Genomic DNA, 55,920 nt, shown 5'->3' with positions numbered 1-55,920 from the left:
AAAAATTAGTCAGCCAAAGCGTTATGCAGTCAATTAAAGCCGTTTTTCCAGAAAAATCAATTTCGCTTAAATATTTTTCTTTTTCAATATTAGTCCAATGTTCATCCCTTTCTTGCTGATGACGGTCAATTCGATTTTGAAAATCAGCGTCCCATTTTCTAGCAGTTGCAACATATAAAGGAGAATTGGAAAGCTCTAAAGCCAATTTTTGGGCATAAGCACTTTTGCCAGAACGTTCGCCGCCAGTGATCAAGTAAATCATTTTGATTAATTATGAATTTTAAATTATGAATTATGGCAAGTTATAAATTAATTATCAAGACAGCTTATAATTCATAATTTATAATTCATAACTCATAATTACTTGTAGGGGCAATGTCGGCAGTTATTTCCGCAACAGCTTCCTCTTTTGAGATGAAACCAAGCTTTAAAAACATAGTTGCCATTTTCGATGTAATAATCGATTCCTTCAATTAAATTATCGGTTTTTGGCAAAAACATAGCTTTATTGTTAAGAGCCTTTTTTGGAGTTACGGTTTCGACATAAGCATCAATTTTATCTTCGCAAGCTTCCTTAAAACATGTGGGACAAAGGCAGTCGCCTCCATCTGAAAGAGTGAAAATAGGTGGAAAATCGTTACACCAGCATTTATTTTCTAGTGAAGTGTCGCCGCAGGAAAAAGCAGTTTCACAACTGGAGCAGATTTTTGTTTTTGGTACATTCATCAAATAAAAGGCTATTTGTTTAAATTTGTAGGAATAAAGGTAAACAAAAAAAATAGAAATTGATTTACCTTTGTGAACACACAAAAGATAAAACATGAAATATTTTTTCCATAAATTACAAGTCCTTTGTTTACTTTTTATAGTAATCAGCTGTAAAAAAAATGAAGCGCAAGATACTGTAAAATCTGAAACTGCTAAAGAAAGCATCGAATTTGCTTCTGGACTTTCTATCGTAAAAAACGAAGGATATTCCATTGTAAAAGTCAGCAATCCGTGGCCAAACGCTAAAGGAAAATTCACTTATATTTTAGAAGAAAAAGAAGCGCAAATTCCAGATAGCTTAAAAAAATATCCTTCGATAAAAGTTCCTCTCGAAACCATTGTGGTCACTTCAACAACCAATATTCCTTTCTTGGAAATGCTCGAAGTAGAAAATAAATTGGTCGGATTTCCCCATACCGATTATATTTCTTCGGAAAAAACCAGAGCATTAATTGATAAAGGTTCGGTGAAAAACGTTGGACAAAATGAAAAATTGAATATCGAACAATTGATTGAATTGTCACCAAATTTGATTGTTACGTTTGGTATTGATAACAATAATCCGATGTTGGATAATCTTAAAAAAAGTGGGTTGAATGTGCTAATTCAAGGCGATTGGATGGAACAATCTCCGCTTGGAAAAGCAGAATGGATTAAACTTTATGGGGCTTTGTTTGGAAAAGAAGAGAAAGCGAAAGAGCTATTTGATAAAATCGTAGACAGTTACAATCAGGCAAAAAAACTGGTTCAAGATAAACCTGCAACTTCAAAGGTTTTATATGGCTCTATGTACGAAGATGTTTGGTACGTGGCTAAAGGGAACAGCTGGGTAGCGCGGTTTATGAAAGATGCCAAATCTAATTATTTGTGGGCAGATCTTGAAGGTACAGGAAGCGAAGGTTTGTCTTTTGAAAAAGTTTTGGACAAAGCGAAAGATGCCAATGTGTGGATTGCTTCGGGATCTTTTAAAAGTTTGGATGAATTGCAAAAAGCAAATCCGCATTATGGCGAATTTGATGCTTTTAAAAATAAGAGCGTTTACAATTTTGAAGGAAAATTGGGAGCAACAGGCGGAACCATTTATTACGAATTAGCACCAAGCCGTCCAGATCTAGTATTGAAAGATTATATAAAGATTTTCCATCCTGATTTATTGGCGAGCTACGAATTTACTTTTGCCTCTAAACTGAACTAATTTTGGTAAACAAAACACGAAATACCATTTTATTTGCCGTTTTGGCTTTAAGTCTTTTACTGATGTTTTTTGCTAGCATTAGTTTAGGGTCGGTTACCATTCCGTTAAAAGATGTTTTGGCAAGTTTAACCGGCGGACAAGCCACAAAATCAACTTGGGAATATATTATTATAAATTACCGTTTGCCAAAAGCGATTACTGCCGTTTTAGTCGGAACTGGACTTTCAATGAGCGGACTTCTGATGCAGACTTTATTTCGTAATCCGCTTGCGGGGCCTTATGTTTTAGGATTAAGTTCTGGCGCAAGTCTAGGGGTTGCTTTTGTGATTTTAGGAGCCGGATTTCTGCCTTCTTTTTTAAGCGTAATTGCATTGTCTTCGTACGGAATTGTTTTAGCATCGACTTTAGGTAGTACTTTGGTTTTATTTCTGGTTTTAGTCGTTTCGCAGCGTTTGCGCGATACAATGGCAATCTTAATTGTTGGATTGATGTTCGGAAGTTTTACAACGGCAATTGTTAGCGTTTTAACTTATTTTAGCACAGCAGAACAGCTGCAGAAGTTTACTTTCTGGTCAATGGGAAATCTAGGAAATCTTTCTTGGACAACTATTGTCATTTTAACGTTCTGCGTGACGATTGGTTTGCTGCTAAGTGCCAAAAGTATAAAACCGTTAAACGCATTGCTCTTGGGTGAAAACTATGCAAAAAGCATGGGATTAAATTTTAAACAGGCAAGACTAATAATCATTTTTGCAACCAGCATTTTATCTGGAGCCATTACAGCATTTGCAGGTCCAATCGCTTTCGTTGGTTTAGCAGTGCCTCACATAGCAAAACTGACTTTTCAAACCAGTAATCATACCATATTATTCTGGAGCACTTTATTTTTCGGGTCTATTATAATGCTCTTTTGTGATATCGTTTCGCAAATGCCAGGCTTTGAGGTGACGCTTCCAATAAATGCAGTTACTTCTATAATTGGCGCGCCGGTTGTGGTTTGGCTTTTAGTTAGAAAAAGAAATATTTGATGATTACTTAGCCACAGATTAAAAAGATTATTAGGATTATAACGTTCGTAGAGAAAACTTAGAACCTTAGCACCTCAGTAACTTAGCACCTTAAAAAATGAAAACAATTTTATCAACTTCAAATTTAACGATTGGATACAAATCCAAGAAAGGCGTTACGACTATTGCTGAGAATTTAAATCTAAATTTAGCTTCGGGAAAACTAATTACTCTAATAGGAGCAAACGGAATAGGAAAATCAACATTACTGCGAACCATTACCGGAATTCAGAAACCATTATCAGGAAATGTTTATTTGAATGAAAGAAATATTTCTGATTATCAGCCTTTAGAATTAGCGCAAAATTTGAGTTTAGTTTTAACTGAAAAATTGCCACCAAGTAATCTTTCTGTTTTTGAATTGGTGGCGCTAGGCCGCCAGCCGTATACCAATTGGGTTGATAAATTATCTGACGAAGATATTAAGAAAGTTCATGAAGCAATGAGTTTAACGCAAATCGAACATTTAGCCTCAAAAAAACATTTTCAGATTAGCGACGGACAATTGCAGAAAGCTTTAATTGCACGAGCTTTGGCACAAGATACGCCATTAATTATTCTGGACGAACCAACAACACATTTGGATTTATTGCATAAAGTTTCATTATTCAAACTACTAAAAAAACTGACCCAGGAAACTCAAAAATGCATTTTGTTTTCTACACATGATATTGATCTGGCGATTCAGTTAAGCGACGAAATGATCATAATGACGCCAGAAAATATTGTACAAGATCAGCCTTGTAATTTAATTTCGAATGGAAGTTTTAGCAATTTATTCAAAGACGAACATATTGTCTTTGATGCTGAAAAAGGGAAGTTTATTGTGAGTTAACAATTCTTGTATGTCCTGCAAGGTTTTTAAAACCTTGCAGGAGTTCGAAATAATTATTTCTTCAATCCAATTTGTCTCTTCGCTTCACCAATTACAAACGCAACCGAATTGGCAATATTAAAACTGCGAATAAGCGGAGACATCGGAATCGTTAAATGATTTTCGAATCTCTCCATAAACTCCTTGCTCAAACCGACACTTTCTTTTCCGAAAACCAGCCAGTCACCATCCTGAAATTCGTTTTCCAAATAAGATTTATCAGAATGTGAACTCATCAAAAATACACGCGAATGATCTGGAATCTGTGCAATCCATTCTTCTACATTTTGGTATTCGGTAACATCAAGATGAACCCAATAATCCAATCCCGAACGTTTTAGGTTTTTGTCGTTAATTACAAATCCGAACGGATGAATTAAATGAAGTCGGCTTTCTGTGCCCACGCACAATCTACCGATATTTCCGGTATTATTTGGTATTTCTGGTTCTACAAGAACTACGTTTAGCATTTTGTTTTTTTTAAAGGTTCAAAGAAACAAAGGAACAAAGTTGCAGAGATGCAAAAATTATCTAATTATCAAATTGGCACATTATCTAATTGTCTAATTGAAAATCGGCAACTTCTAGAACTTCACCGGCTTTTAGATTTTGCAAATATACATTTCCTATTCGAACACGAACGAGACGAAGAGTCGGAAAACCAACTGCAGCAGTCATTTTTCGCACTTGACGAAATTTGCCCTCACGAACGGTTATAGAAGCCCAAGAAGTCGGACCATGACGCTCGTCTCTAATTTTTTTGGCTCTCGGTCCAAAATCAGGAATTTCTGTTACAATAGAAGCTTTACAGCGTTTGGTTTTGTATTTTCCGCCATCAAGACCAATTTCAACGCCATTTTGCAGTTTTTCAATAGCTTCGGGAGTAATTATACCATCAACCTGAACATAATATTCCTTGTCTACTTTTTTGCTGCGAACCAATTCGCTCATGTTTCCGTCGGTTGTCAGTAAAAGCAATCCTTCAGAATCTTCATCCAATCTTCCAATTGCCATTGTTCTGGCAGGAAAATCATACAGTTCGCCCAAAAGCTTTTTCTTTCGTTTTAGCTCATATATAAACTGACTTAGATAGCCGTATGGTTTAAAAAGAATAAAATGTCTGTGCATGCCTTTATTTTAGAATGCAAAGATAGTTTTGTTTGTAGAGATTAAAAGTAAAATCAATTCAAATTCGACTGTTTCATCTTTTTCAGCCATTGATATACAAACCAAATTACCGTGAAGCCAAATATTACAAGTAATAAAGTATAATAATCTTTAAAGAAATCATGAAAATAACTTCCAATTAAAAGATAAGCAGAAGCCATACAAAGTTTGATACCGACAAATTCGGCATTTGACCAGCTGGTTTTGACTTTGAAGAAATTCATATATAACTAATTTAAGTGATATTGATTTTGGAAAAAGTTTCAAAACTATTTTTTTATTAAAGAATAGTTTAATTCCGATTGGATTATTTTTCTGTTTTTATCCAAAAGATAAAGCTTTTCAGGATTTTTGCTGTAATAGCCGTAATAGATTTGTTTGTCTTCTGGTTGATCCCAATTTAGGACATAAATAGTTCCGTCCGGATCATTTTCTAAACCTCTTTCCGTATTAAAATTTCCTTTTTGTGTAAAAGTATTATTAGGCTGTTTTCCTTCGTAAGTGCTTATCAGTTCAAACTTATTATTTTGTGAAACGCTGTAATCATTGTAAATTTTTAGAACAGTTTTTATACCGCTGCAATCTGCACAAGGCAATGTTCCTTCAAATAGAGTGGTTTTACTAAAATTGTTAATTTCCTTTTTTCTTTCCGTTTTTGGATTTTCTTGTTTGATCTGTTTATTGCAAGAAAGAGCAATGAATAAAACAATGGCTAAGAGGATAAATTTTTTCATGATTATAGCTTACTAAATTCACTGCTAATTTATGTAAGAAAATTACATTATTAAGCCAAAGCAATGTTAAATGACTTATTTTTCAGCCTAAGAATTCGTAATATTATAATACTAATGAAAAACGATATTGTCATGGAAAATAATAATTTAGGAACAAAAAAGATAAACGGAACTCAAAAAAATATCGATGAAAAAGGAACAAATGTTTCTCATGATGATGATTTGAAGGATCCGAAATTAAATAGAGAAATGGTTACCGATTCTGATGGCAATAAAAAAATTGTCGAAAGAGCTAGAAACGAAAACGAAGACATTCCGAAAAAAATACCAAAGGTTTCCAAAGATAATCCGAATTCAAATCGCGGCGTTGCGACAGAAAAAGAGGCGGAAAAAACGGTAGAAAACAAAGATCATAATTCTGATATAACACCAAATCGATACCCAAATTCGCATCCGGATAATCATAAGGATCGTGGAAACATGAAATTGGATGATGAGGAATAATACAATACAAAATTTTAAGCAAAATCGAGTCAATTTAGTGTCAAATAACATAACATTAGCGGTAAGCGTTAATGTTATTGTAAACTCTTTTTAAAGCTTCTGTATCGCTGTAGATCTTCGTAAATTAGAGGAATCAATTTAAAAATATAATAAAATGGCACTTTTAGAAAATAAAGTAGCTTTTGTATCTGGCGGTGGATCAGGAATCGGTCGTGCAGTAGCAGAAGCATACGCTCGAGAAGGAGCAAAAGTAGTAGTATCTGATATAAATGTAGAGCACGGTGAAGAAACCGTAAAAACAATAAAAGAAAAGGGCGGAGAAGCTTTTTTTGTAAAAGGAGATTCGTCGAGTGCCATTGACAATAAACATATGGTTGAAGTTACAGTTTCAAAATACGGCCGATTGGATATTGCTTGCAACAATGCAGGAATGGGAGGCCCGGCAAAGCCAACAGGAGAATACGAGCCTGAGGCTTGGGATAAAGTAATTGCTCTTAATTTAAACGGTGTTTTCTATGCGTGTCGTTACCAATTAGAACAAATGGAGAAAAACGGCGGCGGAAGCATCGTAAATATCGCTTCGATTCACGGACAAGTTGCTGCACCGCTTAGCCCAGCGTATACAGCTTCTAAGCATGCTGTTGTTGGTTTGACAAAAAATATAGCGGTAGAATATGCACAGAAAAACATTCGATGCAATGCTGTTGGACCAGGTTATATTGAAACAGCACTTTTAAAAGATAATTTGAATAAAGATATGATGCAGGCCGTGGCTTCAAAATCTGCCATGAACCGTTTAGGAACAGCAGAAGAAATTGCCGAGCTGGTAACATTTCTAAGTTCTGAAAAATCTTCTTTCACCACAGGAAGTTATATAATAGCCGATGGAGGTTATACAGCAGTTTAGGATTTTTAGAGTAAATAACATAACAGTTGGAAGAGCAGTAAGCAAAAGTTTACTGCTTTTTTTATGCAAATATTTTTTTGAACCCTTCTAAATCAATATCGTTATGATTAGTTAAAAGAAAGAAATGTTCTAGTTGCCATTTCTGAGTTTTTTGTGCTTGTTTGCTAACAGTTTCATCCCACGGCGGATAAACTCTCGTGGCTCTAATTCCTTCTTTATTTGGAGTAGAAAAAATACCTTTTTCTAATGCTGTTTTCTTCGGAAAAATAAATTGTCCCCAATTTTCATCTTTTCGAATATTCACTATAACAAAATCAATATCGTCAGCGTAATCAAAAGGCTCAATAATACCCGTCTGATTTCGTTTCCATAAAGTAACAAATTGTCCAATTTTGGTTGGAGTGATTTTGGCTTCTCTATAACAGATATTTTTGCTGTTTAAAGCAAAACGAAAGGCATTATATTCTTGACTTTCGGCTTCTTTTTCCAGAGAAGTGAGTTGTAATTCGGTTTTGTCAAAAATGATTTCTTTGCTTAATAATAAATCAGATGAAGCGGTACTAATACTCATAAAAAGGAGCTCTAAAGTTTTTCTGAAAATTACTGCAAATTCATTTTAGAAAGAAAAATTTAAACCAAAATTTAATCCCCATTGAAATTGGTTGAAAGACTGGTTGTTTAACGGATTGATATAATAATTTACAGCAGGTTCAACAAAAACATTGGTTTTTTTGTACACTTGATACTGAACCGTACTGCTCAAGGTAGAACCATAAACGTAATTATTGGCATCAATGTTTTCGCCAATAGAATGCCCATCTAAGGCTACATTGTTAGAAATTAGTTTGCCGACAAAACCTCCTGTATTTAAATTAATGCGGGCCTTATTTCTATTAAATACAGAATAAGAAACTTCCAATGGCATTTCTAGATATCTTAAACTTTGATCCAAACTTCCGCTTTGTACATTATCGCTTTTCAAAGCTTCTTTGGTACTGTTTGAAACAAAAAGATATTCTGAATTTCCTACTGGAGCCGCATCATTTGTTAAAGCAGATGCGCCAGGAACAAAAAGAGCATTGTTTTTGGCATTTATATAAGAAACATTGGCAACACTTTGACCTAATTCATTAAATTTCAGTCCAGAACTTACAGCCCATTTTTTATTAATGTAATACTTTGTTTTAACGCCATAAGTGCTAGATTGTTTAGAATCGTTTACGTTTCCTAAAGTTTTTTCGTTTTTAGTGTTTTCAGAACTGGCAACACCAGCAAAAACAGCAAGATTCCATCTTTCTTTAGGATCAATTTTTTTATCCTTTTTCTCTTTCTTGTCTTTTTCTGCTTCTGGGGTCGAAATTCCTTTTTCTAAATTTTGTAATTCTGCCAGCTGTGCCGAATCAACTTTGGTTAAAGCATTGCTATCGAACTTCGAATTATCTTTAAAGCCGTTGTTGATATTAGTTTTTAAATTGTTTTTCAAATTATCTTTAGAATCGCTTTTGTAGGCAAGTTCTGCAGAAGTATTTTCATAGACAGCTTTTGCTTTGGCTGTATTTTGTTTCGAGATGTTTGAGCTTGCATCTGAAGCTGCATTATTAAAAGCAATATTGGAGTTCGTTTTAGCATTCAATTTTTCCTCAAAGATAGAGTTCGAAAGCTGTTTTTCTGCTTTCGAATTAAATTTGTTTGATTTGCCAAACGCAACTCTTTCTTCAGAAATTCCTTTATGAGAAGATTTGCTATTTGAGGATTTAGCTGTACTTTCTAAAACAGATTTTTTAGAAGATTTATTAATAGATTTTTCTTCTAATGAAACAGAATTCTGAAATGCAACAGATTGGTTCGGAGCATTGGCCGGACTTGGAGCATTGTACTTATAATCTTTTTTATTGTTTTTGTTTGTAGAATTTGAATGCGCCACAGCAGTCTCTTCAACTTGAATTCCTGATCCTGTATTGAATTGATTTTTTATAGCAGAATTTTCACTTAAAGAATCAGCTGCTTTGGAATTATTTTTATTTTGACCTCCATTTTTGCTATCAGGAGAGTCGCTTGTTTTTTTGTCAAGCACAACACTATTAGTACTGTTTTCTAGTTTGCCATTGTTAAGATTGATATTTTCAGGCGAACCAGTAAAATGTAAAATTGAAGGTAGAAGCAACCCTAATAATAAGCATGCAGCAGCCGACCACCAAAGAACAACTCTCTTCTTCTTTTTGGGTTTGTCTAATTTTTCTTCAATCTGACTCCATAATTCCGGTGGCGGAACAGTGGAAAAGTCTTCCATTGATGAAAAAATATCTTCTATTTTTTGCTTCTTCATGCTGTTTTAAAATTTTTTATGCTCAAAATTCGCTTTTGTAATATATGTTTAGCGCGGTTTAAATTTGATTTGGATGTTCCTTCGGAGATTTTTAGTAGTTCGGCAATTTCTCGGTGTTTCATTTTTTCGAACACATACAAGTTAAAAACCGTTCGATATTGATCTGGTAAATCCCGAATGTACTCTAGCAGTTTTTCCTGTTCTATCGGGATAGCTTCTAGTTCTTCTTCTTCGACAAAATCGGTGTCGGGATCAAAAACATCTAAAAAGAAACTCTCTTTTTTCTTTTTATTTAAAGTTTCGATGAGTTTATTTATAAAAATCCGTTTCAGCCAACCTTCAAAACTTCCTTCAAATTTATACTGGCTTATTTTCTGAAATGCAATTACAAAGGCCTCTTGAAATACATCTTTCGCATCATCTTCGTTTTTCATATACTTCAAACAAATGCCATATAAAACAGGAGAGAACAGCTGATAAATTTTCAGCTGTCCCTCCCTGTCATTTTTCATGCACAGTTTGATATATTTTTCTAACTCGTCTTTCAAGAAATGGTTTAAATTTGATTTTGCAAAAATAGTTCTAAATAGCTTACAAAACTATCTTTTAAAAATAGTTTGAGCACCATCTGGATTGTTGCTTATAATCGTTAGGTTTTGATTGTCAAGCTTTTCTATTACATAAGTTTTGCCTTCAAATGTAATTAGATCATGTTCTAACTGGTCAAAATATCCTTTGCCTTTTTCTATCTTATAAGTGCTGTTTCTTATTTCTACATTGTTTTTATAAGTAATAATCCTTCCGTTTTCGGTAAAGACAATTTTCTTAGTAAAACCAATTGTTTTTGGAGTTGTTACGTAAGGATTACTAGGACCTCCTATAGATTTTTTCCAAATCCAAGCATTGATTATCGATCCTTCCGTTTTTTCCTTAGAAGCATTTACAGAAATCATCGATGTTAAAAGAAAACAGGCAATAAGAGAGAAAAAGAGTTTCTTCATGATTGCATTATTTTAAACTTGTAATTTTTTCTTGAATTGCTTTTTTGAAAAGTTTAATTTCGGCACTTTGATCTGGAGTATCTTTATTGTCTATATAAACTCTAGTAACACTTGCTCCTTGGCGTAGCTCAAAATAAATTCCGCCTTGATCTTCAGCATCTGGAGAACCATACGTTTTAGTTTGTCCTTTCAAAGCGATAATTTCAGCAGGAACGCTTTTTAATAATAAGGTATATTCGCCTCTTTTGATTGTCGGAGTGTATTTGTACTGGTTAAAATCATACTGCCCAATTGCAACATTTAAGAATTTTAAAGTGTTGTAATCGTTAATCTGATAGAATTTTTGGCAGTCAGCACCAGTACATTTGCTAGCGAAACTTCCAATAACGATATTATCGGCATTTTCATTTGTTTTGTTAAAAATCATTCCTTTTGATGTTTTTGGAATCAAAACAAAATCATAAGGATAAGTTGGGGTTTGAGATACGTTTTCGCCTGTAGCCGGTGTTTTTTCATAATAATTCACTATGATTTCACAATTGTTTTCAACAATAGAGCTAATTACGATGTCATAACCTGTTGTAGGTTTGGCACCAGCAAAAATTCCAACTAAATATTGTTTTGTAAAATCAATGTTAGGGTCGCTCGCAACAGGACAGCTATTAGCCTGCTTTGAAAAAAACTCGTTCATTTTTTCCTGTGATCCAATAAATGCCAATGCTGGATTATTTGGCATATTTTTTACAGTATAGTTACATGCAAAAGGGAAACCTGTAAAATTTACATTTGTATTTGCTCCACAGTCAACATAGTTAGTTTCGTCGTTTAGCGAGCAGGCGCTGAATCCGAAGGCTACAAATAAGCCAAGTATTATTTTTTTCATAATTATTTAATAGGTTTATATTTTGTAGATGGCGATTTAAAAGAATGGTTGCGTTGCCGTTTTATTTTTTTTGAAAAAAATTAAAATGTTGGTTTAGTTTGGATTAAGAATGAATTAGTGAAATTTATAATTTTAAAACTAAGTACTACGTATTATTGCGTACTTTTACGTAAAATAAACTTAGTTATGTCTGAATATGTACCGTTTTTATTAGGTTTTGTTGTGGCGCTTTTTGTGGGTATCTACGTAGGCAGAATGCTTTCTGGATCCAAATTTCAGTCTGAAAAAGCCATTTCAGAAGAAAGATTAAATGCATTAAACGGCCAGTTGCAGCTGCAGAAAGAACAGTTTGAAAACGAAAAAAATAATTTTCAAAAACAATTGCAGTTCAATAATGTTGAGAAAGAAAACATTCGAACAGAAAAAGACAGTTTGGCAATTCAACTTTCTAAAAAAGAAGTCGATTTTGAAAATTTATGGGAACGCCATAAAGAGCAGAAAAGTGAAATTAGTGAACTTCAAGAAAAATTTACCAAAGAATTTGAAAATCTTGCCAATAAAATCTTAGAAGAAAAATCGGCAAAGTTTACCGAACAAAATACGGTTAATATGAAAAATATCCTGACACCTCTGCAGGATAAAATTCTAGTGTTTGAGCAAAAGGTAGAACAAACTCATAAAGAGAGTATCGATTATCATGCGGCGCTTCGTCAGCAGATTATTGGGTTAAGTGAAATGAACGCGCAAATGAGCAAAGAAACCTTAAATCTGACAAAGGCATTAAAAGGCGACAGTAAAATGCAGGGAAATTGGGGAGAATTGGTTCTGGAACGTGTTTTAGAAAAATCGGGACTAGAAAAAGGGAGAGAATACGAAGTGCAGCAAAGTTTTTCCAATGCAGAAGGAAACCGCGTTTTTCCAGACGTTATCATTAATCTTCCGGATGGCAAAAAAATGATTGTCGATTCTAAAGTTTCGCTGGCAGCGTATGAAAAATGGGTTAACGAAGAGTCAGAACTTTTAAAAATAGAATTTCTTAAAGAACATGTTATTTCTATCAAAAGGCATGTGGAGCAATTGGGCAGTAAAAATTATCACGATCTGTATCAAATGGAAAGTCCAGATTTTGTATTGCTTTTTATTCCTATGGAACCTGCTTTTGCCATTGCTTTAAACGAAGATCCTTCTTTGTACACAAAAGCCTTTGACCGAAATATTGTAATTGTAACGCCGAGCACGCTTTTGGCAACTTTACGAACAATAGACAGCATGTGGACCAATCAAAAACAACAGGAAAATGCCTTAGAGATTGCGAGACAAGCGGGCGCGTTATACGATAAATTTGAAGGTTTTGTATCAGATTTAGTCCGAATTGGAAATAAAATAAAAGACACCAAAACAGAATACGAAAGTGCCATGAATAAATTGGTAGACGGAAAAGGAAACCTAATTTCAAGTGTAGAAAGATTGAAAAAAATGGGAGCAAAGGCCAAAAAATCACTTCCTGATGCTATCATTGCAAGGGCAATAAACACAGATGAAAATGAATTATTGAATTAAAATTTAAACCATATAAGTTATATAAGTTCATTCAAAGTTTTTGCTTCAGTCTGAAAGTAGAAAAATAATAATTTAAACACATAGAAACATAGAAATTGAGATTGGAGAAAAAAGGCGTTTCACTTGCATAAAAGCACATAGTTCTATGTTTAAAAAAGCCAATCAAAAAAATATTGAATCAAAAAAATTAAACCATATAAGTTATATAAGTTCATTTAATTCAAAACTTAAATTTTCTCATATAGATTTATGTGATTAAAAAAGAAACAAAAAAAAATTAAACCATGTAAGTTATATAAGTTCATTTAACTCAAACTTAAATTTCTTATATAACTTATATGGTTAAAGAATGAATCAATAAAATAAACCCTATAAGTTTAGTATTGAATTAAAAAATGAACTTATATAACTTATATGGTTAAAAATCACACACCAAAAAACAAAAAACATGACTACAGATTTTAAGCCCGTTTCTTCATCAAAAGTGAGTATATCAGAGTTAATGCTGCCTTCGCATACCAATTTTAGTGGCAAAATACACGGAGGATATATTTTGCAGTTATTAGATCAGATTGCATTTGCATCGGCATCAAAATTCAGCGGTAATTATTGCGTAACTGCTTCTGTAGATACGGTCAATTTTCTTAAACCTATCGAAGTTGGAGAATTGGTTACTATGAAAGCTTCTGTAAATTATGTGGGAAGAAGCTCAATGGTAGTCGGAATTCGCGTTGAAGCAGAAAATATCCAGACAGGAGTTATCAAACATTGTAATTCGTCTTATTTTACGATGGTTGCCAAAGACAAAGAAGGAAAAAGCGTTCAAGTTCCAGGATTAATTTTGTCTAATTTACAAGAAATACGCCGTTTTAGAAAAGCAATAAAACATATCGAAGTTAGAAAAGAAGTCGAAGAACACGAAAAGCTAGCCAATATCAATTCAATTGAAGATTTGGCAAGCTTAGAAAAATATAATGTTCTTTTAGAAATCAGCTAAATTTTCTTATATTTATTTCACACATTAAATATTAGAAAATATGGTCAAGTTTGGATATACAATTTTATACGTAGAAAATGTCGAAGAATCTATTTCGTTTTATGAAAACGCATTTGGATTTTCGAGAAAATTCGTCTCACCAGAAAATGATTATGGCGAATTGATTACAGGAGAAACAACTCTTTCTTTTGCTTCTAAAAAATTAGCAGCAAAAAATCTGCCTGAAGGTTTTATCGAAAGTAGTTTAGAAGATAAGCCTTTTGCTATAGAAATTGGTTTTATAACAGAAAATGTACCCGAAGTTTTGCAGAAAGCTACTTCTTTTGGTGCCGTTATCGTTTCAGGACCTGTAGAAAAACCGTGGGGACAGATTGTAGCCTACGCAAGAGATTTAAACGGATTTTTAATTGAGATTTGTACAGAAGTAAAAGGGTAATTTTTGAATGAACTATATAAAAGGAAAATCTTATCTTTTATTTTTAGCGCTAGCTGTCCTTCTGTTGAGTTTTGGCTTTTATAAAGGAGATGAAATGCTTGATATCAATATTCACGATACTTATTTTATCATTTCGTGGAAACATTTAATGATTCTAATAGCATTGCTTTTGTTTTTTTGCAATGTAATTTATGCTTTAGTAAAAAGAAAATCCTAAACATTTCACCTTTTACGATTTTCATTCACAAGAGAAAAATATTCACAAATTTTTAGCATTACTCTCAGAACTTTTCATCAAGAAATTCCGTAACTTTAAGTATAATTATTGGGTTACGGAATTTTTTCACTGAGTTTTGCCATTCAATTTTTCAGATTAATTAAAATCTGTTTTTACTTATTTATCTTAATCAGAATTATTGAATGACATAATTGTTCAAATTGCAGACGATTATGAAAACAACTACTTTATTATTTTTACTTTTTACCGCCTTTTCTGTTATTGCCCAAGACAAATTTTTTACGAGTACAGGGACAATAAATTTTGAAGCGTCTGTACCGCTGTACGAAGAAGTGAGTGCTGTAAATAGACAAGTTGCCATACTTCTAGAACCTAAAACAAGTACATTTATCTGTACTGTTGTAATCAAAGATTTTCGGTTTAAATTGAATCTCATGCAAGAGCATTTCAATGACAATTATATGGAAAGCAATCGTTATCCTAAAGCTATCTTTAAAGGAAAGATTGAAAAGTTTGATTTGAAAGATATTAACGAGATCGAAAAACAATATCAGATAAAGGGAAAATTGAATTTAAGAGGCAAATCGAAAGAAATTGTTGTAAATGCTTTAATTAAAAGAGTTCCAGAAGGAATTCAAGTTATTTCAGATTTTCCAATTGCAGTATCCGATTTTAATATTCGCATTCCAAATTCTATCGCATCTAAAATTGCTAAAACGGCTAATACAGAATTGACAGGTATAGTACGCAGCGACGAAGCCATGCTGACTTTAAAATAAATTTATTTTCGGGTTGCATAAATGGAACGCGGATGAGAGGGATTTGCTGCCGCAAAGATGCAGATTTGCACTGATTTTATAAAAAAAATCTGTTTTTATCCGCGTTTTCGCAATAGCGAATCCGTGTCATCCGCGTTCCATCAGGAAGCTATTTTAAACAGTTAATTAAGGTTTTTTCTAAATCGGTAAATTGAAATTCAAAACCTGTCTTCTGAATTTTCTCAGATGATATGCGCTGTCCAGTTAAAACTGCTTCGCTCATTTGACCAAGTAAAATCTTTAGCACAAACGGTGGCACTTTTGGCAGCCATATCCTATAATCGTAGAGTTTGGCCATAGTGTTAGAAAATCGAGCATTGGTGGTATTGTCTGTTACTGAAGCATTATATGCGCCTTCTAATTTTGTGTCTTGAATAGCTTTTAAATAAATTTGACATAAATCTTCAATATGGATCCAAGGAAGGTATTGTTTGCCAGAACCAAGGATAGCGCCAAAACCAGATTTAAACGTCGGAATCATTTTTTTTAAGAAACCTTCATTTTTACCAAAAACAATTCCTGTTCTAATTTTAACAGTTCGAACATTCAACGAACCGATTTTATCTGCGGCTTCTTCCCATTTTTGACAAGTTGTACCTAAAAAATCATCCGCTGGAGGTGTGTTCTCCGTACAGATTTTATGACTCGTAATAGCACCATAAATTCCGATGCCAGAAGCGGTAACAAATGCTTCTAGTTTTTTATTATTCATTTCTAAAATAGAATAAATCATTTCTACAGGTCGAACGCGGCTTTCTATAATCGCTTTTTTGCGTCTTCTGGTCCATCTTTTTTCAACTATTCCTTCGCCAGCCAGATGAATAATATAATCGGCATTGAGAATGGCATTTTTGTCAATATAATTTTTCTTGATATCCCATTTGTAATAGGTAACTCTTGGCGTATTTTCTCTGTCAGAACGGCTCAAAACCGAAACAGAAAAGCCTGCTTCGATTAATACATCTGTCAAATATTTTCCGATAAAACCGGTGCCGCCTGTTAGTAGAACATTTTGAGCCATAATAGTTTATAATATATTTAACAGTGTGTAGTGTTTAAGGAATAGTAAAGGTACTTAAACAATGTTTACCTTTATGGCAAATTCTAAATTTTAATAAGATGACGACTAAAAAGAAGGTAATTACCAAAGACGATATCGTTTCAAAATATATGGAAGAGGTTTTAGAAAAAGGCCAAAAACCTAAATCGGTTTATCATTTTACGAAAGAAAATGATTTTACGGAAGCCGAATTTTACGCTTTTTTTGGAACATTGGAAGGTTTAGAAAAAGAAATATTCCGACTGTTTTTTGAAAACACGGTGAATCTTCTTCACAAGAACGAAGAATACCAGCAATATGACATGAAGAACAAAATGCTGAGCTTTTACTTTACTTTCTTCGAAATCTTGACTGCCAACAGAAGTTATGTGTTGCAATCGCTTAAAATAGATAGAAACCCAATTAAGAATTTAGTGCAGTTAACAACGCTTCGCAATAGTTTTAAGGAATATGTTTCTGAAATTTTAACAGACGACTATAGATTGGAACAAGAAAAATTTCAAAAGTTTCAGGAAAAGGCTATTCAAGAATCGTCTTGGTTGCAATTAATGCTAACGATTAAATTCTGGATGGAGGATGAGTCGGCAGCTTTTGAGAAAACCGATATTTTTATCGAAAAATCTGTTAACGCATCATTTGAATTGATGAATGTGGCACCAATGAATCATCTGATTGATTTTGGAAAATTTTTGTTTAAAGAAAAAGTACACAGCAGGTAATGAAAACGATAGATTATATTCCAACCTCAAAAATAGAACGAGCAGGAAAACTCGTTCAGACTGGAGCTAAAATTGGCGTAAATTATGTGAAGCATTATGCTGAAAAAATAGTCAATCCAGATTTGACCCGCGACAAATTAAACGAAAACAACGCTGAGGATATTTACGACGGATTAAAAAGTCTTAAAGGAAGTGCATTAAAAGTGGCTCAAATGTTAAGCATGGACAAGAATTTTTTACCGCAGGCCTACGTGGAGAAATTTTCACTTTCACAATTTTCTGTTCCGCCGCTATCTGCGCCTTTGGTTTTAAAAACTTTTAAAAACAATTTCGGAAAAACGCCTTACGAGATTTTTGACGAGTTTAACCCAAATTCTGTAAATGCGGCAAGTATCGGACAAGTGCATTTGGCAAAGAAAAACGATAAAAAACTAGCCGTTAAAATTCAGTATCCGGGAGTTGCCAATAGCATTTCGTCAGATTTGGCTTTGGTAAAACCAATTGCAATTAGAATGTTTAATCTTCAGGGCAAAGATTCTGATAAATACTTTAAAGAAGTCGAAGACAAACTGATTGAAGAAACCAATTATTTACTAGAATTAAAACAAAGTCAGGAAGTTGTAGATGCTTGCAGTAAAATTGAAAATATTAAATTCCCAAATTATTATCCGGAGTTTTCGTCAGAGAAAATCATTACAATGGATTGGATGACAGGAATTCATCTTTCTGAATTTACAGCCCAAAATACCAATCAAGAAGTGGGCGATAAAATAGGTCAGGCGCTTTGGGATTTTTATATGTATCAAATTCATGTTTTGAGAAAAGTGCATGCAGATCCGCATCCTGGAAACTTTTTGGTCGACGATCAGAATCAATTGATTGCTTTGGATTTTGGCTGTATGAAACAAATTCCAGAAGATTTTTATACGCCGTATTTTGAATTAATCAATAAAAATGTCATTACAGATCCAGCGCTTTTCAACGAGAAATTATTCGAATTAGAAATTCTTCGTAAAGATGATACGCCGTCTGAAATTGAATATTTTACCGAAATGTTTCATGAATTGCTATCACTTTTTACAAAACCTTTCCAAAACGAAACTTTCGATTTTGCCGATGAAAAATTCTTTAATGCGATTGCAGAACTAGGAAAACGTTTCTCTGAAGATACAAACCTCAAAAAAATGAACGGAAATCGCGGTTCTAAGCACTTTATTTATATGAATCGTACTTTCTTTGGCTTGTATAATTTAATGTTTGATTTGAAAGCCAAAATTGTGGTTGATAATTATTTGAAATATTAATAGTTAGTTTTTTTTGTTTCAGGTTTCATGTTTCAAGTTAAATCTGTCGTGTTCTCACTTTGTGAATTCTTCGACTTCACTCATGGTGACAAGATTATACTCAATCTTAATTAACTTGAAACTTTAAACCTGAAACAATAAGGAACTTTATTTAATGATTCCAGCCTTATAAGTTGCAATCGCTCGATCTCTGGCAAAAGCATGATCTACCATTGGTTCGTTATAGCCAAAATCAAATTCTGGAATCCATTTGCGAATGTATTCTCCTTTTTCGTCAAATTTCTTTTGTTGTATTTCTGGATTGAAAACTCTGAAATACGGTGCTGCATCACAACCTGTTCCTGCCGCCCATTGCCAGTTTCCAACGTTGGAGGCCAATTCGAAGTCTAATAATTTTTCGGCAAAATACGCTTCGCCCCATTGCCAGTTTATGAGTAAATGTTTGCACAAAAAACTCGCCACAACCATACGAACGCGATTGTGCATATATCCAGTTTCATTTAGCTGACGCATTCCGGCATCGACCATTGGGTAGCCTGTTTTTCCTTCGCACCAGCGTTTAAAATCTTCTTCGTTATTGCGCCATTGAATTCCGTCGTAATTGGATTTAAAATTATGATTCACGCAATTTGGGAAACTAAACAGAATCTGAATAAAGAATTCTCTCCAAATTAACTCGCTTAAAAAAGTCTGATTTTTTCGGTTGGCCCAATTTACCAATTTTCGAATGCTTACCGTTCCAAAACGCAAATGCGGTGAAAGATAGGAAGTGCTGTCTAAAGCTGGAAAATCTCTTGTTTCTTTATAATGAGCAATTTGTGACAAATTATGTTGCAGAACTTCTATAGTGCTTTTTTCAAAACCAATTTCCGATAAATCGGGGAATTTGAAGTTGCTTTTTGCGAAATTGTTTTGAACCGAAATCGAATCATATTCAGGAGCAGAACCAGAAAGTTGGTATTTTTCTAGCCATTTATTTTTATAAGGCGTGTAAACGGTATATGGAAGTCCGTCTGCTTTTGTAATTTCTTTTTCTTCGAAGATTACATGATCTTTGAAAGAAAATGATTCGATGTTATTTTCTTTTAATAAAGTTGTAATTGCTGTATCGCGTTTGATGGCAAAGGGTTCGTAATCTTTATTGAAAAAAACGTTCTGAATCTCAAATTCGTCAATAAGAGATTTCCAAACCTCTTTTGTTTTTCCTTTTTTAATTAAGATCGAAGAGCTTATTTTTTGCAGTTCTGAGTTTATTTTTTGAAGCGAATTGTAAATGAAAGTTACTCTGGCGTCATTTTTTTGAAGATGTTCTAAAATGTCTTCGTCGAAAATAAATAAGGGAATAACAGGAAAATCAGATTGTAAAGCGTGAAATAATCCTGTGTTGTCTTCTAAACGTAAATCACGTCTAAACCAGAAAAGGGTAACTTTTTGTTTTGTCATTGCTGTGTGTGTATTAGCCACGAATTCACGAATTTTTTTGATATGCTTTGTGTATTTTTTGCCGCGAATTGCTCGAATTTTTTTTGATATGCTGTGTGTGTTTTGCCACAGATTAAAAGGATTAGAAAGATTTTTTTTTGCCACGCCCCGAACGATAGCGAACAGGCGAAGCAATTCACGAATTTTTCTAATCTAAAAAGTAAAGAATTAGTGCAATTCGTTTCAAAACACACACAGTATATCAAAAAAAAATTCGTGAATTCGTGGCTATTTTTTTTTAGAATTAAATAATTCTTCGATTTTATTATGTCTGTATTCGAATATACTTTTGAGTTTATTTTTTACGACCAGTTTATTCATGATTCTGCCTAATATTCCGAAGGGAAGGGCGTAATGTACAATATCTGTCATTTTTGTTCCGCCATCTGGAACGGGTTCAAAAAAGTGCTTGTGATGCCATAGTTTATAAGGTCCAAATTGCTGAATGTCGACAAAATATTCATTTTCTTGACAAGCTGTAATTTCGGTTACCCAAGACATTTTAATTCCGAAAAGCGGTTTTAAGGTGTAGGTAATAATTTGACCGTGATACATACGTTTGCCATCATAATCTTGAATCTGGAAATTCATATTATCTAATGTGATGGTTTGCAGGTTTTTTGGACTGGAGAAAAAATCCCAACAATCTTCTACACTGGCATTTATATGCTGTACGGTTACTATTTTGTATAATTTCATGTTTAATTTAATTATTATCAGCAGTTAGACCTGACAGTTTTTTAAAACCTGTCAGGTCTACTCGTTTAAAGCTACATCTTATAATACTTAAAGGGAACAAACAACATTCCGAAACATTCTCCTTTTTCTTTTTGAAGATGTTTGTGGTGTATTTTATGTGCTTTTCTAAGTCCGATGAGGTATTTGTTTTTGGTATTTTTAAACCATTTGAAGCGCTGATGAATCAAAACATCGTGAATTAAGAAGTAGCAAATGCCATAAAGTGTAACTCCGCAGGCAATGAAAAACAGATAATTGAATCCGCCTTGAACGCCGAAATAAAATAAGAGGATACTCGGAATAGCAAAAATGACGAAGAAAATGTCGTTTCTTTCAAAAGTATGTTCGTACTTGGGCTGATGATGATCGGCGTGAAAATACCACATAAATCCGTGCATGACGTATTTGTGCGTTAACCACGTAACACATTCCATGAACAGAAAAACGCCTAAAAAGATTAAAAAGGAAATCATTTTTTTATTGTTGATGTTATTATTTTATTCAGTTTTTGTCATTCCGACCAAGGAGGAATGCAGAGCTTATCGTGAGCCCTTCGCTCAGGGTGACAAACAATACGTTGAGTGATCTTTGTGCCTTTGAGCCTTTGCAGCTTTGAACCTATTTTTAAACCAACTTTAATTTATAAGTCACAAAACTCTGCGCCAAAAGACCCGCTTTGGTGTAATTAGAAACTCTGATTCTAGAATTTCCAATTTCGTAATAAGGAGTATTTTTCAATTTTGTAAGCAGTTTTCTGTAATAAACATAAGCGGTATAAACTCCAAATTTTGCTTCTATTGGAAGTTTTACAATTCCTTGATATGCAATTCTAAAATCTTCTTCAATTTCTTGTATAATCTGATTTTTCGAATCTTCATTGAAATTATTGAGATTGATTCCCGGAAAATAAGTTCGGTTTAAAATAGTATTATCGTCTTTTAAATCTCTCAGGAAATTTACTTTCTGAAACGCCGAACCTAAACGCATGGCTTCATTTTTAAGCTGTTCGTATTTATGTTCTTTTCCAGAAACAAAAACTTTAAGGCACATTAATCCCACAACATCGGCAGAACCGTAGATGTAGTCAATGTATTCGGTTTGAGTCTGATAATTGGATTTTATGAGATCCATTTTCATGCTTTTTAAAAAGGCCTGAACGAGATCGTCTGTAATATTATATTCTTTTACAGTGTGCTGAAAAGAATTTAAAATAGGATTTAAGCTAATGCCTAGTTCCATTGCTTTGTAATATTCTTTTTCGAAATCTTCAATAAGATATTCTTTTTCGTAATCATGAAAAGAATCTACGATTTCGTCAGCAAAACGAACAAATCCGTAAATGCTGTAGATAGCATCGCGTATGCTTGGTGAAAGCATTTTGACAGCAAGCGAAAATGAGGTACTGTAATTTTTGGTTACCAGTTTGCTACATTTGAAAGAAACGGCGTCGAATAGTGATTTCATTTTTTTAAGATCTAAAAGATTTTTGAATTAATTCAGCTGCTAGTTTTCCTGAAATTAAAGCAGGCGGAACACCTGGTCCAGGAACAGTTAACTGCCCTGTAAAATATAGATTCTTGACTTTTTTGCTTTTTAATTTTGGTCTTAAAAAAGCCGTTTGCAATAACGTATTGGCCATTCCGTAAGCATTTCCTTTGTAGGCATTGTAGTCGGTTACAAAGTCATTTTTACAGAATGATCTCTTAAAGATAATGTTATTTTTTATTTTTTGTTGTGTAAGTTCTTCAAAACGAGCAATTATCTTTTCAAAATATTCTTCTCGTAAAGTTTCGCTGTCTTCAATTCCGGGTGCAAGCGGAATTAAGAAAAAACCAGATTCCATTCCGTCAGGCGCGGCGGTTACATCTGTTTTGGATGGAAAGTTGGCATAAAACAACGGTGCTTCAGGCCATTTTGGATTATCATAAATATCTGCAGCATGCTGATTGAAATCGACATCAAAAAATAAGGCATGATGCGAAATATTTTCTATTTTTTTATTGAAACCAATAAAAAATAGGAGAGAAGAAGGTGCAAAAACTCTGCTGTCCCAATATTCATCAGAGTACATTCGGTGTTTGTTTTCCAATAAACTTTCAGAATGCTGATAATCGGCACCGCTTAATACAATATCTGCTTTTATGCTTTCGCCATTTATTACAATTCCGGTTGCCGTTTCGTTTTCAACGATTATTTTTTCAATTGGCGAATTGGTTTTGATGGTAACGCCAAGTTCCAATGCCATTTTTTCTATTGCTCGAATCACATCAAACATTCCCGTTTTAGGATGCCAAGTTCCTAGGCCGAAATCGGCATAATTCATAAAATTATAAAAAGAAGGCGTTTTAGCTGGTTTGGCTCCGAGAAATAAAACCGGAAATTCAAGAATCTGAATTAATCTTTCGTTTTTAAAATTTTTTCGAATATCAGAACTTACATTCTTAAAAAACTGATTGAGTTTTAATGCAGTTTCTTTAGTAATTAATTCAAGCGGAGAAACTCCAGGTCGATACACTAGATCTTTGATAGCAATGTCGTAATTGCTTTTAGCCTGATCGATAAAGTTTTGCAGTTTTGAACCGCTTCCTTTTTCTATGGCTTCAAAAGTGTATTTTATTTCTTCGAGGTTGTCAAAAATGCTTATAAAATCATTGATTCCAAAATAAACCCGATAAGCTGGATTTAGTTTTATGAGCTCGTAATAATCTGAAGGTTTTTTATTGAAGTCTTCGAAAAAACGTTCAAAAACATCGGGCATCCAATACCAGCTTGGTCCCATGTCAAAAGTAAAACCGTCTTCTTTAAATTGTCTTGCACGTCCGCCAATTGTGCTGTTTTTTTCATAAATAGTAACTATGTTTCCTTGTTGGGCAAGGTAACACGCGGCAGCCAAAGAAGAGAAGCCAGAACCGATTATTTGAATTGTTTTTCTCATTTGTTTAACAAATATAAGAAAAACTTAAACAAAAATAAATTAAAGCATGTTAATAGTTTCTTCCATAGAGTCAAAAACACGTATTCTGTCTGTAAGCACTTTCTCGTCTATACACTCTGTCATTTTTCCCATCAGCCAGATTTCATTGTTTTGCAGCAATAATTTCTGCCCCATAGACTTTACATACTGATTAATTACGCTTCTATCTGGCTGCACTGTCATGAAAGATATAAAAGTTATATTTTCAAAATGTTTGGTTAAATCCTGCAGGTTTTCGATAGGCATGCTTTCTCCGAGATAAATGGTTTTATAGCCTTTATCCAGAATTTCGTATTGAAGGTATAATAATCCGATCTGGTGAATTTCATTTAGCGGAAGCGATAAAACAAAAATTCGATCGGTTTTTGTAGGTTTTCTAATCTGAAGGCTTTCGGTATAAATTAATATTTTCTGTTTGATCAAATGACTCATAAAATGTTCATTTGCAGGAGTTATGGTTTCAGACTGCCACAATAATCCCAGCTCTTTTAAAAGAGGTAAAAAATGATCTTTAAAAACTTCTTTAAACGTTTTTTCAGTAATAAGCCAATCGAATGTATTAAAGAATAGTTCTTGATCAAAATTCATCATTGCCATTTTAAAAGAAGTAATGGCATAGTTTTGAGAGTTTTTCTTCGAAATTATTTCGCGTACTAGTTGCGGTATTTTTTCTTCAGGATAAGTTGCAATTTTAGAAATCTTATAGCCGTATTCGTGCAGTAACGTGATATTTAAAAGTTTCTGCAGATTTTGAAGATTGTAAAATCTAATATTAGTATCGGTTCGCATAGGTTCAAGAATATTGTATCTCTTTTCCCAGATGCGTATAGTATGCGCTTTTATTCCAGATAAGTTCTCAAGGTCTTTAATGCTGAAAACAGTTTTAATATTGTTTATCATTATTCGCGATTAAGTCAACAAATGTAAAATAAAATCTTATATTCGGGCTTAAAACTACATTAAAAAGATAGAGAATTAGAGGCTTAGGTATTCAAAATATATTTTTTACCTAAAATCAGGTAATTATTTCTTAAGAAATATATTACTTTGATAAAAACAAAAAACAGCCAGTAGATTAAAATCTAGTCTGGCTGTTCTGAAAATTTTGTTTTTTGTATTTATTTGCAGAAAGTGGCTTTGTTTTTTATAGCACTTTGACTTCCTAATTCGATTGCTTTGCTAAAATCTTTGCAGCAATTTTTTTTGTCTCCAATTTTATTGTAAGCCAACCCTCTTAAGTTATACGCAATATAATCCTTGGGATTTAAACCTAAAGATGCGGTGCAGTCGTCTATGGTGCCTTGATAGTTTTGCAATTTGTAATTGACATTGGCTCTGCCTGTAAAAGCGTCGGCATTCATGCTGTCTAATTCAATTGTTTTGCTAAAGTCGGCTTGGGCTCCTTTTAGATCGTTTAGTTTCAGTTTTGCAACACCGCGATTCTGATAAGCTTCGACAAATTTTGAATTCATCCTGATGGCTTTGTTGTAATCGGCGATCGCACCTTTTGTGTTTCCAGCTTCGGCTTTTTTTATGGCTTTGTCAAAATAGCCTGTTGCAGATTGTGCCCAGATAGAGCAGGTCATCATTAATAATGACACTAATAGTAGGTTTTTCATAAAACTAATTTGGGATTAGTGATTTAATTATTCATCTACGAATTTAAGAAAGTTTTATTTGCTGGATAATTTAAGTTTCAAATTTATTTTAAGAATTAAGAATTAAGAATTAAGAATTAAGAATTAAGAATTAAGAATTAAGAATTAAGAATTAAGAATTAAGAATTAAGAATTAAGAATTAAGAATTTCTTTTATATGCTCTTGTATTCTAGCTGAAGAATAAAAAGAGGAAAAACTTTGTATATTGTTGTCGTGTATATTATATTTGCGACAACAATTTTAAATGTAATAAAAATGAGAGAATTAACTTTTGCATCACTACAAGTGAAAAATTTAGAAGCATCAAAAGACTTTTATGAGAATAAATTAGGGTTCGAGATTGGGAATGTTAATCCACAGGCTTGCGTATTCAAGTATGATCAAGGGCAGGCAAGTTTTGCAATTCGTACGCCTTTGGAACCTATCGAAGGAAAAGAATTGGGCATTGGAGTTGCAATTTGGTTTGCGGTTGACGAAAATGTAGCCGATCTAAAGGAGAAATTTATTGCAAACGGAGTAACAACTGCGGGACCAATTATTGAAACTCCTTTTGGTAGAGCATTTCATGTAAAAGATATCGATGGCTATAAGCTTACTTTTTTGGAAAGTAAATAAATAGAAATATTTATTTTTAATGATTTTGAGAATAAAGCAATCACATTCGTTGAAGTTGCTAATGATTCAGATTATCTTTGAATTTTATAAATTCGATTTAATTAATATCAATTTAAATGTTTTAGATTATGTCTAAAGAGATTGATTTTCATTTTAAAAAGCCAGAAGATAGTCCGGGATATTTGCTCGGACAGTTGACAATGTTATGGCAGCGTAAGCAAAAAAAAGTTTTGGATCCGTTGGATTTAACTCAAACGCAGTTCGTCTTGTTGGCTGCTTTGGGCTGGCTTTCTAAAAAAAGCGACGCTGTAACTCAGGTCGAAATTGCAAACCAAAGTAATTCTGATCGAATGATGGTGTCTAAAGTATTGCGAACGCTGGAAGAAAAAGCATTTATAACGCGGCAAGAGCATACGACCGATACAAGAGCAAAAACGATTAAATTGACAAGCAGTGGAGAACTAATTCTGCAAAAAGCAATAATTGAAATCGAAAATGCGGATCTTGATTTTTTTTCTGAATTAGAAGAGAACCTTTCGTTTTTTAATTCCAATATGGTCAAACTCATCAATAAAAATAAAGGCGAATCAAAAAATCCTGCAGAAGATTAATTCTGCAGGATTTTTTTTTGATTTATATAAAAACAAAAAAGGCCAAGTAAAATAATTACTTGACCTTTTGTGACCCGACTGGGGCTCGAACCCAGGACCCCATCATTAAAAGTGATGTGCTCTACCGACTGAGCTATCGAGTCGTCATTTCTTCAATGAGGGTGCAAATATAAGGACTTATTTTAGGTTATCGGCTCTTTTTTTAAATGAATTTTGCAATTAATTTAAAGAAAAATTGTAAAACCTTATTTTGCAGTAAAATAGACTCTCATTTTTTTTAGTGACCATGGAGGGATTTGAACCCTCACGCCCTTGCGAGCACCACCCCCTCAAGATGGCGAGTCTACCGTTTCTCCACATGGCCTTAAAATAAAAAAGGTCAAGTAAATAATTACTCAACCTTTTTGTGACCCGACTGGGGCTCGAACCCAGGACCCCATCATTAAAAGTGATGTGCTCTACCGACTGAGCTATCGAGTCATTGCTTTCAAGAAATTTAATTTGTTTATCACAAAATTTGTGACCCGACTGGGGCTCGAACCCAGGACCCCATCATTAAAAGTGATGTGCTCTACCGACTGAGCTATCGAGTCATTTAATTTCTTGAATGCGGGTGCAAATATAAGGAGTTTTTTTTGAAGTTTCCAAGCTATTTTATCATAAATTTGTCTTTTTTTTGGAAAAGTTTCCAAATGCTTAGTTTATAAGGTTTTATTAATATGAAAAAAATTGTGTTGTTAGGTTATATGGGTTGCGGAAAGTCGACAATAGCCCAAAATTTGTCAAAAATTACAAATATTCCGTTCCTAGATTTAGATAAATGTATCGAAGAAAGAGCAAATTTATCCATAAATGAGATTTTTGAAAAGCATGGAGAAGTGTATTTTCGAAAATTAGAACACGAAATGTTCGTTGAATTGCTGCAATCTTCAGAAAATAATATTATCGGATTAGGTGGAGGCACTCCATGTTATGCCAATAATCATGAATTGCTAAAAGGGGATGATGTAGTGTCTATATATTTAAAGGCATCAATAGATACTTTATATAGTAGATTGGTGCATAACAAAAGCAAACGTCCTTTGATCGCCAATATGAATGAGGAGGAAATGAAAGAGTTTATCGCGAAACATTTATTCGACAGAAGTTTTTATTACAATCAGGCCAAACATAAAGTTTCAGTTGATGGTCAATCTGTCGAAGAAACGGTTCAGGATATTTTGAAAATCTTAGCTTAAAGAAGCATAATCGCCGTTTTCTGAATTGAAAACTACTTGAACATGCTCTAATAAAGAAGTGGAAAGCGAAATTCCTTTAAAATCTGCCTTTACGGGATATTTTTTATGATTTCGGTCAACAAGTACTGCTGTTTTGAATTTTTTAAGCGGAACGTCTAAAAAATGACGAACAGCATAAATTAATGTGGTTCCTGAGTTTAAGACATCGTCAACTAGAACCAATCCTTTGTTTTTATATTCTTCAGGACTTAATGAAGTTTGTATCGCTTCTTGCGGATTTTGTTTGTTGATTTTGACTTCGCAGATGGAAACTTTCAAAGTAGAAATGCTGCTGAGTGCCGACGCTATTTTTTCGGCAAAAACGAATCCGTTAGAAGCAATTCCGGCAATGACCACTTCCTCTTCATTGACAAAGGTCTCGTAAATTTGGTAAGCGATGCGTTTTATTTTATGGTCGATTTCCTGATTGGTTAAGATAATATTGCTGCTCATGATTTTATTTTTTGCTAAGATAATTATTTTAAATTCCAATTTTAAAAATTCTAAATTCCAATTGTTTGAATTCAAAATTTAGTGATGTAGTTTTGGAATTTGGAATTTTAATTTTTTAGGTTGTGATTTTTTGGAATTTGAACTTTTTAAGTTTTAAGTTTTAAGATTTTTGGAATTTGGAATTTGATTTTTGGAATTTATATTTAAGTTTTGAATTTTAAATATCATCGTCATCCTCTAAAATTTCGTCTCCGTAATCGTCAATGTCTCTTCTGTCTTTTTTTGTTGGGCGTCCTGTGCCGCTTCTTCTATAGTGTTCTTTAGAAAGTTTTAGCATTTCTAAATGTGCGAAAGCTTCGGGCGGAGTTTCGTTTTTTTGGTAAATATCTACCAGTTTTGCGCCGACACGATTTTGCGGAATATCTAAAACCGTTATAATTTGTGTAATTTGATCTTTTCTAAAAGTAATCTTGTCTGTAGGGAATACCTCTTTTGAAGGTTTTGCAACTTGCCCATTTACAGTGATCTGGTTCTTTTTACAAGCTTCTGTAACCATGTTTCTAGTCTTGTAATATCGAACGCACCATAAGTATTTATCTATTCTCATAATTTTTCTAAAATAGAAGTTAAATTCTTTACAAAAATAAATCAATATTGTATCTTGCGCACCTAAAAAAATGATAATAATGAATAAATTTAAATATTATATTGTTTTACTACTTGCTGGTATTGCCATTGTTTCTTGTAATAAAAAGGATGATGATGATGATGTAGTTGTAACTCCTGCAAGGGATTATGCAGAGCAGTATAAGGCAGATAACGATTCTATTGTAAAATATTTAAAAACCAATTATATTACAGTAACTGAAAATTATGATGTAACTATCTCAAAAATTCCAGATGGAGGATCTCAAGCTTCTATTTGGGATCAGACAACTTATCCTATACAGTACAGGGATGTTTACAGCCGTGATATAACATATAGAGTATATTTTCTGTCTTTAAGAAAAGGAGTTGGCCAGTCGCCTTGTAATTTTGATACTGTAAATGTATCCTACACTGGAACCCTTTTAAATGGAAGCCAGTTTGATAGTTCATATGGACTTGCCCGTGAGTTTAATTTGGATATTTATGCAAGTACAATTATCGATGGATGGGGAGAAATAATGCCTCAATTTAAAACAGGAACCCGCAATGCAACTGGAGCTGATGGAACTATTAGTTATAGTGATTATGGTGCAGGTGTAATGTTTCTTCCTTCTGGTCTTGGATATTATGCAAATAGTCAAGCCAATATTCCGGCATATTCGCCATTGGTTTTTAGTTTTAAACTATTTGATTTAAAAAGAAACGATAGCGAATATAATGTTACGTCTGCAGGACTTGTTCCTGTTGGAGATGGTGTACCTTCTTATTTAGAAGATCTAAATGGCGATGGATATCTGTACGATCAAAGAGATACGGGTAGATATCCGAATCTTCCGAAAGAATTAATAGATGATTCAGATGGAGATGGAATTCCTGATTTCTTGGATTTTGATGATGATGGTGATGGGTATACTACCAGATTTGAACTTACTAAGCCGACTGATCAAGTTGGATGGGGTAAATTAGACGGAAAAGATTTTTATTATGGAACTAGACTTTATTATCCATGGGATCCAATGTCTGATGATCCAGCTACTCCGAATGAAGATGAAACTGAGCCAAGAGGTATTCCTAGAAGACCAACTGGAGATCTTACTTATCCTGATAATGACCCAAAAAATCCAAATCCGGAATCGATAACAAACCCTAGAAAATTTGTTCCTGAGGATTATACAACGCCAGGTAGATTAAGAATTCATCTTGATAAAACTTATCCTTATCAAAAGAAGTAAAATTTGAAAATTAGATAGTAAGCCTCGAGATTATGTTTCGAGGCTTTTTTTATATTCTCTTGTATTTTAAATGGCTCTAATCATTTTAAATTAAATAAATGATGTCAGAAAAAGCCCGTAAAAAAAAGCCTCGGAATATAAATTCCGAGGCTTTTCTATAGAGTAAGAAAACTAAAATTATTTTCTTTTGATAACTCTTTCTACAGCTTCAACAATTGCTTGATTGTTTAATTTGTATTTTTCCATTAATTGCTCTGGAGTTCCAGATTCTCCAAAACTATCTTTTACAGCCACAAATTCTTGCGGAGTTGGATTGTTTAGAGCTAATACTCCAGAAACACTTTCTCCAAGACCTCCAAGGTAATTGTGCTCTTCTGCAGTAACTACACATCTTGTTTTAGCAACAGATTTTAGAATAGCTTCTTCATCAAGAGGTTTAATAGTGTGGATGTTGATTACTTCAGCAGAAATTCCTTTTGCTTCAAGAGCTTCAGCAGCAATAAGAGCTTCCCAAACTAAGTGTCCAGTAGCGATGATCGTAACATCTGTACCTTCGTTTAATAAGATTGCTTTTCCAATTACGAATGGTTCGTCAGCAGGAGTGAAGTTTGCTACAACTGGACGTCCGAAACGTAAATATGCTGGACCATGGTGATCTGCTAATGCTATTGTAGCAGCTTTAGTCTGATTGTAATCGCAAGTGTTGATTACAGTCATTCCTGGCAGCATTTTCATTAATCCGATATCTTCTAAGATTTGGTGAGTTGCTCCGTCTTCTCCTAAAGTTAAACCAGCGTGAGAAGCACAGATTTTTACATTTTTATCTGAATAAGCAACAGATTGACGAATTTGGTCATAAACTCTTCCTGTAGAGAAGTTGGCAAAAGTTCCAGTAAAAGGAATTTTTCCGCCAATTGTTAAACCTGCAGCGATTCCGATCATGTTTGCTTCAGCGATTCCGATCTGGAAAAAACGCTCTGGATGGTTTTTCTTGAATTCATCAAATTTTAATGATCCAATTAAGTCAGCACATAATGCTACAACATTTTCGTTTTTTTGACCTAATTCAGTCATTCCCGCTCCAAAACCAGAACGAGTATCTTTGCTTCCTGTATTTGTATATTTTTTCATTGTTTATCTTTTGAGGTTCTAAGTTTTTCAGTTGCTATCCCGAAACTTCGGGACTAAGTTTTTTCTGAACGCTTAAAAACTGAATACTGAACACTTTTTTAATAGTCTACTTGGTCTTTAGAGTAATTTTGAGCTAATGCAGCTGCCAATTGGTCATCGTTTGGAGCTTTACCGTGCCAAGCGTGTGTGTGCATCATGAAGTCTACACCGTTACCCATTTCTGTGTGCAATAAGATACAAACTGGTTTTCCTTTTCCAGTTCTTGATTTAGCATCAGTTAAACCAGCGATGATAGCGTCGATATTGTTTCCTTCAGTGATTTCTAAAACATCCCAGTCAAAAGCTTCAAATTTTGCGCGAAGGCTTCCCATTGCCAAAACTTCGTCAGTTGTTCCGTCAATTTGTTTTCCGTTAACGTCAACTGTAGCAATAAGGTTGTCTACTTTTTTAGCAGAAGCATACATGATCGCTTCCCAGTTTTGACCTTCCTGCAATTCTCCGTCTCCGTGTAAAGTAAAAACTAAATGATTGTCTCCGTTTAATTTTTTAGCTTGAGCTGCTCCCAAAGCTACAGATAAACCTTGTCCTAAAGAACCAGACGCTATACGAACTCCAGGTAAACCTTCGTGAGTTGTTGGGTGTCCTTGTAAACGAGAATCTAATAATCTAAAAGTAGCCAATTCTGAAATTGGAAAATAACCGCTGCGTGCTAGAACGCTATAGAATACAGGAGAAATGTGACCATTTGAAAGGAAGAAAATATCCTCTCCAATTCCGTCCATATCAAAACCTTCTTTGCGGTCCATAATATTTTGATATAGTGTAACCAAAAATTCAGTACAACCTAATGAACCACCTGGGTGTCCAGAGTTTACAGCATGTACCATTCTAAGAATATCTCTTCTTACTTGGATCGTTAAATCGCTTAATTGTTGTGTGTTAGGCTTCATTTTATATGTAAAAGTTAAACTGAAGCAAAAGTAAACGTTATTTTGTGGGCAGACAAATGATTTTTTGCTTTAGTTTTACAGCAATTGTTAAAATTTGCTCTTTTTTTTACATTATCTGAAAAAATATAACGACTGTTTTTCTTTTTGATTTTTTATAAGTGTATTTTTTACAATTTTTATTTAATTCATAAAAAAATCTTGCATTGCAAGATTTTTAGTTTTGTAAGAAAGAAGGAAAAACTGTTTACTCAGTATCGCTTTCACTATAAAAATTATTTTCTTCATCTTCTGAGCCTATTTCTTCCTGTTCGTCGTCTAGTTCAGCACCTGGAATGTCCAAATCATTTCCAATTTTGTCGCTGTTTTGTTTCCATTCATGATTGTTCTGGTTGATGATGCGTTCACCCGAGATTTCTTCAGGATTAATATCTTCAAGCTTATTGTCTTGATTGTAAATATCTTCATTTGCCGGATAATCCATATTTTTAAGATTTTTCTCGATTTGATCATCTTTGATCTGGTCTAATTTTTCTTCTGCATTTATCATGATTTCTCTATTTTATAATGAATATTTAAAATTCATTAGTTGTTGTTAATTTTGTTGATTATAAAGTTACAAATGACACGCATTTTTTGCTTTATATCTTTATAAGAGAAATGTTCCAGTATTTACATTTTTTGAACGAACGCTCAAAAAAAACAAATGCAAGTTTAAATTTAAGTCTATGAATCATTATCTAAATTGTCAATTGCCTAATTATCTAATTTTTCTACAATCCAGGTTTCAAATTTAAAGTTTGTTAATCATTATCTAATTTTCTATTTCACAAATTATCTAATTCTTTAAATTAGATTATCTTTGCCGTCCCGAACAATTGGGAGAAAAACGAATTTATGAAGTTTGATTTATTACAAAAAGATCCGCAGTCTAAAGCTAGAGCGGGTAGTATTACTACAGATCACGGCGTAATTGAAACGCCTATTTTTATGCCTGTTGGAACTGTTGCTTCTGTAAAAGGAGTGCATCAGCGTGAGCTAAAAGAAGAAATCAATCCAGATATTATTCTCGGAAACACTTACCATTTATATTTACGTCCGCAGACCGAAATTCTTGAAAAAGCAGGAGGACTGCATAAATTCATGAATTGGGATCGTAATATTTTGACCGATTCTGGTGGTTATCAGGTATATTCTCTTTCATCAAATAGAAAGATTAAGGAAGAAGGTGTAAAGTTTAAATCGCATATTGACGGTTCTTACCACTTTTTTACTCCAGAAAATGTAATGGAAATTCAGCGTACTATTGGTGCCGATATTATCATGGCATTTGATGAGTGTACGCCTTATCCTTGCGACTACCGTTATGCGCAGCGCTCTATGCACATGACGCACCGCTGGTTAGATCGTTGTATTAATCATTTGGAAAAAGTACCTTATAAATATGGTTATGAGCAAACATTTTTTCCAATTGTTCAAGGAAGTACTTATAAAGATTTGCGTCGCCAGTCGGCTGAATATATTGCCAATGCGGGTCAGCAGGGAAATGCAATTGGCGGACTTTCTGTTGGGGAGCCAGCTGAAGAAATGTACGCAATGACTGAAGTAGTTTGCGAAATTCTTCCAGAAGATAAACCTCGTTACTTAATGGGGGTTGGAACTCCGATAAATATTCTAGAAAATATTGCATTAGGAATTGACATGTTCGATTGCGTTATGCCAACTCGTAATGCAAGAAACGGAATGTTGTTTACGGCAAACGGAACCATTAATATTAAGAATAAAAAGTGGGAAGCCGATTTTTCTCCAATTGATGAAATGGGACACACTTTTGTAGATACAGAATATTCTAAAGCTTATTTGCGCCATTTGTTTGCTGCTAATGAATATTTAGGAAAACAAATTGCTACGATTCATAATCTTGGTTTTTATATGTGGTTGGTTCGTGAAGCTAGAAAACATATCTTAGCCGGAGATTTTAGGCCATGGAAAGAAATGATGGTTAAAAATATGAGCCAACGATTATAAGTTTAAAAGTTTCAGGTTTCAAGTTTCACGTTCTGAAGAGAACTTGAAACTTGAAACCTGAAACAAAATAAACAAACAAAAACATATGCTGTCAATAATAGATAAATACATTTTAAAAAGATATCTCGGAACTTTTTCTGTGATGCTTCTTTTATTTGCGCCAATCGGAATCGTAATTGACGTTTCTGAGAAAGTGAATAAAATGCTCGAAAATAAGATTCCATTTGGTGATATTGCTTTCTATTATTACAATTTCACGATTTACTTTATAAACTCATTATTTCCTATATTTCTGTTTTTGTCGGTTATTTGGTTTACTTCAAAACTGGCCAACAATACAGAGATTATTGCGATATTAAGTTCGGGAATTTCCTATACGCGATTTTTACGACCTTATATAATAGGTGCAACAATCGTTTCTATTTTTGTTTTGCTAATGGGATTTTTTATTGTTCCCGCGGCAAGTGAAGGGTATAATAATTTTAGGTATACGTATTTGAAAGGAAACGGTAAACAGCTCATGCGGGGCGAAAATACCAACGTTTTCAGACAGATAAATGATAATGATTTTATCTTCGTAAACAGCTTTAATGAAGAATCAAAAACAGCTTTCAACTTTTCTTTAGAACATTTTGAAAAAGAAAAATTAACGTATAAAATTACTGCAAGCCGTATTAAATGGGATCCTAAGAAGAAGATTTACATTTTATACGATTACACAAAAAGAACGGTTGGAGATTTAAATGATGTTATCGAAAAAGCACCTGAAAAACATGTGCCTTTTAAATTTGAATTGGCCGATTTAACGCCAGTTGTTTATATTGCAGAAACACTCACTTTGGGTAAATTAATTGATTTTATCGAAAAAGAAAGAAAAAGAGGTTCTGGAAATATAAATACCTATTTGGTTGTTCTTTACAAAAAATATAGCATACCAGTTTCTGCTTTTATCTTAACAATTATTGCGGTTTCGGTTTCTTCTATGAAACGCCGAGGCGGAATGGGGATGAATCTTGCTATTGGAATTGCAATTGCATTCTCTTTTGTGTTCTTTGATAAAATCTTTGGAACGCTTGCCGAAAAATCTACTTTCTCACCTTTATTGGCTGTCTGGTTCCCGAATATTGTCTTCGGAATTTTAGCAGTTTATTTATTACGTAATGCGAAACGATAATTTAAAAAGTTATTTAAATCTTCACTTAATTGTTTTTATTTGGGGTTTTACAGCCATTTTGGGCGCTCTAATTACAATAGATGCAGATAATTTGGTTTGGTACAGAATGCTGATTGCCATGATTTTTCTTGGCGGATTTATTGCTTTTAAAAAACAGTCTTTTCAAGTTCCGGTTAAAGAACTTTTTAAGTTGATTTTTGTCGGTTTACTGATTGCTCTTCATTGGATTTTCTTCTTTAAAGCGATTCATGTTTCCAATGTTTCCATTACACTTTCCATATTTTCTTTAGGAGCATTTTTTGCCTCTTTATTAGAACCCTTATTTTATGGAAGAAAGGTGCTTTGGTACGAAGTTTTTTTCGGATTGGTAATTATTGCAGGTTTAGGTTTGATTCTTCAGGTAGAAATAAAATATCTTACAGGAGTTTATTATGCTTTGGCAGCAATTATTTTAGGCGTTTTATTTACGTTAATGAACGGAAAATTAATCTCAGATCACGAACCTTCTGTTATTACTTTTTATGAGTTTGGAGCGGGCGTTTTCTTTATCACGATTTATTTTTTATTTCAAGGAAAATTTACAGCCGATTTCTTCGAATTGTCTTTAAATAACTGGGTTTTATTATTGCTTTTGGCTTCGATCTGTACAGCTTATGCTTTTACGGCTTCAGTAAAAGTAATGCAGCGACTAACGCCTTACACCGTAATGTTAACCACTAATTTGGAGCCAGTTTACGGAATAGTATTGGCTTATTTTATCTTAGGAGGAAAAGAAAAAATGAGTGTTGAGTTTTACATCGGAGCTGTTATAATTATTATAACCGTGATCCTAAATGGTGTTTTCAAACATTATCAGAAAAAGAAAGAAAACTTGTAATAGTTTCCTTATTTTTAAATTGCATTTTTATACTTTAAATAACAATTAACTTCGCCAATGATATAATATTTTTATATTTGCGGTTCGATTTACAAACAAAATTCAAAAATCCATGGAATATTTAGATTTTGAGCTTCCAATTAAAGAACTTGAAGACCAGTTAGAAAAGTGCGTTATTATTGGGAAAGAATCTGACGTTGATGTTACTCCGACTTGTCAGGAAATCAACAAGAAATTAGAGCAAACTAAGAAAGATATATATAAAAACCTTACGGCTTGGCAGAGGGTACAATTGTCAAGACACCCAAATAGACCTTATACTTTAGACTATATCAAAGCAATCTGCGGCGATACTTTTTTAGAACTTCATGGAGATAGAAGTTTTAAAGATGATAAAGCGATGGTTGGCGGTCTTGGTAAAATAAACGGACAGTCGTTTATGATTGTTGGTCAGCAAAAAGGTTATAATACTAAAACACGCCAATACCGTAATTTTGGTATGGCTAATCCTGAAGGATACCGTAAAGCTTTGCGTTTGATGAAAATGGCAGAGAAATTTGGAATTCCAGTTCTTACTTTAGTAGACACTCCAGGTGCATACCCAGGGCTTGAAGCTGAAGAAAGAGGACAAGGAGAAGCAATTGCCAGAAATATTTTTGAAATGGTTCGTCTGCAAGTGCCAATCATTACGATTATCGTAGGTGAAGGTGCTTCTGGTGGAGCTTTAGGAATTGGTGTTGGAGATCGTGTTTACATGTTAGAAAACACTTGGTACTCTGTAATTTCTCCAGAATCTTGCTCTTCTATTTTATGGAAAAGCTGGGAGTATAAAGAGCGTGCAGCAGAAGCTTTAAAATTAACTTCTTCTGACATGAAGAAGCAAAAATTAGTTGATGATGTAATCCCAGAACCACTAGGCGGAGCGCACTATGACAGAGAAACTACTTTTAAAACAGTAGCAGAATACATCACGAAAGGATATAATGAATTAAAAGACTTATCAACAGCCGACTTAATTGCCCAAAGAATGGACAAATACAGTAATATGGGCGAGTTTAAAGAGTAAATTCATATCAAATCATTAAAAATCCGAAGCCCTGCGGTTTCGGATTTTTTTTTGGTTATCAACAAAAAAACTTATTTATAAACAAAAAACTAGTTATAACTCGATAGCAGATTTTTTTTAAATTTTGCTACTTTCGCTATATGGAAAATTTCAAAAATGTAAACCCTGTTAAGGTCGACAAAACCACAATTATTAACTTAGAAAAAGGAAAATTGCCACCGCAAGCTCTTGATCTAGAGGAAGCTGTATTGGGAGCAATGATGATTGATAAAAAAGGGGTAGACGATGTAATTGACATTTTACAGCCCGACGCTTTTTACAAAGATGCACACAAACATATTTTTGAAGCAATTTTACAGCTTTTTACCGAAACGCAGCCAATCGATATCTTAACGGTTTCGACTCAGTTAAAGAAAAATGGAAAGTTGGATTTGGCGGGTGGAGATTTTTATTTGATTCAGCTTACTCAAAAAATTGCTTCTTCAGCGCATATCGAATTTCACTCTCGTATAATTCTACAAAAATTTATTCAAAGAAGTTTGATTAGAATTTCTTCAGAAATTATTGAAGAATCGTATGATGAAAGTACCGACGTTTTTGATTTATTGGATAAAGCAGAATCAAAATTATACGAAGTAACGCAAGGAAATATCAAGCGTAGTTCTGAAACTGCACAGAGTTTGGTTTTACAAGCTAAAAAGAAAATTGAAGAAATTTCTAAAAAAGAAGGATTAAGTGGTGTAGAAACTGGTTTTCATAATCTGGATAAGCTAACATCTGGATGGCAGCCTTCTGATTTAATTATCATTGCGGCAAGACCTGCGATGGGAAAAACGGCATTTGTCCTCTCTATGGCCAGAAATATTGCTATTCAATATGGTCACGGAGTAGCTTTATTCTCTCTAGAGATGGCATCGGTTCAGTTAATTACAAGGCTTATTTCTTCTGAAACAGGATTGTCTTCAGAAAAATTACGTACCGGAAAATTAGAAGCTCATGAGTGGACAATGTTGAGTACTAAAGTGAAAGATTTAGAAAAGGCACCTTTGTTTATTGATGATACACCGTCACTTTCGATTTTCGATTTAAGAGCAAAATGTCGTCGTTTGGCATCGCAACATGGTATTAAAATTATTATTATAGATTATTTGCAGTTGATGACTGCAGGAGGAAATAATAAAGGTGGAGGAAATCGTGAGCAGGAAATTTCGACAATTTCCCGAAACTTAAAAGCATTGGCAAAAGAGCTTAACGTTCCAGTTATTGCACTTTCTCAGTTGTCGCGTGCGGTAGAGACTCGTGGTTCTAGTAAAAGGCCTTTACTTTCGGATCTTCGTGAATCTGGTGCAATTGAGCAGGATGCCGATATCGTTTCATTTTTATATCGACCAGAATATTACAAAATTGAAGAATGGGATGATGAAGAGGCTTCGCCAACTGCGGGTCAGGCCGAAATTATGATCGCAAAACACCGTAACGGTGGTATTGAGAACATTCGTTTGAAATTCTTAGGACATTTAGGTAAATTTGATAATCTTGACGAATTTACCGGTAGCTATGATGATTTACCGTCAAAAATGAATCATGATGATAATCCGTTTATTACTAATAATCTGCCTTCAGCTAATGAAGCCTTCGGAAGTAATTTAAATGACGACGATGACAGCGATGTTCCATTCTAAAAAAAATAAAAAGCCTTATTATTAAGGCTTTTTTTATGTTTTTAAGTTATTTTTCTAATAAAAATCAGTAGTTTAGCTAAACCATATAAACTATTAATTTTTTTAAATATTAACCAATAACAAATTTAAATTATGAATGAAGAAACTTTTCCAGGACCTATTCAGATTCCTTTAGAAACCGCAGAGAAGTGGGAAAAGAGATATCAGGGTGATACCACAATCGAAGATGCAAACAGAAAAGTAAAAGCTTTCTTGATACCAAGAGAAAGTCTCGAAAAAGTGCTAGCGCTAGAAACAGAAGCAGTTTGGGCTTATATCGGTATAAACGATAATAAAGAGAGAACGCTAATTTTTAACGGAGCCAAATATGATGCAGAAAAGAAAAAGTACATCAATGTTTACGGTAAAGCAGATAAAAATGATGACTGCGAAGCTGCTGATGACATTGTGTACGATGGTACCAGACCAAGTCCTCCTTTTTGATTTTTAATAAACTATTTCAAGAATGGCTGATTTTTTAATATATTCAGGTTATTTGATTTTATTAATTAATCTAATATTATACTCCATTAGCTTTTTCCGTAAGGAAAAAGTTAATGGTTTTTTTGTTGCCTATTTAGTTTTTGCATTTATAATGCAGATGTCAATGGAGTTACTATATCATTTGCATTTTAATAATTTATTTTTAGTTAATATTTTTATTATAGGCCAAATGGTTTTATTGGGTTTTTTTTATAATTCATTAATAAAAATAAAAAGCCAAAAATTATTTGTAAAAAGCATTTTATCAGTGGGAATAGTAATTTTTTGCGTTCAATTTTTTTTAGAGCCAAAAGAATTTTTAAAATTTAACTTATTTACTATTACTTTAACGTCCTTGAGTTGTGTCATTTTCGGCTTACTACATTTCTACAATATGCTTACTGAAAAGAAAGTTTATTATTATATAACAATAGCTGTCATTTTTTTTATGTTAGGATCTACTGTTTTGTATTTAATTGGAAATCTAACATTAACATTAAGTTTAGATGTTAAATATTTTTCATGGAAATTAAATGCTTTTTTATTTTTAGTTTATCAATTAGTTATATTGCATGAATGGAAAGTAAGTTTTTTTAAAAAGTCTTTTGAAAACTAATTTTTATTTTAAAAAAAACGCTCTTTATTATTTTTTTAACACGTTTTTATTAACCCTTAATATTTAAATAATGAACCAAAAAAAAGTATTGATTACCCTTGCGGCTGCAATTTTTGCCTTTTCCTGCCAAAGAGACAATTCTCAGGAAGATGCTTCTGCAGCTGTAAAAACCGAACAGGAAAATTGGCTTGATGCCGATCTGAATGCAAAATTTGCAAATTCGCAGCAACAGGTTTCTGCCTATTTATTTTCTTCGGCAGAACTTAAAACCCTTGTTGCAGATCAGAATGTTACATTTGTACGTTTTGTTTTAGGTTATGATGAAAACACTATTCAGCTTACTATTTCCGGAGTTGATAAAGATCGAAATGAATTTGGATTTGTTGACTCTAAGATTCTGAAAGATTCTAATTTAGACGCTCAGCTGAGTGTTTTAGACAATTCTTCAGTGAGCACCCAAAAGAGTTCTGCTGTATTGAATGCTCACCTTATGGATCCTTCTGTGGCTTATGACGGAATTACATCATGGAAAAATAAACTAAAAACAGTTTCAGATCTTGATAAAGTGACTTCTTATGAGGATGACAGATTTCATTATTACACTTTAGAAGTCGAAGTTGTAAAAGAATTGCTGGAAAAAGCTTCTAATAAAAACATTGGTGTTTTCCTAGGGCTTAACCCAGAAGGGAAAGTAACTACTTACTTGATAGGAATGGACAAAAACAATCGTATTGTAAGCTCATCATTAACATCAAAAACCGCAGATGCAGGGGATGTTTATGACGGGGCAAGACCAAGTCCTCCTTATTAATAGAAGATAGTTTTAAAATTGTAAAATCTCTATCATAACCTGATAGAGATTTTTATATACATATTTGAAAATGATTTTCAAGTCTAATTTTGATAATTTGTAATATGATAAGCGCTTCGGTTTTTTTAAATATAAATAATGTTCCAGAAAAAGAGCTCGTAGCTATAATATTATATATCTCGTTGTTTTTTATAATTGTTGCAGTAGCATTAATCATATTCTTTTACTTTTCTAGAAAAAAAATCATTCAGAAAGAGCTAGAGAAAATAGAATTAATACTTCGTTATCAAAAAGAGCAATTACACGCCATTATTGTAACACAGGAAGAAGAGCGCAAAAGAATAGCGCAAGATCTTCATGACGATATTAGTTCAAAATTAAATATTGTTTCTTTAAATACTCATTTACTTTCGGCACCCAATCTTACTGAAAGCGAAACTGCCGAGATTACAGATAATATAATCAATTTAACCAACAAGGCATTAGATAATTCCAGAAAAATTGCCCACAATCTGCTACCGCCAGTTTTTGAAAAATTTGGTTTGCATGCAGGTATTGAAGAACTTTGTGAAGAATTTGAATCTAGCAAATCGGTTAAAACACATTATAAAAATGAGATTGATTTTCATGACAAAGACATAGACCGTCATTTGCATGTTTTTAGAATTCTTCAGGAACTCATGAATAATTCGCTTCGTCATGGAAAAGCCACACAAATTTGGATTTCTTTTTTTTATAATGAAGGAATAAATACTTGCAATTACGAAGATAACGGAATTGGTTTTGACGGATCGAATGCCGAAAACCAAAAAGGTTTAGGAATGAAAAATATTGATAGCCGAATATCATTTTTAGAAGGAACAATAGAAATTAAGTCAGAAATTAATAATGGAATTGCTGTAAATTTTACTTTCTAGGTTAAATTTGTCTAATTTGGAGGGTTTTTAGTTAATAAAATAAGTTATTTAGATTTTTTCTAAATCATATTTTGTAATTTCGACAAACCAAACTAAACGACCAAAATCAAATAAAGATGAATGCTGCTATCAAAATTGCTCTAGTCGATGATGAAATTTTGTTTCGAAAAGGAATCTCTTTTCTACTACAAAGAGAAGAAAATATAGAAATTATTTTTGAAGCCTCGAATGGAGATGAGCTTATTTCTCAATTAAACGAAAGGGAAATTAAACCAGATATCATAATAATGGACTTGAAGATGCCAGTCTTAAACGGAGTCGAAGCTACCAAAATTATTAAAAAGATATTTCCCGATATAAAAATTATAGCATTAACAAGTTACGACACCAAATCTTTTATCGCCAATATGATTCAAGTTGGGGCAGTGGCTTACTTAATTAAAAACACCACTCCAAAAGATTTAATTCATACAATCAACGAAGTAGCTAAAAAAGGATTCTATTATAACGAAAATGTTTTAAAAACAATTCAGGAAACAATAGTTTCGCCCAAAAATGCAAGAGGGGGTTTAGAAACAAATTTTCTTTCGCCTCGCGAAATAGAAATTCTGCAATTGATTTGCCAGCAGAAAACTACCGCAGAAATTGCAGAACATCTTTTTTTAAGTCCGAGAACCATAGAAGGGCATCGAAATAATTTATTGCTCAAAACTGAATCTCGAAATATTGCAGGTTTGGTAGTTTATGCTATCCAGAACGAATTAGCAGTTTTGACAATCTAAAAATTAGGCTGTCAAAAACTGAATTGACAATACGTAATACAATATGATTGTTATTACTAGGACACATAAACCTATTTTCTGAATTATATTCAGACCCTTTTGCTGGTTGTTACTTTCATTAAACTTCATAGTTTGGTTGTTTTTACAGCGATTAGTTTTGTGAACCTGGGATAGCAAATATATAGAGAATATTCTTCCAAAGTATAGGTATTTTTACCTGTTTTTTAATTGTTGCTAATCCTCTTTTTTGAATACTTTTTTATTTAACATGCTATTATTCTAGAAAAGGACGCAAGTATTCTTTTTTTGCGATAGCCTTTTATATCTTTACTAAAATAATTTTCTAATGAATAAGAGTTTATTCTACATTTTTATACTATTAGTTACGTTTAATGTAAAGGCTTCGTTTATCTTACTTCCGATGGACGAATCGACGCAACAAAACCATTTAAAAGCGTACGGAATTACATATTGGTGTTTGAGCAGAGATTATAAAGCAAGCTGGCTTTTAAATTACCGAGGAGGCTCTTTTTTACTTCCAGATGCAGATGAGATTAGAAAAGAATGTAAAATAAGAGGAGTGAGTTTTGAGGTGATTTCCGATAGTGAGCAGGCATCGATCTTAAATGAAATTTCGAGCCCTTCTCAAAACATGGAATCTGTAATTTTAGAAAAAGCTCCTAAAATAGCGGTTTATACGCCAAAAGGAAAACAGCCTTGGGATGATGCTGTAACTTTGGTTCTAACGTATGCCGAAATTCCTTTTACTCCAATTTATGACGAAGAAGTGTTAAGTGATCAATTATTAATGTACGATTGGCTTCACTTGCATCACGAAGATTTTACTGGACAATACGGAAAGTTTTATGCAGCCTACAAAAATACACCTTGGTATATCGACCAAAAAAGAGATGCTGAAGCTTTGGCGGCCAAATTAGGATATGCGAAAGTATCTCAGGAAAAAGGAGCAGTTGCAAAAAAAATTAGAGATTTTGTAATTGGTGGCGGTTTTATGTTTGCTATGTGCTCTGCTACAGATAGTTTTGATATTGCACTTGCCGCCGACGGAGTAGATATTTGCGAAACTATGTTTGACGGAGATCCTAGCGAATCTAATTATCAGTCAAAATTAAACTATAATAATTCTTTTGCTTTTAAAAACTTTACCTTAGAAAGAAGACCTGAAGTTTATGAATTTTCAGATATCGATATGACGACTAAAAGACGTATCGTGATGGATAAAGATTATTTTACTTTAATGGAATTTTCTGCAAAATGGGATCCGATCCCGAGTATGTTATGCCAAAATCATACGCAATTGGTAAAAGGTTTTATGGGGCAGACCACTTCTTTTGATACTTCTTTAATAAAATCGAATATCTTGATTATGGGGACTTGCGAATTAAACGGAGAATCAAGATATATTCATGGTGAAAAAGGGAAAGGAATGTTTACTTTTTTTGGAGGTCATGATCCAGAAGATTTTCAGCATCAGGTTGGAGACCCGCCAACGGTTTTAGATTTACATCCAAATTCGCCAGGTTATAGGTTGATATTAAACAATGTTTTATTTCCGGCTGCTAGAAAAAAGAAACTTAAAACGTAATTAGTTTAAAGAAAATTCAAACCAAATCGGAATATGATCGGATACTTTTCTAGCATTTTGAAGTGAATCGAAATCTTCGTAAGTTTTGATGACTCCAAAGTTTCTCACTTTTAAAGTAGCTGCATTGTAAAAAATATTATCAAATTCAGATGCTAGGCAAATATTGTTTTTGCATGCATGCTTAAGAGTCGTTTTTTGATTTTTTAGTACAGGTACATATCCCATTTTTTTTAACGGATTAAAAACGGAATGTTTTTCGGGACAATTAAAATCACCTAAGAAAACCAGATTTAAATTAGGATATTCTTTTGGTAAAAATTTGAAATATTTGATTTCAGTTTCGGGCTGCTTCTTTTGCGTTATCGCATGAAAATTAACAAGCGTTATTGTTTTATTATTAATTTCAAAAGTGGCATAATACGGTTCTCTATCAATTTCTAGGCTGAACTTTTTCTCCAACCAAGGCTTATTTTTTAATTTAGCTTTGTGAGTTTTCCAAATAAAAGCATACCGTTCTGTTTTGTAACTGCTGCTAGAAGTTGGGTCACTTATTTTATAATCCCATTTATTACCTTTTTGATTAAGCAATTCGGCAAGTTTAGCTACAGCTTGTGCACCACCGTTTCTGGCCACAACTTCTTGAATTACAATTATATCGTAATTTGAAATTGTTTTGGCAATATAATTCAATTGGATATCAGATTTAGATTTTCCAAAATTTTCTATATTCCATGATACAACTTTGGTTTGCGAAAAAGATATAAATGCAAATAATAATAAGAATAGGCTAAGAGTATTTTTCATGTAAAATGTAAAGAAGCTAAGATATAAAACTTCTTTTCTTGCAATAATTAAGCCTGACTTAAAATTAATTAATGTTTTTTGTATCGATTTTTTAACGCAGTTCCGATAATTATAATTTGCAATACTAATAATGCTGGAATAAAAATTATTTTCCAGTCAATTTCTAGCCAGCCTGTTCTTTCAGAAACAATGGCAAAACTTATCGATAAAAAAAGGCAAAGTAACATTGTTTTCATTATAATTTTATTTTGGGTAGTATTAATTTTAGAGAAGATAATACTTGCTTTACTTCTTGGTTTCATTGGTCAGTTAATAGATTCTCACAAATTTAGCAGAATCAAAAGTGTAATCCTTACGGAAACCCGTAAAGCTATAAAAATTACACCAATCCGAAATCTTTTGCAATGGCAATCAAATGCACATTGTTGTTTGCCTTAAAGTAAATTTTGAGTTTATTGATTCTTTTTTCGATACTGCTTGTTCCGTTTGGAGTTATAGATAAATCTTTAAATTCTTTAGAAATGCTTTCTAAAATATATCCTTGAGATAAAAGTTTTAAAATAGAAATATCATACGATTCAATTTCTATTAACGCTTTATCGTTAAAACTAAAAGACAAATCTGAAGAAAGAATTTTTTCTTCGTTGTTAAAAGCACTTTTAATAGCATTTCTTAACTCAGAAATACTGTTTCTTCCTTTTGTAACATAGGCGTTAATTCCTAAATCATTAAATAAAGATTTAATTCTGTAGCTTTTGTCTTCTATAGAAAAAACAATTTTTTTAAGTTTTGGCTGTACTTTATTTATGGCTTCAATAAGTTCATCACCACTATTTAAATTTACTTTTCTATGATCAGACTTAAAAGACAAATCTGTAATCAATAAATCATAAGGTTCTTTTTCAGCCAATGCCTTTTTTACTTTGAGCAAACCCTCGTCACAATATTTCACATGATGGATTACAGGAACTTGTAACTCTTCAAGTACTTGAACAACTGCAATGCTGATGCTGTCTAGATCTTCGGCAACTAAAACTTTTTTAAACATAGATGTCTTATATTGGAAATTTGAAACTTATTTTAAAACCGCTTTCGGAATATGTGCCAAAATTAAGTGTTCCTTTTATTGTTTTAATACGGTTTTCCACATTTTGTAGTCTTTTTTCTAAAACAATGTTTTTTGAGCTGATTTCGTTGCCATTATCACTATACATTATCAAGATATTTTTTTCTTCTTTTTTAAATGTTATACTTGCTAACGAAGCATTATTTAGTGTTTTCATCTGGTCAAAAATTTCCTGAAGAACACGAAAAACAGTAATTTTTTTCACTCGCGCAATTTTACACCACGAAAAAGTATGCAAACCATTTATTATTATATTTATGTTTTGGTTGGTATATCCAGAAATCATTTCTTTAAGCGCCTTTTCAAAATTTTCATCGGTAGCTATTTCGCTATTTTCTCGAGAAATATTTCTGGTTTTTAGATAGATATTGTTTAAATGAGATAGAAGTTTTTCTTTATTTTCTTCTTTTTCTAGATCGTAATTTTCTGTAAACAACAAAATTTTATCAATGTCTTTTTCGAGTTCAAACTGCAATTTTTCAGAAATACGCATTTCATTCTTGAAAACTTCATTGTTTCTTTCTTTTTTTCCTTTTATAGTTATGTAAAAAAATATAAATATTAAACTTATAATACTAATTGAAATTACTATATAAGATATATAGCTTCTGTTTTTTTGCCTTTGTAGTTTTAACTCGTTTTCGGCTTTATGATTTTTAAGCTCTAAGTTTTCATCTTTATCTTTCTGTGAATTATATATAATATCTGCAAACTGATTTTTTGCTTTTTTTCTGCTCACAATAAGACTGTCAAGCATTCTACTATAAATTTTAAAATTCTTTTTTGAATTTGCGGCATTGTCTGCCTCAATTAAACAACCTAACATGCTAACGGCGTAGGATTTAGAGTTTGACTTTTTAGCATAGTAATACGCTTTCTCAATATTAATTTTTTTCAGCTTAGGATTATTGTATTTTTCGTAATATTTATAAAGAGCATAGTAGGAGGTAATTAGTTCATAGTCATCATTTAAAGTAAGAGCGACTTTTAGACTTTCGGTAAAGCAGTCAAAAGCTTCTTTTTTATGATTTCCAAGATAGAGGTAGGAAAGACCCAAATTGTACAATTTAGCACTGCGCTGAAAACCTGTATTTGAAGGAGTAATTTTGTCCTCTATATTCAGCCAGGCTATAGGTTCTAGTAAATCAACAGCTTCCTGATATTTTCCTTCCTGCACATAAACAAAGGCAATTTCAGATATTATACGAGATTTTCTAAATGTAGAGAAGGCCTTCTTTAATGCTTTTCTATGATAATATAATGCTTTTTCATTATCATAAGTAATATCATAGTTGTAGGCCATAAACGTATAAGTGTTAACGGCATATTTTACATTTGTTGTCTTATCTAAGTATGGTAAAGCTTTTACGAGTATAGTTTCTACTTTATAATAGTCACCTTGTCTTTGTAAAATTTCTGCCATATGATTTAGTGATTCCACATAATAATCGGCATAGTCCTCTTTTGGCTCACATAACAATTGAGTTTTATTGAAATAAAAATAAGCGCTGTCACCTTTTTCAACTTTCGAAAAAGCATGTGCCTTTGCCAATGTTTTTTTTATTTCTGATAAACGGTCGGTTTTGGCGTAACTCAAAGGTAGTTTTTTAGGGTCTGTAAATTTCAGAGACAAACAAAGTGCTAGAACTACCCCGCAAGTTAAAAGGCAGAAAATGAGGCTTTTTTTTGGAAAAAAGTAAAGTAGTTTTTTTAGCATTATACTGGAAATTTGATTTGTACTTTGAAGCCTTTCCCTAAATCTGAATAAATTCCAATCCCGCCCTCAATGGAACCAATTCGATTCTCAATATTTTTCAACCCATTTTTTATAGCCATTTTGTTTGTGTCAGCTCCTTTTCCATTGTCTGTGTAATTAATGATTATAAAATTGTCTAATTCCTTAAAAGTTATTCCAACCAAGCTTGCATCACTGTGTTTTTTCATATTTACTAGCAATTCCTGTATCGAACGATAAACTGCTGTTTTTTTATCTTTATCAATGTCACTCCAAGAAATACAATCCAGACCATTTATTAAAAGATTAACTTGAGATGTATTAAAACTAGAAATCATCTCTTTAATAGAAGCGATAAAATTTTGAGAACTCGTTTCTAGATTATTATCCTTGGAAATATTTGTTGTACGCGAATAAATACCTTCTAATCGTTTTAATAAATGAATTCTGTTTTCTTCTGATGAAAGATTTTTGTTTTCTACAAATGCAAGTGCATGATAAATATCGTTAGCAAGCTCATCGTGTAATTTCTTAGAAATTTTGGTTTCACTTTTGTAAGTAGCTTCAATTTTTTTGCGATTTGCTCTTACAGTTAGAAAAATATAGAGAAAGACAATTAGACAAGATGCTATTAAAATTATGATGTAAAAAGTAATATTTCTTCTTTCTTGTTTTGCTAATTGAAGTTCGTTTTTAATTTTTTGGACACTTAATTTTAAATTTTCCTCTTGTTCTTTTTTAGAGTCATATTTAATTTTTGCAAACTGATTTTTAGCTTTTTGTCTTTCTCTATATATACTATCTGCTATTTTTATATAAACAAGTGCATTTTTTTTAGATTCAATATCCGAACTATTATTTTCTGTAATAAACTGCAAAGCAAGTAAGCGATCATCTGTATTGCCAGATAATGTGTAATATTTGTAACTTAATTTGGCATACATCATCGATAATGCCTTGTTGTTACGGTAATATTCTGTAAGATTATAATATGTTTTGCCTAAACCATCTTCATACTTTGTTTCAGTGTTTATCTGTATACTTTTTTTAAAAAAAGCCAAAGCTTTCTCATTCTTGAGTTTGAAATAACAAATGCCAATATAATCCAGTATTTTTGAATAATATATCGGGTTTTGCTGTACAATCTTTTCTTTACTTATTGACAAAAATAATTGAAGAGCTTTATTATACCGATGCTGTTTAATATAAATTGCAGCTATATTATTTTTTGCTTCAAGTTTGTTTATTCTATCGGTATTTAAAGTAAATGCTTTAGAATAGTAATAAACAGCAGTTGGATAGTCATAAGTGTAATAATAGTTTCTCCCTAAAACACTATAAATATTCCATACATAATTAGGATCTTTTACTTTATTTAAATAAGGAATTGTTTCATTTGCAGTAGTAGTACTCCCGATATAATCTTCATGATCCTGTTGAATTTCGGACATATAATACATGCAATAAACATACTTTTTTGCATCTCTGTTCGGATTACATTTTGTTCTGGCTTTATTATAAAAATAAAATGCGCTATCGAACTCTTTTTTCTTGTAGAAAGAATCGGCTACATGTATCGCCTTCTCAATCTTGGTATTGTCACTTGCAATTTTCACTCTATTCTTTTTTTTATTTTCACAGGCAAAAAAGGCCATGAAAACTAGAAGTGTATATAGTAAAAATTGTATTTTTTTTGGTATCATGCGCCAAAAATAAATAATTCTGCAAATTATAAAAGAGTATAAATACGGTATTTTAAATTATTTAAATTTTTCATATTTTTTGATTCTCATTTTTAGATAAATAGCAAAAGCCCTTAATAGTCAAGGGCTTTGCGAGGTTGTGAGTTTGTAAATTTTATCCTTATAAAATTATACAGCTCTCATTCCGGTAGTAATTGCAAGTCTATTCCATGAATTAATAGTAATGATGGCTAGAATGATTTCGGCAAGATATTTTTCATCAAATAATTGTGCTGCATTTTGATAAACTTCATCCGAAACATGATTAGCGATAGAAGTCACTTGCTCTGTCAAAGCTAAAATTGCTTTTTCTTCTTCACTGTAGACATCAGCTTCACGCCATGCGCTAATAAGATAAATTCTTTGTTCAGAAATGCCATATTTTCTAGCATCTGCAGTATGCATATTGATACAGTACGCACAACCATTAATTTGAGAAGCTCGTATTTTAATTAATTCTTTATGTTCAGTAGTTAAAGAGGTAGAAGAAATATATTTTTCTAAATTCATTAAAGCCTCATAAGCCTGTGGAGCAACTTGCGGAATAACAATTCTTGATTTCATTTTTATTTGTTTTTAAAGTTCATTACAAAGGTCAGCAATGTATACCTTCAAAAACTTGAACTACTTCAAGAAATTACTTAAGCTGCTAAGTTTATAAGTCTTTCAAAAAAAAATAGGTTCCAACAACTTAGTAGCTTAGCAACTTAGAGGCTTAGTATCTTAGAACTAAACTTTTCCAGCTCTAATTTTACTCATAAATTCTGCTGAAAAATCCAAGTAGGAGGCAAGCATATATTGTGGAACACGCTGTACGAAATCAGGTTGTTGATTTTTAAAATGATTATAACGTTCCTCTGCAGACATAGTAAACAAAAACTTAATTCTCATTTGTGCTGCACCAAATGCTTTTTGTGCAACAATTCTAAAATACTTTTCAAGTTTAGGAATTTGAATTAAAATAGAATCTAAAACCGATTTTTCAATAGCGATTACATCACTGGTCTCCACAGCTTGTATATAAAAATGGGAAGGGATATGATTATGGTAGCTCAAATAATCGGTTATCCACCAATTTTCTACGCCAAATTGTAATGTTTGCTCTGTACCTTTTGAGTTAATAATATACTGACGCATACAGCCTTTTACAATAAAATACATTGTATTGCATATTTGGCCTTCTTGTAAAACATGTTCTTTTCTTTTTATTTGAGAAATAGCCAGACATGATTCTAATAGATCAATTTCTGACGGTTCCAGATTAATAAACTTTTGAATATGATTTAGAATTGGATTCTGCATTTAAGATGAGATTTTAAAGTAAATTTAGCTTTTTATATTGAATTTTAGATATTGGCTTTTCAGGCTTCTTAAAAGCAAAAAGCCATTCGTGTTAACGAATGGCTTTTTATATAATAAGTAAGTAATCTTAAATTGAGTTTATAAAACGTTTTATTTTACTTTATTAAGAATAGCTTTGAAAGCTTCTGGGTGGTTCATAGCTAAATCTGCAAGAACTTTACGGTTCAATTCGATTCCGTTAGCTTTAACTTTACCCATGAATTGAGAATAAGACATTCCCTCTAATCTAGCTCCAGCGTTAATACGCTGAATCCATAAAGAACGGAAATTTCTTTTGTTTTGTTTTCTATCGCGGTAAGCGTAGCACATTGCTTTCTCTACTGCATTCTTAGCAACTGTCCAAACGTTTTTACGTCTTCCAAAGAAACCTTTGGCTTGCTTCATTATTTTTTTTCTTCTTGCTCTTTTAGCAACTGAATTTACCGATCTTGGCATAATTTTAATGTGTTTTTGTAGCAGGCGTCCTGAATTGAATCAAAGGAACTTCAAAGCCATACTCCAAGGTTATATAAATAATTTTTTAACCTAAAGAATTATTAGATAATTCTTAATTGTTGTTTGATGCTTTTCATATCTGTTTGGTGAACTAGCGCTGAGTGAGTCAAAGCTAATTTACGTTTTTTAGATTTTTTAGTCAAGATGTGACTTTTAAAAGCATGCTTTCTTTTAATCTTTCCAGAGCCAGTAACTTTAAAACGTTTCTTAGCGCTAGATTTTGTTTTCATTTTAGGCATTTTTCCTAGTGTTTTAATTTATTCTTACTTACTTATATTTTTTAGTTTCAGGTTTAAAGTTTCATGTTCGAGCTGAACACTGATACTAAAAAACTGATTACTATTTCTTTTTCTTCGGAGCAATGAACATAATCATTCTCTTTCCTTCCAAAACAGGCATAGCTTCAACTTTACCATGTTCTTCTAAATCTTGAGCAAGACGTAATAATAGAATTTGTCCTTGATCTTTATAAATGATAGAACGCCCTTTAAAGAAAACGAAAGCTTTTAATTTAGATCCTTCCTTTAAGAATTTTTCAGCATTCTTTCTTTTAAATTCGTAATCATGCTCATCAGTTTGAGGTCCAAATCGAATTTCCTTTACTACAACCTGAGATGATTTAGCTTTTAATGCTTTATCACGCTTCTTTTGTTCGTAAACAAATTTCTTGTAATCCATGATTTTACAAACCGGCGGTTCTGCATTTGGCGAAATTTCAACTAAATCCAATTCAAATTGGTCAGCTAAACGTAACGCATCTGCTATTTTAAATACACCAGGCTCAATGTTTTCACCTACAAGACGTACTTCTGGAACACGAATAAGATTGTTTATTCTGTGCGCATCTTTTTTTTCTACTCGAGGTTGAAAACCTCTGTTACTTTTTATTGCTATGACTTTCTAATTTAAGTTAAACTGTAAATACTTTTAATGTCTTTTTTATTTCTTCGTCTACAATCGAAGCGAATTCTTCGATAGAAACTGTGATGTTTCCTTTTCCTTCCTGTCCGTGACGACGAATTGAAATGGTTCCGTTTTTCTCTTCCTCCTCACCAACGATAAGCATAAATGGGATTTTTTGCATTTCTGCATCTCTAATTTTCTTACCGATAGTTTCATTTCGGTTGTCAATTAGGGCGCGAATTTCGTGATTTTCTAGCAAATCTAAAACTTTTTTAGCATAATTTTCGTATTTCTCGCTCAAAGACAAGATAATAGCCTGTTCAGGCATTAGCCAAAGTGGGAAATTTCCTGCTGTATGCTCAAGCAAAATTGCTATAAAGCGCTCCATAGATCCAAAAGGAGCTCTATGAATCATCACAGGGCGGTGTAGTTCATTATCGGCACCTTTATAAGTCAATTCAAAACGCTCAGGTAAGTTGTAATCTACCTGAATTGTTCCTAATTGCCATTGTCTTCCTAAAGCATCTTTAACCATGAAATCCAGTTTCGGACCATAAAAAGCAGCTTCACCATATTCTACAACAGTATTAAGGCCTTTGTCTTTTGCTGCGTTGATAATAGCATTTTCTGCCTTTTCCCAGTTTTCATCAGTACCAATATATTTTTCTCTATCTTCCTGATCTCTCAACGAAATCTGAGCAGTAAAGTTTTCAAAACCTAACGAACCAAATACATAAAGAACAAGATCAATTACTTTTTTGAATTCCTCATCCAATTGCTCCGGAGTACAAAAAATATGCGCATCATCCTGAGTAAACCCTCTAACACGAGTTAAACCATGTAATTCTCCAGATTGCTCATATCTATATACTGTTCCAAATTCAGCATAGCGCTTTGGTAAATCTTTATAAGACCAAGGTCTTACATTGTAAATCTCACAGTGGTGAGGACAGTTCATTGGTTTCAATAAAAACTCTTCACCTTCCGCAGGAGTATGAATTGGCTGAAAACTGTCAGCCCCATATTTTGCATAGTGACCAGAAGTAACATAAAGTTCCTTTTGACCAATATGCGGACTAACAACTTGCTCGTAACCCGCTTTTTTTTGAGCTCTCTTTAAAAATTGTTCCAAACGATCTCTTAAAGCAGCGCCTTTTGGTAACCATAGCGGTAAGCCTTGACCTACTTTTTGAGAGAAAGCAAAGAGTTCAAGCTCTTTTCCTAATTTACGGTGATCGCGTCGTTTTGCTTCTTCAAGAAGTTCAAGATATTCAGTCAAATCTTTTTGTTTAGGAAAAGAAGTTCCGTAAACACGAGTCAACTGTTTGTTTTTCTCGTCACCTCTCCAGTAAGCACCCGCAACACTCATAATTTTTACAGCTTTGATAATTCCAGTATTCGGAATATGTCCACCGCGACATAAATCAGTAAAAGTAGCGTGATCACAGAATGTAATCGTTCCGTCTTCAAGATTTGAAATCAATTCAGTCTTGTAAACGTTATCTTTGTACATTTCCAATGCTTCTGCTTTAGTTACAGGACGCATTTTAAAATCATACTTTCCTCTTGAAATCTCAAGAATACGATCCTCAATTTTCTTAAAATCAGCCTCAGAAATTTTCTGATCTTCAAAATCCACGTCATAATAGAACCCATTAGCAATTGCAGGTCCAAGAGTTAGTTTAATTCCCGGGTACAATTCCTCAAGAGCTTGCGCCATTACGTGCGAAGTAGAGTGCCAGAAAGCTTTTTTACCTTCCGCATCATTCCAAGTATATAATATAAGATTACCGTCGGTCGTTAATGGAGTTTCGGTTTCAATAGTTGTACCATTAAAAGATGCAGAAATCACGTTTCTAGCAAAACCTTCGCTAATGTTTTTAGCGACCTCCATTGGAGTTACGCCCGAAGCGAACTCTCTAATTGACCCATCGGGTAAAGTAATCTTGATCATTGTTTATAATTTTGTGAATGCAAATATACAGTATTACAAAAATACATACAATATATATGTACAACTTTACTCTATTATATATAAGAGTGATTTTTCTAGTCCACAACCCGACGGATTTCCAAACCTGTTGGGTTTGTTTTTTACATAATATTATATAAGTAGAGAATACAGGCTAGGGGTAGTTTAATGGTTAGATTATAACCGTTTCTAAATAATCGGAATCCAACCCAGCAGTTTTCCAAACCTGTTGGTTTGTTTTTTATATAATACTATATAAGGAGAGGATGCAAGCCAGGGATAATTTCACAGCTTGATTATATCCGTTTCTAAATAATCGGCATCCAACCCAGCAGGTTTCCAAAACCTGTTAGGTTTGTTTCTGCGTACAATATGTATAGATTCTAATTTTTTGTAGAAGCGGACCGGAGTGCGTCTTAAGCTGCATTATTCGAGTATGCAGCAATAAAATAAGTGTAGCTGAGCGCAGCGAAGCCTTTCGGGTTTGGGATTTGGAATTTAAAGATTTGATAATAATAAGGAGCTTAATCCCGCTATCCGCTTCAATCTTTTGTCTGGCTAAAGAAACCAGACAAAAGGATTTCCGCTACTATCGGGGCTAGGGCAGCTGTTTTCAGAAGAAGCAAATACTGCAAAAAGAACAAAAAAGGCTTGAAAAAAGTCAAAACCCAATAAAAACGACATGCCAAAAGAGCCGAAAACCATCAAAAAAGAAACAAAACGCAGAAAAACCCCACAGCTCAGCAGAAAAGTTGAATTGTAAAGATTGGGTTGCCAGTGAGTTAAGAAAAAGAAATAAAAAAGATGGAAAAAATGTAAAATAAAAGCTTGTAAATGTAAATAAAGGTGGTACTTTTGCACCCGCAACAGCGAAAAACGTTCATCAAAATAGTGGCAGGCACTGAATCAAAAGAAAAGCGATTTTCTAAAAAAAGATCCAGAAAAGCTTGCGAGATTTGAAAATGCTTTTTACATTTGCACCCCGCAAAACAGGGAAAGTTCCTTGAGAGATTGTTGAGAAAAATAGAAAAAGAGAGGCGAAAAAAAAGTTTCAAAAATATTTAAATTTTTCTTGCAGGAAACAAAAAGAATCTTTAGTTTTGCACCCGCTTTGAGATACAGGCGAAACAAAAGAAAGACATGTTCGTAGACATATTGAATTGACAGCCGTTCTGAAAGAGATTTCAGAACAAAAGAAATAAGAGCAGTAGAGTCGGAAGATTCGAGAAAGCCAAAAAGAGAAGCATCGAATATACATTATAAAAATATACGATGAAGAGTTTGATCCTGGCTCAGGATGAACGCTAGCGGCAGGCTTAACACATGCAAGTCGAGGGGTAGAGGCTTTCGGGCCTTGAGACCGGCGCACGGGTGC

General features: G+C 33.1%; 62 protein-coding genes, 4 tRNA genes and 1 rRNA gene (1 of these 67 only partly in view). 28 read left to right on the top strand and 39 right to left on the bottom strand.

The genetic code is table 11. From position 1 onward, the window contains the following. On the bottom strand, positions 1-262 hold the 5' portion of the coding sequence (gene cobU, locus EG814_RS18990; RefSeq protein ID WP_125723453.1) for a bifunctional adenosylcobinamide kinase/adenosylcobinamide-phosphate guanylyltransferase. It extends 248 nt beyond the left edge of the window; only the first 262 of its 510 coding nucleotides appear in the window; it begins with the start codon at positions 260-262; the stop codon falls past the left edge of the window. A 98-nt stretch (positions 263-360) separates the two neighbouring features. Continuing rightward, positions 361-726, bottom strand: a complete 366-nt coding sequence (locus EG814_RS18985) for a DUF5522 domain-containing protein (protein WP_125723452.1) — start codon at positions 724-726, stop codon at positions 361-363. 94 nt (positions 727-820) lie between these two features. On the opposite strand from EG814_RS18985, the gene EG814_RS18980 reads away from it, so the two are divergent. The 3 genes from EG814_RS18980 (at position 821) to EG814_RS18970 (ending at position 3,865) form a co-directional block, all read left to right on the top strand. Beyond that, the gene (locus tag EG814_RS18980) at positions 821-1,963 is read left to right on the top strand and encodes an ABC transporter substrate-binding protein (protein WP_125723451.1); all 1,143 of its coding nucleotides are present in this window, start codon (positions 821-823) and stop codon (positions 1,961-1,963) included. A gap of 62 nt (positions 1,964-2,025) precedes the next feature. Next, on the top strand, positions 2,026-2,991 hold the full coding sequence (locus EG814_RS18975; RefSeq protein ID WP_164515347.1) for an iron ABC transporter permease: 966 nt from the start codon (positions 2,026-2,028) through the stop codon (positions 2,989-2,991). Between the two features lie 97 nt (positions 2,992-3,088). Then, entirely contained in the window at positions 3,089-3,865 is a 777-nt protein-coding gene (locus EG814_RS18970; RefSeq protein ID WP_125723449.1) for an ABC transporter ATP-binding protein, read from the top strand. A 53-nt stretch (positions 3,866-3,918) separates the two neighbouring features. Here the strand turns inward: EG814_RS18970 and EG814_RS18965 are convergent, their stop codons facing one another. The 4 genes from EG814_RS18965 to EG814_RS18950 form a co-directional block, all read right to left on the bottom strand. Beyond that, on the bottom strand, positions 3,919-4,374 hold the full coding sequence (locus tag EG814_RS18965; RefSeq protein ID WP_125723448.1) for a tRNA (cytidine(34)-2'-O)-methyltransferase: 456 nt from the start codon (positions 4,372-4,374) through the stop codon (positions 3,919-3,921). A gap of 85 nt (positions 4,375-4,459) precedes the next feature. After that, positions 4,460-5,032 (bottom strand): pseudouridine synthase, encoded by a 573-nt coding sequence (locus EG814_RS18960; protein WP_125723447.1) that lies wholly within the window; start codon positions 5,030-5,032, stop codon positions 4,460-4,462. 53 nt (positions 5,033-5,085) lie between these two features. Further along, a complete protein-coding gene (locus tag EG814_RS18955; protein ID WP_125723446.1) occupies positions 5,086-5,295 on the bottom strand; it encodes a hypothetical protein in 210 nt (69 codons plus the stop codon). A gap of 45 nt (positions 5,296-5,340) precedes the next feature. Then, positions 5,341-5,805 carry a copper resistance protein NlpE gene (locus EG814_RS18950; protein WP_125723445.1) on the bottom strand — a complete coding sequence of 155 codons (465 nt, stop codon included), beginning with the start codon at positions 5,803-5,805 and terminating at the stop codon, positions 5,341-5,343. Positions 5,806-5,937: 132 nt separating this feature from the next. On the opposite strand from EG814_RS18950, the gene EG814_RS18945 reads away from it, so the two are divergent. Together EG814_RS18945 and EG814_RS18940 are read left to right on the top strand one after the other, a co-directional pair. Continuing rightward, positions 5,938-6,309 carry a hypothetical protein gene (locus EG814_RS18945; RefSeq protein ID WP_125723444.1) on the top strand — a complete coding sequence of 124 codons (372 nt, stop codon included), beginning with the start codon at positions 5,938-5,940 and terminating at the stop codon, positions 6,307-6,309. Between the two features lie 154 nt (positions 6,310-6,463). Then, entirely contained in the window at positions 6,464-7,216 is a 753-nt protein-coding gene (locus tag EG814_RS18940) for an SDR family NAD(P)-dependent oxidoreductase (protein WP_125723443.1), read from the top strand. Between the two features lie 61 nt (positions 7,217-7,277). On the opposite strand, the gene EG814_RS18935 is transcribed toward EG814_RS18940, so the two are convergent. From EG814_RS18935 to EG814_RS18915, 5 genes are all read right to left on the bottom strand, one after another. Then, a complete protein-coding gene (locus tag EG814_RS18935; protein WP_125723442.1) occupies positions 7,278-7,787 on the bottom strand; it encodes a MepB family protein in 510 nt (169 codons plus the stop codon). Positions 7,788-7,832: 45 nt separating this feature from the next. Further along, complete coding sequence (locus EG814_RS18930) at positions 7,833-9,542, bottom strand: hypothetical protein (RefSeq protein ID WP_125723441.1); 1,710 nt, start codon at positions 9,540-9,542, stop codon at positions 7,833-7,835. Next, on the bottom strand, positions 9,539-10,054 hold the full coding sequence (locus tag EG814_RS18925) for an RNA polymerase sigma factor (protein WP_235831011.1): 516 nt from the start codon (positions 10,052-10,054) through the stop codon (positions 9,539-9,541). Before EG814_RS18925 ends, EG814_RS18930 begins: the two co-directional genes overlap by 4 nt. An 87-nt stretch (positions 10,055-10,141) precedes the next feature. Beyond that, positions 10,142-10,543: a hypothetical protein gene (locus tag EG814_RS18920; RefSeq protein ID WP_125723440.1), complete on the bottom strand. Its 402-nt coding sequence runs from the start codon at positions 10,541-10,543 to the stop codon at positions 10,142-10,144. 7 nt (positions 10,544-10,550) lie between these two features. Continuing rightward, positions 10,551-11,426, bottom strand: a complete 876-nt coding sequence (locus EG814_RS18915; RefSeq protein WP_125723439.1) for a protease complex subunit PrcB family protein — start codon at positions 11,424-11,426, stop codon at positions 10,551-10,553. Positions 11,427-11,612: 186 nt separating this feature from the next. On the opposite strand from EG814_RS18915, the gene rmuC reads away from it, so the two are divergent. The 5 genes from rmuC to EG814_RS18890 all read left to right on the top strand — a co-directional run bounded on the left by rmuC (position 11,613) and on the right by EG814_RS18890 (position 15,436). After that, positions 11,613-12,986 carry a DNA recombination protein RmuC gene (gene rmuC, locus EG814_RS18910; protein ID WP_125723438.1) on the top strand — a complete coding sequence of 458 codons (1,374 nt, stop codon included), beginning with the start codon at positions 11,613-11,615 and terminating at the stop codon, positions 12,984-12,986. Positions 12,987-13,434: 448 nt separating this feature from the next. Continuing rightward, positions 13,435-13,983: an acyl-CoA thioesterase gene (locus EG814_RS18905; RefSeq protein ID WP_125723437.1), complete on the top strand. Its 549-nt coding sequence runs from the start codon at positions 13,435-13,437 to the stop codon at positions 13,981-13,983. A gap of 40 nt (positions 13,984-14,023) precedes the next feature. Continuing rightward, positions 14,024-14,419 (top strand): VOC family protein, encoded by a 396-nt coding sequence (locus EG814_RS18900; RefSeq protein ID WP_125723436.1) that lies wholly within the window; start codon positions 14,024-14,026, stop codon positions 14,417-14,419. A gap of 7 nt (positions 14,420-14,426) precedes the next feature. Beyond that, positions 14,427-14,636: a hypothetical protein gene (locus EG814_RS18895; protein ID WP_125723435.1), complete on the top strand. Its 210-nt coding sequence runs from the start codon at positions 14,427-14,429 to the stop codon at positions 14,634-14,636. 233 nt (positions 14,637-14,869) lie between these two features. Further along, positions 14,870-15,436, top strand: coding sequence for a YceI family protein (locus EG814_RS18890; protein ID WP_125723434.1), 567 nt, complete (start codon positions 14,870-14,872; stop codon positions 15,434-15,436). A 148-nt stretch (positions 15,437-15,584) separates the two neighbouring features. On the opposite strand, the gene EG814_RS18885 is transcribed toward EG814_RS18890, so the two are convergent. Further along, complete coding sequence (locus EG814_RS18885; RefSeq protein WP_125723433.1) at positions 15,585-16,496, bottom strand: TIGR01777 family oxidoreductase; 912 nt, start codon at positions 16,494-16,496, stop codon at positions 15,585-15,587. A 98-nt stretch (positions 16,497-16,594) separates the two neighbouring features. Here EG814_RS18885 and EG814_RS18880 point away from each other — a divergent pair, with 98 nt between their 5' ends. Together EG814_RS18880 and EG814_RS18875 are read left to right on the top strand one after the other, a co-directional pair. Beyond that, the gene (locus EG814_RS18880) at positions 16,595-17,254 is read left to right on the top strand and encodes a TetR family transcriptional regulator C-terminal domain-containing protein (protein ID WP_125723432.1); all 660 of its coding nucleotides are present in this window, start codon (positions 16,595-16,597) and stop codon (positions 17,252-17,254) included. Then, the gene (locus tag EG814_RS18875) at positions 17,254-18,558 is read left to right on the top strand and encodes an ABC1 kinase family protein (RefSeq protein WP_125723431.1); all 1,305 of its coding nucleotides are present in this window, start codon (positions 17,254-17,256) and stop codon (positions 18,556-18,558) included. The genes EG814_RS18880 and EG814_RS18875 overlap by 1 nt, the downstream gene beginning before the upstream one ends. Positions 18,559-18,705: 147 nt before the next feature. Here EG814_RS18875 and EG814_RS18870 read toward each other — a convergent pair whose 3' ends face one another. From EG814_RS18870 to EG814_RS18840, 7 genes are all read right to left on the bottom strand, one after another. After that, entirely contained in the window at positions 18,706-20,001 is a 1,296-nt protein-coding gene (locus tag EG814_RS18870; protein ID WP_125723430.1) for a cryptochrome/photolyase family protein, read from the bottom strand. Between the two features lie 267 nt (positions 20,002-20,268). Next, positions 20,269-20,739: an SRPBCC family protein gene (locus tag EG814_RS18865; RefSeq protein WP_125723429.1), complete on the bottom strand. Its 471-nt coding sequence runs from the start codon at positions 20,737-20,739 to the stop codon at positions 20,269-20,271. A 71-nt stretch (positions 20,740-20,810) separates the two neighbouring features. After that, positions 20,811-21,251: a sterol desaturase family protein gene (locus tag EG814_RS18860; protein WP_125723428.1), complete on the bottom strand. Its 441-nt coding sequence runs from the start codon at positions 21,249-21,251 to the stop codon at positions 20,811-20,813. A 151-nt stretch (positions 21,252-21,402) separates the two neighbouring features. Further along, on the bottom strand, positions 21,403-22,242 hold the full coding sequence (locus tag EG814_RS18855) for a phytoene/squalene synthase family protein (RefSeq protein WP_125723427.1): 840 nt from the start codon (positions 22,240-22,242) through the stop codon (positions 21,403-21,405). 4 nt (positions 22,243-22,246) lie between these two features. Next, positions 22,247-23,713 (bottom strand): phytoene desaturase family protein, encoded by a 1,467-nt coding sequence (locus tag EG814_RS18850; protein WP_125723426.1) that lies wholly within the window; start codon positions 23,711-23,713, stop codon positions 22,247-22,249. A gap of 39 nt (positions 23,714-23,752) precedes the next feature. Then, positions 23,753-24,652 (bottom strand): MerR family transcriptional regulator, encoded by a 900-nt coding sequence (locus EG814_RS18845; RefSeq protein ID WP_125723425.1) that lies wholly within the window; start codon positions 24,650-24,652, stop codon positions 23,753-23,755. A gap of 218 nt (positions 24,653-24,870) precedes the next feature. Then, on the bottom strand, positions 24,871-25,371 hold the full coding sequence (locus tag EG814_RS18840; RefSeq protein ID WP_235831010.1) for a tetratricopeptide repeat protein: 501 nt from the start codon (positions 25,369-25,371) through the stop codon (positions 24,871-24,873). Between the two features lie 295 nt (positions 25,372-25,666). Between EG814_RS18840 and EG814_RS18835 the strand changes: the two genes are divergently transcribed. Further along, positions 25,667-26,026, top strand: coding sequence for a VOC family protein (locus EG814_RS18835; protein ID WP_125723424.1), 360 nt, complete (start codon positions 25,667-25,669; stop codon positions 26,024-26,026). Positions 26,027-26,154: 128 nt separating this feature from the next. Further along, positions 26,155-26,637 carry a MarR family winged helix-turn-helix transcriptional regulator gene (locus EG814_RS18830; RefSeq protein WP_125723423.1) on the top strand — a complete coding sequence of 161 codons (483 nt, stop codon included), beginning with the start codon at positions 26,155-26,157 and terminating at the stop codon, positions 26,635-26,637. Between the two features lie 70 nt (positions 26,638-26,707). Here the strand turns inward: EG814_RS18830 and EG814_RS18825 are convergent. The 4 genes from EG814_RS18825 to EG814_RS18810 form a co-directional block, all read right to left on the bottom strand. Beyond that, positions 26,708-26,780: transfer RNA gene (locus tag EG814_RS18825), tRNA-Lys, on the bottom strand. Between the two features lie 138 nt (positions 26,781-26,918). Beyond that, positions 26,919-27,001, bottom strand: a tRNA-Leu gene (locus EG814_RS18820). Between the two features lie 43 nt (positions 27,002-27,044). Then, a tRNA-Lys gene (locus EG814_RS18815) sits at positions 27,045-27,117 on the bottom strand. Between the two features lie 40 nt (positions 27,118-27,157). Then, positions 27,158-27,230: transfer RNA gene (locus EG814_RS18810), tRNA-Lys, on the bottom strand. 126 nt (positions 27,231-27,356) lie between these two features. Here EG814_RS18810 and EG814_RS18805 point away from each other — a divergent pair. Then, positions 27,357-27,875 (top strand): shikimate kinase, encoded by a 519-nt coding sequence (locus tag EG814_RS18805; RefSeq protein ID WP_125723422.1) that lies wholly within the window; start codon positions 27,357-27,359, stop codon positions 27,873-27,875. Here EG814_RS18805 and EG814_RS18800 read toward each other — a convergent pair. Both EG814_RS18800 and EG814_RS18795 read right to left on the bottom strand, forming a co-directional pair. Next, positions 27,867-28,367, bottom strand: coding sequence for a phosphoribosyltransferase domain-containing protein (locus tag EG814_RS18800; protein WP_125723421.1), 501 nt, complete (start codon positions 28,365-28,367; stop codon positions 27,867-27,869). The two genes, EG814_RS18805 and EG814_RS18800, sit on opposite strands and share 9 nt — an antisense overlap. A gap of 217 nt (positions 28,368-28,584) precedes the next feature. Further along, the gene (locus tag EG814_RS18795; RefSeq protein WP_125723420.1) at positions 28,585-28,974 is read right to left on the bottom strand and encodes an RNA-binding S4 domain-containing protein; all 390 of its coding nucleotides are present in this window, start codon (positions 28,972-28,974) and stop codon (positions 28,585-28,587) included. Positions 28,975-29,053: 79 nt separating this feature from the next. Here EG814_RS18795 and EG814_RS18790 point away from each other — a divergent pair, with 79 nt between their 5' ends. Then, the gene (locus EG814_RS18790) at positions 29,054-30,247 is read left to right on the top strand and encodes an FKBP-type peptidyl-prolyl cis-trans isomerase (protein ID WP_125723419.1); all 1,194 of its coding nucleotides are present in this window, start codon (positions 29,054-29,056) and stop codon (positions 30,245-30,247) included. Positions 30,248-30,424: 177 nt separating this feature from the next. Here the strand turns inward: EG814_RS18790 and EG814_RS18785 are convergent, their stop codons facing one another. The 3 genes from EG814_RS18785 to EG814_RS18775 all read right to left on the bottom strand — a co-directional run bounded on the left by EG814_RS18785 (position 30,425) and on the right by EG814_RS18775 (position 32,875). Beyond that, positions 30,425-31,378 (bottom strand): transketolase family protein, encoded by a 954-nt coding sequence (locus tag EG814_RS18785; RefSeq protein ID WP_125723418.1) that lies wholly within the window; start codon positions 31,376-31,378, stop codon positions 30,425-30,427. A gap of 98 nt (positions 31,379-31,476) precedes the next feature. Next, entirely contained in the window at positions 31,477-32,328 is an 852-nt protein-coding gene (locus EG814_RS18780) for a transketolase (protein WP_125723417.1), read from the bottom strand. Between the two features lie 244 nt (positions 32,329-32,572). Next, positions 32,573-32,875 carry a hypothetical protein gene (locus EG814_RS18775; protein ID WP_125723416.1) on the bottom strand — a complete coding sequence of 101 codons (303 nt, stop codon included), beginning with the start codon at positions 32,873-32,875 and terminating at the stop codon, positions 32,573-32,575. A gap of 347 nt (positions 32,876-33,222) precedes the next feature. Between EG814_RS18775 and tgt the strand changes: the two genes are divergently transcribed. From tgt to EG814_RS18720, 11 genes are all read left to right on the top strand, one after another. Beyond that, positions 33,223-34,353 (top strand): tRNA guanosine(34) transglycosylase Tgt, encoded by a 1,131-nt coding sequence (gene tgt, locus EG814_RS18770; protein ID WP_026727521.1) that lies wholly within the window; start codon positions 33,223-33,225, stop codon positions 34,351-34,353. Between the two features lie 85 nt (positions 34,354-34,438). Continuing rightward, the gene (locus EG814_RS18765) at positions 34,439-35,527 is read left to right on the top strand and encodes an LptF/LptG family permease (protein ID WP_125723415.1); all 1,089 of its coding nucleotides are present in this window, start codon (positions 34,439-34,441) and stop codon (positions 35,525-35,527) included. Next, positions 35,514-36,404 carry a DMT family transporter gene (locus EG814_RS18760; RefSeq protein WP_125723414.1) on the top strand — a complete coding sequence of 297 codons (891 nt, stop codon included), beginning with the start codon at positions 35,514-35,516 and terminating at the stop codon, positions 36,402-36,404. The genes EG814_RS18765 and EG814_RS18760 overlap by 14 nt, the downstream gene beginning before the upstream one ends. A 112-nt stretch (positions 36,405-36,516) precedes the next feature. Beyond that, positions 36,517-37,470 (top strand): acetyl-CoA carboxylase carboxyltransferase subunit alpha, encoded by a 954-nt coding sequence (locus EG814_RS18755; RefSeq protein ID WP_125723413.1) that lies wholly within the window; start codon positions 36,517-36,519, stop codon positions 37,468-37,470. Positions 37,471-37,610: 140 nt separating this feature from the next. Further along, on the top strand, positions 37,611-39,152 hold the full coding sequence (dnaB, locus tag EG814_RS18750; protein WP_125723412.1) for a replicative DNA helicase: 1,542 nt from the start codon (positions 37,611-37,613) through the stop codon (positions 39,150-39,152). Between the two features lie 132 nt (positions 39,153-39,284). Beyond that, the gene (locus EG814_RS18745; protein WP_125723411.1) at positions 39,285-39,635 is read left to right on the top strand and encodes a hypothetical protein; all 351 of its coding nucleotides are present in this window, start codon (positions 39,285-39,287) and stop codon (positions 39,633-39,635) included. A 22-nt stretch (positions 39,636-39,657) separates the two neighbouring features. Continuing rightward, positions 39,658-40,290 carry a hypothetical protein gene (locus tag EG814_RS18740; RefSeq protein ID WP_125723410.1) on the top strand — a complete coding sequence of 211 codons (633 nt, stop codon included), beginning with the start codon at positions 39,658-39,660 and terminating at the stop codon, positions 40,288-40,290. 70 nt (positions 40,291-40,360) lie between these two features. Then, positions 40,361-41,101 (top strand): hypothetical protein, encoded by a 741-nt coding sequence (locus EG814_RS18735; RefSeq protein WP_125723409.1) that lies wholly within the window; start codon positions 40,361-40,363, stop codon positions 41,099-41,101. A 104-nt stretch (positions 41,102-41,205) separates the two neighbouring features. Beyond that, positions 41,206-42,018, top strand: coding sequence for a sensor histidine kinase (locus EG814_RS18730; RefSeq protein WP_125723408.1), 813 nt, complete (start codon positions 41,206-41,208; stop codon positions 42,016-42,018). 116 nt (positions 42,019-42,134) lie between these two features. Then, positions 42,135-42,800, top strand: coding sequence for a response regulator transcription factor (locus EG814_RS18725; RefSeq protein WP_125723407.1), 666 nt, complete (start codon positions 42,135-42,137; stop codon positions 42,798-42,800). 346 nt (positions 42,801-43,146) lie between these two features. Continuing rightward, on the top strand, positions 43,147-44,406 hold the full coding sequence (locus EG814_RS18720; RefSeq protein WP_125723406.1) for an asparagine synthetase B: 1,260 nt from the start codon (positions 43,147-43,149) through the stop codon (positions 44,404-44,406). Here the strand turns inward: EG814_RS18720 and EG814_RS18715 are convergent, their stop codons facing one another. The 11 genes from EG814_RS18715 to thrS form a co-directional block, all read right to left on the bottom strand. Then, complete coding sequence (locus EG814_RS18715; protein ID WP_125723405.1) at positions 44,407-45,210, bottom strand: endonuclease/exonuclease/phosphatase family protein; 804 nt, start codon at positions 45,208-45,210, stop codon at positions 44,407-44,409. It lies immediately after the preceding gene. 68 nt (positions 45,211-45,278) lie between these two features. Further along, complete coding sequence (locus EG814_RS21055; RefSeq protein ID WP_164515346.1) at positions 45,279-45,446, bottom strand: hypothetical protein; 168 nt, start codon at positions 45,444-45,446, stop codon at positions 45,279-45,281. A 143-nt stretch (positions 45,447-45,589) separates the two neighbouring features. Beyond that, entirely contained in the window at positions 45,590-46,258 is a 669-nt protein-coding gene (locus tag EG814_RS18710) for a DNA-binding transcriptional response regulator (RefSeq protein ID WP_125723404.1), read from the bottom strand. A 7-nt stretch (positions 46,259-46,265) separates the two neighbouring features. Continuing rightward, on the bottom strand, positions 46,266-47,933 hold the full coding sequence (locus EG814_RS18705; protein ID WP_125723403.1) for a tetratricopeptide repeat protein: 1,668 nt from the start codon (positions 47,931-47,933) through the stop codon (positions 46,266-46,268). Between the two features lie 119 nt (positions 47,934-48,052). Beyond that, the gene (locus EG814_RS18700) at positions 48,053-49,726 is read right to left on the bottom strand and encodes a tetratricopeptide repeat-containing sensor histidine kinase (RefSeq protein ID WP_235831009.1); all 1,674 of its coding nucleotides are present in this window, start codon (positions 49,724-49,726) and stop codon (positions 48,053-48,055) included. Between the two features lie 216 nt (positions 49,727-49,942). Next, positions 49,943-50,377 carry a carboxymuconolactone decarboxylase family protein gene (locus EG814_RS18695; protein ID WP_125723402.1) on the bottom strand — a complete coding sequence of 145 codons (435 nt, stop codon included), beginning with the start codon at positions 50,375-50,377 and terminating at the stop codon, positions 49,943-49,945. Positions 50,378-50,542: 165 nt separating this feature from the next. Next, a complete protein-coding gene (locus tag EG814_RS18690; RefSeq protein ID WP_125723401.1) occupies positions 50,543-51,115 on the bottom strand; it encodes a Crp/Fnr family transcriptional regulator in 573 nt (190 codons plus the stop codon). Positions 51,116-51,265: 150 nt separating this feature from the next. Then, on the bottom strand, positions 51,266-51,610 hold the full coding sequence (gene rplT, locus EG814_RS18685) for a 50S ribosomal protein L20 (RefSeq protein WP_035649542.1): 345 nt from the start codon (positions 51,608-51,610) through the stop codon (positions 51,266-51,268). A 101-nt stretch (positions 51,611-51,711) separates the two neighbouring features. Next, positions 51,712-51,909 carry a 50S ribosomal protein L35 gene (gene rpmI, locus EG814_RS18680; protein WP_026727505.1) on the bottom strand — a complete coding sequence of 66 codons (198 nt, stop codon included), beginning with the start codon at positions 51,907-51,909 and terminating at the stop codon, positions 51,712-51,714. 100 nt (positions 51,910-52,009) lie between these two features. Then, positions 52,010-52,564, bottom strand: coding sequence for a translation initiation factor IF-3 (gene infC, locus EG814_RS18675; RefSeq protein ID WP_125723400.1), 555 nt, complete (start codon positions 52,562-52,564; stop codon positions 52,010-52,012). 16 nt (positions 52,565-52,580) lie between these two features. Beyond that, the gene (gene thrS / locus EG814_RS18670) at positions 52,581-54,527 is read right to left on the bottom strand and encodes a threonine--tRNA ligase (protein ID WP_125723399.1); all 1,947 of its coding nucleotides are present in this window, start codon (positions 54,525-54,527) and stop codon (positions 52,581-52,583) included. 1,287 nt (positions 54,528-55,814) lie between these two features. Here thrS and EG814_RS18665 point away from each other — a divergent pair. After that, positions 55,815-55,920: ribosomal RNA gene (locus EG814_RS18665) — 16S ribosomal RNA — on the top strand; the annotation flags it as partial.

Origin of the sequence: Flavobacterium ustbae, from assembly GCF_003946915.1 — a bacterium.
GTDB lineage: Bacteria > Bacteroidota > Bacteroidia > Flavobacteriales > Flavobacteriaceae > Flavobacterium > Flavobacterium ustbae.
Note: the sequence above shows the minus strand (reverse complement) of the source record. Positions and strands in the feature narration are given on the sequence as shown.

Excerpts from the sequence above, each read along its gene's own strand:
- EG814_RS18985 (WP_125723452.1), bottom strand. The coding sequence starts at position 726 with ATGAATGTACCAAAAACAAAAATCTGCTCCAGTTGTGAAACTGCTTTT.
- EG814_RS18980 (WP_125723451.1), top strand. The coding sequence starts at position 821 with ATGAAATATTTTTTCCATAAATTACAAGTCCTTTGTTTACTTTTTATA.
- EG814_RS18975 (WP_164515347.1), top strand. The coding sequence starts at position 2,026 with ATGTTTTTTGCTAGCATTAGTTTAGGGTCGGTTACCATTCCGTTAAAA.
- EG814_RS18970 (WP_125723449.1), top strand. The coding sequence starts at position 3,089 with ATGAAAACAATTTTATCAACTTCAAATTTAACGATTGGATACAAATCC.
- EG814_RS18965 (WP_125723448.1), bottom strand. The coding sequence starts at position 4,374 with ATGCTAAACGTAGTTCTTGTAGAACCAGAAATACCAAATAATACCGGA.
- EG814_RS18960 (WP_125723447.1), bottom strand. The coding sequence starts at position 5,032 with ATGCACAGACATTTTATTCTTTTTAAACCATACGGCTATCTAAGTCAG.
- EG814_RS18955 (WP_125723446.1), bottom strand. The coding sequence starts at position 5,295 with ATGAATTTCTTCAAAGTCAAAACCAGCTGGTCAAATGCCGAATTTGTC.
- EG814_RS18950 (WP_125723445.1), bottom strand. The coding sequence starts at position 5,805 with ATGAAAAAATTTATCCTCTTAGCCATTGTTTTATTCATTGCTCTTTCT.
- EG814_RS18945 (WP_125723444.1), top strand. The coding sequence starts at position 5,938 with ATGGAAAATAATAATTTAGGAACAAAAAAGATAAACGGAACTCAAAAA.
- EG814_RS18940 (WP_125723443.1), top strand. The coding sequence starts at position 6,464 with ATGGCACTTTTAGAAAATAAAGTAGCTTTTGTATCTGGCGGTGGATCA.
- EG814_RS18935 (WP_125723442.1), bottom strand. The coding sequence starts at position 7,787 with ATGAGTATTAGTACCGCTTCATCTGATTTATTATTAAGCAAAGAAATC.
- EG814_RS18930 (WP_125723441.1), bottom strand. The coding sequence starts at position 9,542 with ATGAAGAAGCAAAAAATAGAAGATATTTTTTCATCAATGGAAGACTTT.
- EG814_RS18925 (WP_235831011.1), bottom strand. The coding sequence starts at position 10,054 with ATGAAAAATGACAGGGAGGGACAGCTGAAAATTTATCAGCTGTTCTCT.
- EG814_RS18920 (WP_125723440.1), bottom strand. The coding sequence starts at position 10,543 with ATGAAGAAACTCTTTTTCTCTCTTATTGCCTGTTTTCTTTTAACATCG.
- EG814_RS18915 (WP_125723439.1), bottom strand. The coding sequence starts at position 11,426 with ATGAAAAAAATAATACTTGGCTTATTTGTAGCCTTCGGATTCAGCGCC.
- rmuC (WP_125723438.1), top strand. The coding sequence starts at position 11,613 with ATGTCTGAATATGTACCGTTTTTATTAGGTTTTGTTGTGGCGCTTTTT.
- EG814_RS18905 (WP_125723437.1), top strand. The coding sequence starts at position 13,435 with ATGACTACAGATTTTAAGCCCGTTTCTTCATCAAAAGTGAGTATATCA.
- EG814_RS18900 (WP_125723436.1), top strand. The coding sequence starts at position 14,024 with ATGGTCAAGTTTGGATATACAATTTTATACGTAGAAAATGTCGAAGAA.
- EG814_RS18895 (WP_125723435.1), top strand. The coding sequence starts at position 14,427 with ATGAACTATATAAAAGGAAAATCTTATCTTTTATTTTTAGCGCTAGCT.
- EG814_RS18890 (WP_125723434.1), top strand. The coding sequence starts at position 14,870 with ATGAAAACAACTACTTTATTATTTTTACTTTTTACCGCCTTTTCTGTT.
- EG814_RS18885 (WP_125723433.1), bottom strand. The coding sequence starts at position 16,496 with ATGGCTCAAAATGTTCTACTAACAGGCGGCACCGGTTTTATCGGAAAA.
- EG814_RS18880 (WP_125723432.1), top strand. The coding sequence starts at position 16,595 with ATGACGACTAAAAAGAAGGTAATTACCAAAGACGATATCGTTTCAAAA.
- EG814_RS18875 (WP_125723431.1), top strand. The coding sequence starts at position 17,254 with ATGAAAACGATAGATTATATTCCAACCTCAAAAATAGAACGAGCAGGA.
- EG814_RS18870 (WP_125723430.1), bottom strand. The coding sequence starts at position 20,001 with ATGACAAAACAAAAAGTTACCCTTTTCTGGTTTAGACGTGATTTACGT.
- EG814_RS18865 (WP_125723429.1), bottom strand. The coding sequence starts at position 20,739 with ATGAAATTATACAAAATAGTAACCGTACAGCATATAAATGCCAGTGTA.
- EG814_RS18860 (WP_125723428.1), bottom strand. The coding sequence starts at position 21,251 with ATGATTTCCTTTTTAATCTTTTTAGGCGTTTTTCTGTTCATGGAATGT.
- EG814_RS18855 (WP_125723427.1), bottom strand. The coding sequence starts at position 22,242 with ATGAAATCACTATTCGACGCCGTTTCTTTCAAATGTAGCAAACTGGTA.
- EG814_RS18850 (WP_125723426.1), bottom strand. The coding sequence starts at position 23,713 with ATGAGAAAAACAATTCAAATAATCGGTTCTGGCTTCTCTTCTTTGGCT.
- EG814_RS18845 (WP_125723425.1), bottom strand. The coding sequence starts at position 24,652 with ATGATAAACAATATTAAAACTGTTTTCAGCATTAAAGACCTTGAGAAC.
- EG814_RS18840 (WP_235831010.1), bottom strand. The coding sequence starts at position 25,371 with ATGAAAAACCTACTATTAGTGTCATTATTAATGATGACCTGCTCTATC.
- EG814_RS18835 (WP_125723424.1), top strand. The coding sequence starts at position 25,667 with ATGAGAGAATTAACTTTTGCATCACTACAAGTGAAAAATTTAGAAGCA.
- EG814_RS18830 (WP_125723423.1), top strand. The coding sequence starts at position 26,155 with ATGTCTAAAGAGATTGATTTTCATTTTAAAAAGCCAGAAGATAGTCCG.
- EG814_RS18805 (WP_125723422.1), top strand. The coding sequence starts at position 27,357 with ATGAAAAAAATTGTGTTGTTAGGTTATATGGGTTGCGGAAAGTCGACA.
- EG814_RS18800 (WP_125723421.1), bottom strand. The coding sequence starts at position 28,367 with ATGAGCAGCAATATTATCTTAACCAATCAGGAAATCGACCATAAAATA.
- EG814_RS18795 (WP_125723420.1), bottom strand. The coding sequence starts at position 28,974 with ATGAGAATAGATAAATACTTATGGTGCGTTCGATATTACAAGACTAGA.
- EG814_RS18790 (WP_125723419.1), top strand. The coding sequence starts at position 29,054 with ATGAATAAATTTAAATATTATATTGTTTTACTACTTGCTGGTATTGCC.
- EG814_RS18785 (WP_125723418.1), bottom strand. The coding sequence starts at position 31,378 with ATGAAAAAATATACAAATACAGGAAGCAAAGATACTCGTTCTGGTTTT.
- EG814_RS18780 (WP_125723417.1), bottom strand. The coding sequence starts at position 32,328 with ATGAAGCCTAACACACAACAATTAAGCGATTTAACGATCCAAGTAAGA.
- EG814_RS18775 (WP_125723416.1), bottom strand. The coding sequence starts at position 32,875 with ATGATAAATGCAGAAGAAAAATTAGACCAGATCAAAGATGATCAAATC.
- tgt (WP_026727521.1), top strand. The coding sequence starts at position 33,223 with ATGAAGTTTGATTTATTACAAAAAGATCCGCAGTCTAAAGCTAGAGCG.
- EG814_RS18765 (WP_125723415.1), top strand. The coding sequence starts at position 34,439 with ATGCTGTCAATAATAGATAAATACATTTTAAAAAGATATCTCGGAACT.
- EG814_RS18760 (WP_125723414.1), top strand. The coding sequence starts at position 35,514 with ATGCGAAACGATAATTTAAAAAGTTATTTAAATCTTCACTTAATTGTT.
- EG814_RS18755 (WP_125723413.1), top strand. The coding sequence starts at position 36,517 with ATGGAATATTTAGATTTTGAGCTTCCAATTAAAGAACTTGAAGACCAG.
- dnaB (WP_125723412.1), top strand. The coding sequence starts at position 37,611 with ATGGAAAATTTCAAAAATGTAAACCCTGTTAAGGTCGACAAAACCACA.
- EG814_RS18745 (WP_125723411.1), top strand. The coding sequence starts at position 39,285 with ATGAATGAAGAAACTTTTCCAGGACCTATTCAGATTCCTTTAGAAACC.
- EG814_RS18740 (WP_125723410.1), top strand. The coding sequence starts at position 39,658 with ATGGCTGATTTTTTAATATATTCAGGTTATTTGATTTTATTAATTAAT.
- EG814_RS18735 (WP_125723409.1), top strand. The coding sequence starts at position 40,361 with ATGAACCAAAAAAAAGTATTGATTACCCTTGCGGCTGCAATTTTTGCC.
- EG814_RS18730 (WP_125723408.1), top strand. The coding sequence starts at position 41,206 with ATGATAAGCGCTTCGGTTTTTTTAAATATAAATAATGTTCCAGAAAAA.
- EG814_RS18725 (WP_125723407.1), top strand. The coding sequence starts at position 42,135 with ATGAATGCTGCTATCAAAATTGCTCTAGTCGATGATGAAATTTTGTTT.
- EG814_RS18720 (WP_125723406.1), top strand. The coding sequence starts at position 43,147 with ATGAATAAGAGTTTATTCTACATTTTTATACTATTAGTTACGTTTAAT.
- EG814_RS18715 (WP_125723405.1), bottom strand. The coding sequence starts at position 45,210 with ATGAAAAATACTCTTAGCCTATTCTTATTATTATTTGCATTTATATCT.
- EG814_RS21055 (WP_164515346.1), bottom strand. The coding sequence starts at position 45,446 with ATGAAAACAATGTTACTTTGCCTTTTTTTATCGATAAGTTTTGCCATT.
- EG814_RS18710 (WP_125723404.1), bottom strand. The coding sequence starts at position 46,258 with ATGTTTAAAAAAGTTTTAGTTGCCGAAGATCTAGACAGCATCAGCATT.
- EG814_RS18700 (WP_235831009.1), bottom strand. The coding sequence starts at position 49,726 with ATGGCCTTTTTTGCCTGTGAAAATAAAAAAAAGAATAGAGTGAAAATT.
- EG814_RS18695 (WP_125723402.1), bottom strand. The coding sequence starts at position 50,377 with ATGAAATCAAGAATTGTTATTCCGCAAGTTGCTCCACAGGCTTATGAG.
- EG814_RS18690 (WP_125723401.1), bottom strand. The coding sequence starts at position 51,115 with ATGCAGAATCCAATTCTAAATCATATTCAAAAGTTTATTAATCTGGAA.
- rplT (WP_035649542.1), bottom strand. The coding sequence starts at position 51,610 with ATGCCAAGATCGGTAAATTCAGTTGCTAAAAGAGCAAGAAGAAAAAAA.
- rpmI (WP_026727505.1), bottom strand. The coding sequence starts at position 51,909 with ATGCCTAAAATGAAAACAAAATCTAGCGCTAAGAAACGTTTTAAAGTT.
- thrS (WP_125723399.1), bottom strand. The coding sequence starts at position 54,527 with ATGATCAAGATTACTTTACCCGATGGGTCAATTAGAGAGTTCGCTTCG.